The organism is Thioalbus denitrificans, from assembly GCF_003337735.1.
Lineage (GTDB): Bacteria > Pseudomonadota > Gammaproteobacteria > DSM-26407 > DSM-26407 > Thioalbus > Thioalbus denitrificans.
On record NZ_QPJY01000010.1, the window covers coordinates 1 to 55288 of the forward strand.

Genomic DNA, 55288 nt, shown 5'->3' on the forward strand with positions numbered 1-55288 from the left:
CCGTGTTCCGTGTTCCGTGTTCCGTGTTCCGTGTTCCGTGTTCCGTGTTCCGTGTTCCGTGTTCCGTGTTCCGTGTTCCGTGTTCCGTGTTCCGTCAAGAGCGTCCCCGGAAATCCAGAATCCGTGCAACCCCTTCGCCCTTCACGCACTAACGCATTCACGCATTCACGCATTCACGCATTCACGCACTAACGCACTAACGCACTAACGCCAATCATGCCCGAGCTGCCTGAGGTCGAGACCACCCGCCGCGGGATCGCCCCCTTCCTGGAGGGGCGGCGTCTGCGGGGTATCGAGGTGCGCCAGCCGCGGCTGCGCTGGCCGGTGCCGGTGGAGGTCCTTGCCCGCATCCTGCCGGGCGGGACGGTGCGCACGGTGGAGCGGCGCGCCAAGTACCTGCTCCTGCGCCTCGATGCGGGCACCCTGATCCTGCACCTGGGGATGTCCGGCAGCCTGCGCTGCCTGCACGAACCCACCACCCCGGGCGTGCACGATCACCTGGACCTGGTGCTGGAGGACGGTGACCGCCTGCGGCTGACCGATCCCCGCCGCTTCGGCGCCCTGCTCTGGACCGAGGGCGATCCCGCCGCCCACCCGCTGCTCGCCGCCCTCGGCCCCGAGCCGCTGGGGGAGGCATTCGACGGTGACTACCTCTACAGCCGCGCACGGGGTCGCCGCCAGGCGATCAAGACCCTCATCATGGACAGCCACGTGGTGGTCGGCGTCGGCAACATCTACGCCAACGAGGCCCTGTTCCGGGCCGGCATCCACCCGGCACGGCCGGCGGGGCGCATCAGCGCCGCCCGCTGCGAACGACTGGTCGCGGCCATCCGCGGCGTCCTTGCCGAGGCCATCGAGCTCGGCGGGACCACCCTGCGCGATTTCCATGCCAGCGACGGCCGCCCCGGCTATTTCCGCCTCCAGCTCGCGGTCTATGATCGCGGCGCCGAGCCCTGCCGGACCTGCGCCAGCCCCATCCGCGTCACCCGCCTCGGCCAGCGCTCCACCTTCTACTGCCCCCGCTGCCAGCGCTGATATCCCGGCCGGGGTAGCACTCCTTCACCCGTTCTGTGATAAGTTATTCAATCGACTGAAAAACGCTTTTGAATAGACAGGATTTACAGGATTGACGGGATTTTTGGTGGCGCCCAGCTAACGCGGTACGACGAGTCGGGTCTGAACGCTCCCGCAGTGACCACCTCCCGAAACAGTGCGTCGATCGAAACACTCCACAGGAGGACAAGACGCCAGGTAGCGCTCTTGATTTCTCCGCGACGCGCAAGCACCTGCGCGATTTGTGGACAGACCTGTTGTTACCGAATCCTGTAAATCCTGTGAATCCTGTCTATTTTTCAAGATCCCCGGATGAGGTGGCAGTGATGAGCAGTTGCGAAGGTTCCGATCCGTTTGCCCTGCAGGTGCTGGGCGACAGCATGGCCCCGGAGTTCCCCGAGGGCAGCATCGTGGTGGCCGAGCCCGACGGGGTGATCGAGAGCGGCCGCTATGTCATCGCGATGCACAACAACGAGTACATCTTCCGGCAGCTGGTGATGGAAGGTGAGCGGCAGCTGCTCAAGCCCCTCAACGAGGCCTACCCGGTTCTGGAGATGGGACCGGAGGACTCCATCCGGGCGGTGGTGGTACAGAAGGCCAACCGGCGCGACCGCAAGCGCTACTACTGAAACGCGACCCGCGGCGGGGGTTTTTTGCCGAAGCCGGGATAACTTCTCGACTTGTGGCCGTTGTCACACAACGCATCACCGCCTTGAGCAGCCTGTCACAGTCGCCTCAACGGCCTGTTGCTATTACTATTTTACAAATTTACACACGGACGCGGCGGAATGCTGCAGAACGCTGTGCCCGGCGAAGCCGGGTCATTTCGGAGGTAGAAAGATGAACGCACCGGTATTCAATCGCAAAACCCTGGCTTCCTTCATCGGTGCCGCGCTTGCGTCGGCCGCCCTCGTGATCACCCCGATCACCGTGGACCTGGCGGGTGACGACGGCATCGTGAAAGTCTCCTCCGCCTATGCAGCCAAGGGCGGCAATGGCGGCGGCAATGGCGGCGGCAATGGCGGCGGCAATGGCGGCGGCAACGGCGGCGGCAACGGCGGCGGCAACGGCGGCGGCAACGGCGGCGGCAACGGCGGCGGCAACGGCGGCGGCAACGGCGGCGGCAATGGCGGCGGCAACGGCGGCGGCAATGCGGGTGCGGCCGGTGCGGCGGGCGCGTCCGCGGCCAACAATGGCGGTGGAAACGGCAAGGCGAACGGCAAGGGGCTGGGCAACAACCACGGCGCCATCGCCAGCGCGCTCGGCGCCCTGAACGCCGCCCATGCCAACGAGAACGCCCTGCAGAACGCCGCGCCCAACTCCCGCGTGGGCCGTGTCGCGGCCTACCGTGACGCGGTGCTGGCCACCCAGAGCGCGGTTGAAGCCGCGGCCATCGCCGACCAGGCCAACCAGGACGCCCAGGCGGCCGCCGCGACGGCCCAGGCCACGGCTGACCAGGCCGCGGCGGATGCGGCCACGGCCCAGGCCACGGCCGACCAGGCCGCGGCGGATGCGGCAACGGCCCAGGCTGCAGCCGACCAGGCCCAGGCCGATGCCGATGCGGCCCAGGCCGCGGCTGATGCCGCTCCTGGCGACGCCGCCCTGGCCCAGGCCGCGGCCGACGCCCAGGCCGCTGCCGACCAGGCCCAGGCCGATGCCGATGCGGCCGCCGCCGCCGTGGCGACGGCCCAGGCCGATGCCGATGCGGCCGCCGCCGCCGCGGCGACGGCCCAGGCCGAGGCCGACGCGGCCCAGGCCGAGGCCGACGCGGCGCTGGCCGAGGCCACCGCGGCCCAGGACGCGGCCTTCGCCGCGGCCGAGGCGGAGGCCCAGGCCCTGGCCGACGCGGCCAACAAGGAGGTCAACGACACCGTCAAGATGGCCGTCAATGACCTCCTCGACGTGGAAAGCGCCACCCCGGTGGACTACGGCTACTAAGCCCGACCGACCGGCACGGCAGCGAAAAAGCCCCGGTGGCGGGAACGCCACCGGGGCTTTTCTGTTATTCGGCTCCTCCCCGGGTGACGGTTTCTCCCGGTGATAGCCCCGTGGAAGGTGCCCATGGACGCTGGCTGGTGGCGGGTCGGCGCCCGCGACCGATTCTTCCGGTAACGCACACTCCTCGCTGATCTCGCCAGGGCGCCAAGGGATCAACCCGACTGCAAGCCTCCCAGGCGAAGCTCATGGGCAAGGATAACCGGTCACCCCCTGGCGCTCTTGGCGTCCTGGCGTGAGTCGATAATTGTTCCTGCGCCCACGAGTCTGGCAGAAGCGCCTTCCGTTCCCGTGCGCCCCGGCCCGCAACCACGCAAGGGATCGCCCGCCGGGGCGCAGGACCGGGTGCTCAGCCCGCGGCAGCGCGGGCCCGCAGGTCCGCGCGCAGCCGCTCCACGAGATCCGGGGTAACTTCCGGCGCGCCGGACAGGCCTGCCGCCCTGCGGTAGGCGGCAATGGCCGTGCGGGTCCGCTCGCCCGGGATGCCGTCGGAGGGACCCGCCCGGTGGCCGAGCTGCCCCAGGGCGTACTGGACGAAGCGGACCGTGGGCCGGTCGGCATAGCCGCCGTCGGCGGCGGCCGGCTTCCAGTTGCGCGCCGCGGTTGCCGCGCGGGCCCGGGCACCGGCGTGCAGCCGCTCGGCCACCTTGCGCTCCACCGGCTCGGCGCCCGAGTGGCCGGCCCGCTTGGCCAGCGTCAGCCAGGTCCAGGCCTCGGCGTCATCCCGATCCAGCCCGATGCCCGCGGCCAGGGCCACGCCCAGGCTGAACTGCGCCTCCGTGTTGCCCTGGGCCGCCGCCTTGCCGAACCAGCGCACGCCCCAGGCCGGCTCCTTCTCCACCCCCCAGCCATTGAGGTAGATGGACCCGAGCAGGTACTGGGCCCGGTCGTGACCGGCCTCGGCGGCGGGGCGCAGCCAGGCCTCGGCCTTGGCCATGTCCTGCGCCACGCCCCGGCCGGCGTAGTAGGCGCTGCCCAGCATGTACTGGGCCTCCGCGTGACCCTGCCGGGCGGCGCGTTCGAACCAGCGGTTGGACTCGGTGTAGTCCTGCGCCACCTCCAGGCCGCCGTTGTAGCGCATTCCCAGACGGTACTGGCTCTCGGCGTCTCCCGCCCGGGCCTGGGCGCGCTCCTCGGCCACCGGCGCCGGCTCGTCGCGGAAGGCGCCCATCTGGGCACAGCCGCCGAGCGCGATCGCCAGACCGAGACTCAGTGCGCTCATCGCGCGGAACAGCGGGCGGGGGGAGCGGGTTCTGTCGGGCATTCCTTTCCTCCTGATGCATCCACAACAGCCGGGCGGCATATTGTGAAAAAAGGTGAACGTGGCCCACGATTATCCGGAACCACGGGCGGAGGGCAACCGCGGGGGTCACAACCCCGGGGATCAGCGGACTTCGGCGCTGCCGATGCCCCGGGGATCGGAGGCGGCGGAGACGGCGCCCGTGGCCGCCGAGCGGAGGATGGCCTGCATGTTGCCCCACGGCCGATCGCGCGGATCCAGCACATGGCCGCGCTGCTCGAGCGCCGCGGCCTGCTCCGCGGGGAGCGCCCCGGGCTCCAGTTGCAGCCGATCCGGCAGGTACTGGTGATGGAAGCGCGGGCGCGTGACCCACGCCACCGGGTCGCGGCTGCCGTGGGCGAACTCCAGGGCCGCCAGCAGCACCATGGTGATGATGCGGCTGCCGCCCGGCGTGCCGAGGATGGCCACATCCCCGTCCTGCTCCAGGAAGGTGGGGGTCATGCTCGACAGCGGCCGGCGCCCGGCCCCCACGGCGTTCGCCTCGGCGCCCACCAGGCCGTAGACGTTGGGCACGCCCGGCTTGGCGGAGAAGTCGTCCATCTCGTCGTTGAGCAGCACGCCCGTGCCCGGCACCATGAATCCGGACCCGAAGGGATAGTTGATGCTCAGGGTGGCGGCCACCCGGTTGCCTTCCCGGTCGAGGATGGAAAAGTGGCTGGTGTGAGGCCCATCGGGCTCCGCCGCCGCCCCGGGCAGGCCGCTGCTGGGGGTGGCCCGATCCTTCCGGATGCCGGCCCGCAGGCCGGCGGCGTAGCGCGGGTCCGTGAGCAGATCCACCGGGATCGCCACCTGGTCGGGATCGCCCAGGTACTCGGCCCGGTCCCGGTAGGCGCGGCGCATGGCCTCCACCACCAGGTGGGCCCGGGTCACGGGGTCGAGGGCCGGGAGGTCGTAGCCGGAGAGGATGTTGAGCATCTCCACCAGGGCCACGCCGCCGGAGGAGGGCGGCGCCGCGGCCGTGATCCGCATGCCCCGGTAGCGGCCGCGCACCGGCATCCGCTCCACGACCCGGTAGGCTTCGAGATCCGCCGGCGACCAGATGCCGCCCGCGGCCCGCACGCCCTCCACCAGGCGCCTGGCGAGGGGGCCGGCATAGAAGCCTTCCCGACCCCGCGCGGCGATCGTCTCCAGCGTGCGCGCCAGCTCCGGCTGGCGCAGCAGGTGGCCTTCCGGCGGCACCTCGCCGGCAACCAGGAATGCCGCCGCGGCCGCCGGCGAGGCGCGCAGTACCTCGAGGCGGAAGCCGGCGTAGCGCCGGTAGTGGGCGTCCACCGGGAAGCCCTCGCGGGCGAGGCGGACGGCCGGCGCCAGGGAGCGGGACAGGGGCAGCCGGCCGTAGCGCTCCGCCAGGTGGACCAGCGCCGCGGGCTGACCGGGAATGGCGGCGGCCAGGGGCCCGTCCACCGACGCGCCGGGGATCACCTCGCCCGCCGCGTCCTGGTAGAGCGCGCGGTGAGCGGCCAGGGGCGCCCGCTCCCGGCCATCCAGCATCACCTCGCGCCCGTCGGCGGCCCGGTGCAGCAGCCAGAACCCCCCGCCGCCCAGCCCTGAACCGTAGGGCTCCACCACCGCCAGGGCGGCGCTGACCGCCACGGCCGCGTCGAAGGCGTTGCCACCCGCCTCCAGCACCTCGTGGCCGGCCGCCGTGGCCAGCGGGTGGGCGCTCGCCACGGCCGCCGCCGGGGCGGCCCCGGCGCCGGTCCAGCCCCACGCCAGCCCCAGCAGGAGCAGCAACGCCGCCCCGGGCCGGAAACAAAAAAGGCTCCCGCCGCGGGAGCCCTTTCTGCCGAACACTGCCACGGGAGGAGCTCTCAGCCCTCTTCGGTCAGGCGCTTGTACTTCTCCAGGAGCTCTTCGTGGGACTCTTCGTGGTCGGGATCCTTGGGGATGCAATCCACGGGGCAGACCGCCACGCACTGCGGCTCATCGTAGTGACCCACGCACTCGGTGCACTTGTTGGGGTCGATTTCGTAGATTTCCTCGCCCTGGTAGATGGCTCCGTTCGGGCACTCGGGCTCACACACGTCACAGTTGATGCATTCGTCGGTGATCATCAGTGCCATGGCGTTTGCTCCTCAGACTATCTCTGCAAGTTGGTGGAAGGTTAGGAAAACAGTCTTGATTCCGGAAATGCTGCCCAGACTAGCGCAATCGGCCCTTCAGCGCATCGACGACGCTGGAATGCACGAAGGGCGATACGTCCCCGCCATGGCTGGCGATCTCGCGCACCAGGGTCGAGGAGATGAACGCGTACTGCTCCGCGGGTGTCAGGAAGACCGTCTCCACGTGGGGCGCCAGTCTCCGGTTCATGCTCGCCAGCTGGAACTCGTACTCGAAGTCCGACACCGCCCGCAGGCCGCGCAGGATGACATTCGCACCCACCACGTCCACGAAATCGGCCAGGAGGCTGTCGAAACCCACCACCTCCACCCGGCCGTCGAGATCGGCGAGTGCCTCGCGGGCCAGTCGGACCCGTTCATCGAGGGTGAATGTGGGGCGCTTCGAGCCACTCGCGGCAACCGCCACGACAACCCGGTCGAACAGCCGCACCGCCCGAAAGACCAGGTCGGCATGGCCATTGGTGATGGGATCGAAGGTGCCGGGGTAGATGGCCACCACCTTGCGGTCTGTATTCTCATTCACCGGTTCGGCCCGACTCTCTCTGACTGGTGACAAGACGTTCTGATGCAATGCAGCATTTCATCATATACCCATACAGACCCTGCTGACAAATCCCGTCCGGGCCCGGACCGGGCGGTATTGTCCCACGATGTCAGCGCCTCTGCTAGGATGGGAACCCTGCATGGACAGGAAAATGGCCGAAAAGATGAGCGAGATCAACCACAATTCCCCCGCGGAAGAAGCCGCGCCAGACGACCTGGAGCCCCTGCGCGACGCGGCCGCGGCCGGTGACGCGCGCTCCCAGTTCCAGCTCGGCATGCACTATGCCAACGGCGAAGGCGTGCCGTTGAACTATGTGCTGGCGGCCGAGTGGATCGGCCGTGCCGCCGCGCAGGACCTGGCACAGGCGCAGTCGGTCCTGGCCTGGCTGCATGCCAACGGCTTCGGGGTGCGGCAGGATGACCAGATGGCGGGGCACTGGTACCTGCGCGCCGCGGAACTGGGGCTGGCGAGCGCCCAGTACACCGTGGCGGCGATGTATCGCTGGGGCCGCTATGGCGCCGCCCGCGACAGCACCGCCATGCTGGGGTGGTACCAGCGCGCCGCGGAACAGGGTCTGGCGCCGGCCCAGTATGCCCTGGGGCAGATACTGGCGGCGGGCCGCGAGGTGCCCCGGGATCCGGTGGCGGCCTTCCAGTGGCTGACGCTGGCCATCCTCAACGGCAGCGAGGCGGCCAAGCAGGCCCTGGCGGAGTTGAGCGAAGACATGGAACCGCGGGAGATCGAGCGGGCGAAGCGGGAGATCACCGGCCGCCTGAGCCGCTAGTAGCCCCAATATTTACTTACACTCTCGCCAGGACGCGAAGAACGCCGGGAAAACAAAGGATTGACGGTCCTAATGCTGCAGCGGCCCTCGCGCAAGACGATGCCCGATGCTCCATTCATGAGGTCTTGTTCTTTTTTTTGACCTTGGCGTTCTCGGCGATCCTGGCGAGATAAATCCAGACTGGCAGCCTGCCGCCCGTTCAGCGCCGCGCCGTGGTCAGGCGGATGCCCGCCACGATCAGGACGATGCCCGCCAGGTGGTAGGCATGCAGGCGCTCGTCCAGGAACACCACCGAGAGCAGGGTCCCGAAGACCGGGATCAGGTGGATGAACTGCCCCGCCCGGTTCGGCCCCACCTCCGCCACGGCCCGGTTCCAGAAGATGAAGGCGAGGATGGAGGCGAACACCGCCACGTAGCCCACCGTGGCCAGGGTCACCAGGCTGGGCCGCACCACCGCCCCCGTCGCGCTCTCCCACAGGTAGAACGGCGCCAGGGTCACCACGCCCGCCACGATGGTGAACACCAGGAACGCCAGCGGATCGAGACCGGCCGGCCGGCGCTGCAGCAGCACCGAGTAGAGCGCCCAGGAGACGACCGCGGCCAGCACCCAGAGATCGCCGGCGGCCAGGCTCAGCCCGGCCAGCACCTGCGGGTCGCCGCGGGCGATGATGGCGAGCACCCCGCCGAGGGAGAGGACGATGCCCAGCAGCTGCCGCGGCCGGACCGGCTCGTGGTGCAGGAGGCGCGACAGGCCCACGATGATGACCGGGGTGGTGGACAGCAGCAGCACCGCGTTGGTGGCGGTGGTGGTCTGCAGACCCAGGTAGACGAAGGTGTTGAAGTTGGTGACCCCGAGGATCCCCATGACCACCAGCAGCGGCAGGTGGGCCCGTATCACCGGCCAGTGCCGGGCCAGCAGCCGCCAGCTGAAGGGCAGCAGGATCGCCAGCGCCAGCGCCCAGCGCCAGAAGGCCAGGCCGATGGGGGGGACCTCCAGCCGCACGGCACGACCGATGACGAAGTTGCCCGACCAGAACAGGGTGGTCAGGACGAGGAGCAGGTAGGGCGAGACAGGGATGCGCCGCATGTGGAGTCCTCCGCAGGTCGGTATCCCGGCCGCGTTATTATTGTTGTGGCAATGACAGGGAAGGAGCGGACTCTACCGCCGGAACGACCGGGATTGCAACCTCGTCGAGGCTGAAAGCCCCTGATTGAAATGGTTATTCAGGCGATCAACGCCGGCTCCGGCGCCGCAGCTGGAAGCGGGCCACGGCCTTCATCACTTCGGCGAAGGGGACCGCATCCAGGCTTCCGAACCGCCCCATGGCGAGGGCGAGCAGCCCGCCGATGTCGGTCACCCGTGGGTCCTCCCCCACCGCCGGCTCCAGCACCGCCTGCAGCCCCTTCAGGCCGCCGCACTGGACCCGCATCTCCTTGGCGTGGGGCAGCGGCCCGTCCACTGTCACCAGCTGCAGGGCAAACTGGGCCCGCGGCCGCAGCAGGCCGAGCCATTCGGCGCAACGGCTCCAGCCCGTCTCCGAGTCGCAGGCCACGGCTTCGCGCTCAGCCAGGTTCAGGCGCCGGGCATGGGCGCAGTCGGCGCACCGGGTCAGCAGCGCCTTTTCGAACCGGCAGGGACGCTCGTTGAGCGCCCGGTAGCCGTCACGGTATTCCGACTCCTCCATCGGGCCCTCCGGTGATGTTCAACGCCGCCAGCGATAGGTGCGGTAGGGCCGCAGCGGGCCGGGGCCGGGGCCGGGGTCGGCGACGGCCCGCTCCCCTCCATTCCCGCCGCCCCGTCCACCCTTCTCCGCCCCGGCGTCCAGCAGCATGAAGGTGGTGAAGGTGGCCACCAGCAGCAGGATGCCGCCCAGGGCCGGGTGCAGCAGCAGCCCGCCGAGCGCCGCGGCGAACAGCCCGGCCGCGATGCGGTTGCGCTGGCGGCGCGTGATGACCAGGGTCATTCGAACTCCAGCTCGGCGTAGACCTGCTGGGCGTTGCGGCCGGCAATCTGATCGGAAACGGCGAGGTAGTCGAAGCGGGACTGGTCGATGCCGCCCACCTCCTCCATACCCCCGCCCGCGTCCAGCAGCTCCCGCACCGCCGCGCGCAGGAAGCGCAGGTAGTCGTAGGTATCGGCCCGCGCCTGCGCCAGGTCCGTGGCGTGGCCATGGCCGGGGACCACGTGGGCCGGCTGCAGGGCCGCCAGCGCCTCGAAGGCCTCCAGCCAGCGGCCGCTGTGGGACTGGGCCCCGACCCCGAGCATCCGCTCCACGTAGACGATGTCGCCGGTGAAGACCACACCCCGGTCCGGCAGCCACACGAAGCTGTCACCCGGCGTGTGGGCGGGCCCGGGATGGCGCAGCTCGAAACGGACCCCGCCGAGCTCGAGATCCAGCGCCTCGCCGAAGGTCTCGTCGGCGTACACCGGCTCGGTGCCGCGCGCCCCCGCCTCGCCCACCAGTTGCCACAGGGCGTTGATCTGGTCGCGGGCGCGGGCGTGCTGATCGGCCACCGCCGCCTCGGAGGCGACGATGCGCGCCCCCTGTGCCTTCCAGTAGCCGTTGCCCAGCCAGCGGTGATCCTGACCGCCGGTGTTGATGACCAGAACCACCGGCAGGTCGCTCAGCGTGCGGATGAGTGCATGCAGCTGCCCGGCGCCGGCCCGGGTGCCGCCCGGGTCCACCAGCACCAGCCCCGCCGCGGTGATGACCAGGCCGAAGGTGGCGTTGTTGCCCAGGTTCTCCGGCGAGCGCTGATCCATTTCACCGACAATGGCGTACACCCCCTCGGCGACCGGCTGCACTTCGAGCCCGGCGGCGGCCAGCGGCAGGGACGCCAGCAGCGCCAGGGCGGCGAACAGACCACGAATCCGGGACATCGACATCACCTCTCTCACTTGTTGAGCCACAGAGGGCACAGAGGACACGGAGAACCGGCTGCATCCAGTCCCGACGACGGGTGTCTGGCTGTCACCGGTGCGTTTCATGATCGCTGAACAGCGTGCCCTCTGTGGCCACGACCGGTCGTCCGGCCTGCTGCGCTCAGCGGAACTGGCGCAGGTACCACCACTCCATGGCCCGCTTGGCCCAGTGGCCGAACCGGCTGGGCGGCAGCATCAGGTTGCGCCTCGGGGTGCGCACCACCAGCATGCCCCGATCCAGGGAATCGACGATGCAGGCCAGCTCCACCTTGAAGGTGGCCCCCGGCGCCCGGCCGTCCAGCTCCGCCTTCAGGTTGTCGGCCGCGGTGCGGGCCTGTTCGTCGGCCATGTGGGCCTGCTTGGGCATCCACTCCGGGCCGGGGAAGCTGCCCACGTCGCCGGCCACGTAGACCCGCTCGAAATCCGGCACCCGGCACTGGGCGTCGGCCTGCACCAGGCCGCCCGGGGAGCGGGGCAGCCCGGTGGCGTCGAGCCACGGGTTGCCGGTCATGCCGGGCATGAACAGGATGAGATCGGCGGGGATCTCGCCGCCCTCGGTCACTACCCGATCAGCCTCGAAGCGCACCATCTTGTGCCCCAGGTGGGTCTCGATGCCGCGCTCCTCCATGGCCCTGAGCAGGCGTTTCACCGCCTGCGGCCCGAGGCGCTTGCCGGGCTCCGGCGCCGGGCTGAAGAAGACCAGCCGGAACCGATCGCGGCGCCCCTCGCGCGTGAGCTGCCGGTGCAGCCCGAACAGGAACTCGAACATGGGCCCGCCGCGCATGGCGGAAGGCTCCTTCGGGTTGGAGGCGAAGCCCACGGCGATGGTGCCGCCCCTCTCCAGCTCCGCCAGCCGGGCGCGGATGGCCATGGCCGCGGGAATGCCCTCGCAGGGGGTGATGGCGTGCTCGATGCCCGGCAGCTTCTTCAGGAAGCGGCCGCCGCTGGCGATGATGAGCCCGTCGTTGGCCACCTCGCCGGCGCTGGTGAGCACCATCCGACCGCCCTCGCCCAGCCCGGTGGCCTCGCCGGCATGGTAGGTGACCCGGTGGCGCGCGAAAAACCGCTCCAGGGGCAGCACCAGGTCCTCGGGCTGACGCATGCCCGAGGGTATCCAGATGAGGCTGGGCAGGAAAACGAACTCGGGCCGTGGGGCAATCACCGTGATCTCCGCCTGCGGATCCAGCGACCGCAGGCGGCGCACGGCGGTGAGCGCCGCGAAACCGGTACCGATGATGGTGACGCGGTTCATGGTCTGATTCCTCCTGGAACCGGGTCAGGCCTTGGACGGCGGCGTATGGCAGAGGGGCGAGTCGTCCGGGTGCTCCACGCAGTGGGCCACCTGGCGCACCAGCTGCTCCACCTCCTCGAGGCTCAGGGCCTGCAGGGTCTTGCCGAGCAGCTTCGGCTCCAGGCGGACCATGCAGGGACGGCCGTCGGTGAGCTCGATGCGGATGCCGGCGGCATTCTTCTCCAGGGCGTCGCCGGTCTCCTCGAGCAGCTCCTCCTGGGCACTCAGAATCTGGTCGTACTGCTCGTCGATGGCGTCCATGACCGCGTCGTCGAGATCCTCGGACACGGCCACCACCCCGCCCAGCTCGTCGTCCGAGCGGCTGTACTCCACGCCCCGCTCCGCAAGGAAACCCTCGAAGCGCTCACGCAGGCCATCGTCAAAAAAGACATACTCCAGCATCGAATCAAACCCTCCATCCATGTGCGGATCACGGTAGCGGACGGGGCGGCCGCGGGCGTCGCGCCATCCCCGGCGGAATCACTGATCGTGTATCCTATCGCAATCCTCTCCCTGCTTTCTTCCGGGATTTGCCGCCGGACATCTCCGCGCCCGGCGGGAGCGCCGCCACCCGCGGTCACGGGAGAGCAGCCATGGCACAACCCAGGTATCCAGGAGTCACACCGTGAGCGAATTCAGCCGGGGCACGGCCCCCTTCCCCCGGGCGCGCAAGCGCCGCATGCGCCGGGACGAGTTCTCCCGCCGCCTGATGCGCGAGACCCACCTCCTCACCGACGATCTCATCTACCCGATGTTCGTCATCGAGGGCAACGGCCAGCGGGAACCGGTGGGCTCCATGCCGGGCATCGAGCGGGTGAGCCTGGACGCACTGCTGCGCGAGGCCGAGGAGCTGGTGGCCCTGGGCGTGCCGGCGGTGGCCCTGTTCCCGGTCACGCCCGCCGAGCGCAAGAGCGCCGATGCGCGCGAGGCCTACAATCCCGACGGGCTGGCGCAGCGGGCCGTGCGGGCCCTGAAGACGGAGTTCCCCCAGCTCGGCGTCATGACCGACGTGGCGCTGGACCCGTTCACCATCCACGGGCAGGACGGCCTCATCGACGACACCGGCTACGTCCTCAACGACGCGACCGTGGAAGTGCTGGTGCGCCAGGCGCTCTCCCATGCCGAGGCCGGCGCCGACGTGGTGGCCCCCTCGGACATGATGGACGGCCGCATCGGGGCCATCCGCGACGCGCTGGAGGGCGACGGGCACATCCACACCCGTATCATGGCCTACTCGGCCAAGTATGCCTCCAGCTTCTACGGCCCGTTCCGGGACGCGGTGGGCTCGGCCGCCAGCCTGGGCGCCGGCAACAAGTACAGCTACCAGATGGATCCGGCCAACAGCGACGAGGCCCTGCACGAGGTGGGGCTGGATCTGGACGAGGGGGCCGACATGGTGATGGTGAAGCCGGGCCTGCCCTACCTGGACATCGTCCGCCGGGTGAAGGAGACCTTCAAGGCGCCCACCTACGTCTACCAGGTGAGCGGCGAGTACGCCATGCTCATGGCCGCCGCGCGCAACGGCTGGCTCGACGAGCGGGCCTGCGCCATGGAGGCGCTGCTGTCCATCAAGCGCGCCGGCGCCGACGGCATCCTCACCTACTTCGCCAAGCGCGTCGCCGGCTGGCTGCGGGAAAGCTGAGCGCCTCAAGCCCCCAGGCCCTCCCCCTGGACGGGGGAGGCTCGCCTCACCCCTTACGCCTCACCCCTCACTGGTAACTCAGCCGGTACCTGGCCGCCCTGAGGTAGGCGGCCTCCTGCTCGAGGTCGGCGCGGGTGAGGGGATGGCCGTCGAGCCAGCCCTCCGGGAACACCACCTCGAGGCCGCGGCCCTCGGCGCGCAGCCGGATATCGGGCAGGGGCACCTCGGAGTGGCTGCGGTGCAGCAGGGCGGCCAGGCGCAGGAGAATGCACAGGCGCGGGGCGCAGCGGCGCTCCTCGGCGGCCAGGTGCTGGAACACGGCCACGGGGAACTTGCGCCGGTGGCCGCGCACCAGCGCCGCCAGCAGCTGCTGCTCCTGGCGCGAAAATCCGGGCAGATCGGCGTTGGCCACCAGGTAGGCGCCGTGCTTGTGGAACTGGTTGTGGGCCACCACCAGGCCCACCTCGTGCAGCCGCGCGCCCCAGCGCAGCAGATCCGCCAGCTCCGCGCAGTGCAGCTTCCAAGCCTCCCGCACCTGCTCCAGGCCGGCCAGGGCGGCGGACTCGACCCGGGCGGCCTGGCCCTCGTCGACCCCCAGGCGCCGCCCCAGGGCGCCGATGGTGCGATCGCGCACATCCTCGTGGCGGATGCGCCCGGCCAGGTCGAACAGCAGACCCTCCCGCAGCGCCCCGTCGGAGACCCGCATGCGCTCGATGCCGAGGGACTCGAAGGCGGCGAGTAGAATGGCGAAACCGCCGGGGAAGATGCCGGCGCGGTCGGGGCGCAGCCCCTCCAGCCGGAGACGGCTCACCGCCTCCTGGGCGATGAGGGCCTTGCGCAGCTTCTTCAGCGACGCCAGGGTGATGCCGTCGTCGCTCCAGCCGTTGGCGAGCACCACCTCCTGGATGGAGCGGATGGTGCCCGAGGCGCCCGCGACGCTCTCCCAGCCCAGGCGGCGGTAGCGCTGTTCGATGGCCTGCAGCTCCTGGCGGGCGGCCAGCACGGCCCGGTCCAGGTTGGCCCGGCTGAGGGCGTCATCGGCGAAGTGGGCCAGGGTGTAGCTCACGCAACCCATGTGCAGGCTCTCGGTCTCGGCCGTCTCGAACCGCTCGCCGATGATGAACTCCGTGCTGCCGCCGCCGATGTCCATCACCAGCCGCCGGCCGGCGTCGTCGGCCAGGGAGTGGGCCACCCCCAGGTAGATGAGGCGCGCCTCCTCGCGCCCGGCGATCACCTCGATGGGGTGACCCAGGGCGCGCTGGGCGGCGCCGATGAACTGCGCCCCGTTGTGGGCCATGCGCAGGGTGTTGGTCCCCACCGCCCGCACCGTGCCGGGGGGCATTCCGCGCAGGCGCTGGCCGAAGCGCTCCAGGCACGCCAGGGCCCGTTCCATGGCCACGGGGGTGAGATTGCGCCGGGCGTCGAGTCCGGCGCCGAGCTGGACCATCTCGCGCAGCCGGTCGAGCACCTGCAGGGCGCCGTCGGCCTCGCGGGCGATCAGGAGGTGGAAGCTGTTGGATCCGAGGTCGATGGCGGCAAGGGTCTGCCCGGCCTCGGCCTCGGGGGCCGGCCCGCCGCGCAGCGCGGCGGGTTCGGTCATTGGGTGGGCTCCGTACCGGGCTTGGCGCCGCGCCGGCGCCGGCGCGGCGGCCGCTCCTTCCGCCCCTCCCCGCCGCCATCGGCTTTGGCCGGCCGGTCCTGGGCGGGAGCGGAAGACTCGCCGCGGCGGCTGCCGCCCCGGCTGCCTTCCCCGCGCCGACCCTCGCCCCGCCGCCCGTCCCCGCGGCGCCCCCCGCCGTCACGCCCGCGGCGGTCCAGCCGCGGCCGGCGCTCCAGCTTGATGGGGGGCTCGGGCTTGATCAGGAGATCCTCGGACAGGGCGCCCGCGGGAATGCGGTGGCCGATGTAGGCCTCGATCTCCGGCAGGGAGAAGGCGTAGTCCTCGCAGGCGAAACTCACCGCGTCGCCGCTGGCCCCGGCGCGCGCCGTGCGACCGATGCGGTGGACGTAGTCCTCGGCGTCCTGGGGCAGATCGAAGTTGAACACGTGGCTGACATCGGGAATGTGCAGGCCGCGGGCGGCCACGTCGGTGGCCACCAGCACCGGCAGCTCGCCGGCCTGGAACTCGGCCAGCAGCTTGAGGCGCTTGCGCTGGGGCACGTCGCCGGAGAGCACCGCGGCGCGGATGCCGTTGCCCTCCAGGTAGGCGTAGACCCGGTCGGCGACGCGCTTGGTGTTGACGAACACGATGCTGCGGCGGGGGTCCATGTGCTTGAGCAGCCCCAGCAGCAGCGGGATCTTCTCGTCATTGGCGGGATGGTAGACCACCTGGGTGACCTTGTCGGCGGTCACCTTGTCCGGCTCCACCCGCACCGTCACGGCGTTGTTCATGTGCTCGTAGGCGAGCTCCAGCACCCGGAACGACAGGGTGGCGGAAAAGAGCATGTTGAGGCGCTGCTCGGGGGGCGGCATGCGGCGCATGAGATAGCGGATGTCATTGATGAACCCGAGGTCGAACATCCGGTCGGCCTCGTCCAGCACCATCACCTGGATCGCCTTCAGGTCGTAGACCTTCTGCTTGAAGTAGTCGATGAGGCGGCCCGGGGTGCCGATGAGCACGTCCACCCCCTCCACGAGCATGGCGCGCTGGGTGTCGTAGCCGGCGCCACCGTAGACCACCCCCATGCGCAGGCCGGTGTGGCCGCCCAGCTGCTCGGCGTCCTTGTGGATCTGCACCGCCAGCTCGCGGGTGGGGGCGACCATGATGGCCAGGGGCTGGTTGGGCCGGCGCTGGGGATCGGGCGGGTGGCGGAGAATACGGTTGAAGGCCGCCACCAGGAACGCGGCCGTCTTGCCGGTGCCGGTCTGGGCCTGCCCGGCCACATCCTCGCCCTTGAGCAGGTGCGGCAGGGTGGCGGCCTGGATGGGCGTGCAGTGGGTGAAACCCGCCTCGTCGAGGCCGCGGATGACCGGAGCCGGCAGGTCCAGGGAGGCGAAGGAGGTGGTGCTGGTCGATGTCTCTGCATTCATGCGCGCCAAGCATAGCAGAGCAGCCGCGGAAAACGGAGCATGGCGGGAAGGCGTGGACTTGAAAATCGACCCGTATTCAGCTCAAATGGAGCGAGTCCCGCAACTTGCCGCAGTCCCCATTGCACACACGAACCGCCGTTGGGGGCGCTGCACGTCCATTTCCCCGGAGGCAAAGCGAACCATGAGCGACAAAATCGTGCACGTAACGGACACCACCTTCGAGCAGGAGGTGCTCAAGGCCGACGGTGCCGTTATCGTGGACTTCTGGGCCGACTGGTGCGGTCCCTGCAAGATGATCGCCCCCATCCTCGACGAGATTGCCGACGAGTACAACGGCAAGGTCAAAGTGGCCAAGCTCAACATCGACGAGAATCCGGGCACTCCGCCCAAGTACGGCATCCGCGGCATTCCCACCCTGATGCTGTTCAAGGAGGGGAACGTGGAAGCGACGAAGGTGGGAGCGGTCTCCAAGTCCCAGCTCGCCGCCTTCCTGGACAGCAACCTGTAGACCGGAATCCCGTGCCGGGGCGGCCCCTTCTCCCAGTCGCCGCCCCGGTCGCCCGAACACCGGACCGGGTCCCGTTCCCAAAAGTCTGGACGCCACCGGGCCGACCTGCTAACTTAACCACGCTGCCGGACAACCGGCCGCTCACCGCAGAACGACCGCCACCCCCCGATCAAGCCGAGCCGACGTCCCCAAACCGTCCGCGGTACGCCCTCTGCGTATCCATCGCATCCCGCCGGTGCACACACATAATAAACGCGACACATTGACACACCCATGAACCTGACCGAACTGAAGAAGAAGTCCGCCACGGACATCATTGCCATTGCCGAGTCGATGGGGCTCGAGGGGGCATCCCGTTCCCGCAAGCAGGATGTGATCTTCTCCATCCTGAAGGCCCATGCCAAGAACGGGGAGGACATCTACGGCGACGGCGTGCTGGAGATTCTCCAGGACGGCTTCGGCTTCCTCCGCTCCGCCGACGCCTCCTACCTGGCCGGCCCGGACGACATCTACGTCTCCCCCAGCCAGATCCGGCGCTTCAACCTGCGCACCGGCGACACCATCGAGGGCAAGATCCGGCCACCCAAGGAGGGCGAGCGCTACTTCGCCCTGCTGAAGGTGAACAAGATCAACTTCGAGCCGCCGGAGAACGCCAAGAACAAGGTGGTGTTCGAGAACCTGACCCCGCTGTTCGCCCGCGACCGGCTGGTCATGGAGCGCGGCAACGGCAGCACCGAGGACATCACCGCCCGGGTCATCGACCTGGTGGCGCCCATCGGCAAGGGCCAGCGCGGCCTCATCGTCTCGCCGCCCAAGGCCGGCAAGACGATGATCCTGCAGCACATCGCCCAGAGCATCGCCGCCAACCACCCCGAGTGCTACCTCATCGTGCTGCTCATCGACGAGCGCCCCGAGGAGGTGACCGAGATGCAGCGTTCGGTCCGCGGCGAGGTGGTGTCAAGCACCTTCGACGAACCCGCCGCCCGCCATGTCCAGGTGGCCGAGATGGTCATCGAGAAGGCCAAGCGGCTGGTGGAGCACAAGCGCGACGTGGTGATCCTGCTGGACTCCATCACCCGCCTGGCGCGCGCCTACAACACCGTGGTGCCCTCCTCCGGCAAGGTGCTCACCGGCGGCGTGGACGCCAACGCCCTGCAGCGGCCCAAGCGCTTCTTCGGCGCGGCGCGCAACATCGAGGAGGGCGGCTCGCTCAGCATCATCGCCACCGCCCTGGTGGACACCGGCTCCAAGATGGACGAGGTGATCTACGAGGAGTTCAAGGGCACCGGCAACAACGAGCTGCACCTGGATCGGCGCATCTCCGAGAAGCGGGTCTTCCCGGCCATCAACATCAACCGCTCCGGCACCCGCCGCGAGGAGCTGCTCACCTCGCCAGAGGAGCTGCAGAAGATGTGGATCCTGCGCAAGCTGCTCCACCCCATGGACGAGCTGGCGGCCATGGAGTTCCTCATCGACAAGCTCAAGCAGACCAAGACCAACTCGGAGTTCTTCGAGTCGATGAAGCGGGCCGGCTGAGGCCGCGTCCCACCCCGCCGCCCTCCCGCTGGGGAGGGCGGCGGATCGCTGAAGGCGCCACCGCCCGCCCCGCATTCAGTCGTGGGGCGCCGGCGCCACCCCCCAGATGCGCTCGGCATATTCCCGCACGGTGCGATCGCTCGAGAAGCGCCCCATGCGGGCCACGTTGAGGATCGCCATGCGATTCCAGCGCTGGGCCTGGCGGAACTCCACATCGGCCCGCTCCTGGGCCTCCAGGTAGGCGCGGTAGTCGGCCAGCACCAGGTAGGGATCGCCCTCCTCCAGCAGCCGCGCGAGCAGGGGCCGGAACCGTTCCGGCGCACCCGGCGAGAAGTATCCCCCCCCGATCATCTCCAGCACCTCCAGCAGCTCGCCGTCGGCCGCGGCCAGTGCGGAAGGGTCATGGCCGCCGCCGGCCAGCGCCGCGGCCCGCTCCACGTCCAGCCCGAACTCGATGAAGTTCTCCGCCCCCACCGCCGCGCGGATCTCGATGTTCGCCCCGTCCAGCGTCCCCAGGGTCACCGCCCCGTTCAGCGCCAGCTTCATGTTCCCGGTGCCCGAGGCCTCGGTGCCGGCGGTGGAGATCTGCTCGGAGAGATCGGCCGCCGGAATGATGTCCGCGGCGGTGGTCACATCGTAGTTGGGGATGAACACCACCCGCAGGCGGTCGCTGACCGCTGGATCGTTGTTCACCACGTCGGCCACGTCGTTGACGAGCTTGATGATGAGCTTGGCCAGGCGGTAGCCGGGCGCGGCCTTGCCGGCGATGATCACCGTGCGCGGCACCCAGCCGGTCTCCGGGTGGCGGCGGATGCGGTTGTAGCGGGTGATGATCTGGAGCACGTTGAGCAGCTGGCGCTTGTATTCGTGGATCCGCTTCACCTGCACGTCGAACAGGCTCTCCGGGTCCACCTCCTGCCCCAGGTGCTGGCGGATGAGCCCCGCCAGCCGCTGCTTGTTGCTGTGCTTGGCGGCGGCGAAGGCGGCCTGGAAGGCATGATCGTCGGCCAGCGCCTCCAGTTCGCCCAGCCGATCGAGATCGCTCACCCAGCCGCGACCGATATAGGCGTTGAGAACCTGGGCCAGGGCCGGATTGGCCTGGTTGATCCAGCGGCGCTGGGTGATGCCGTTGGTGATGTTGGTTATCCGTCCCGGATAGAGCGCCTCGAAATCGGCGAACACCCGCTCGCGCAGCAGCTGGCTGTGCAGCTCCGCCACGCCGTTCACCGCGTGGCTGCCGACGATGGCCAGATGGGCCATGCGCACCCGCTTCGGATCCCCCTCCGCCACCAGGGAGACCCGCCGCAGCCGCTCCATGTCGCCGGGATGGCGGTGGCGCACCTGCTCAAGGAAGCGCCGGTTGATCTCGTGGATGATGGCCAGATGGCGCGGCAGAAGCCGCTCCAGCATGGGCGCCGGCCAGGTCTCCAGGGCTTCTGGCAGCAGCGTGTGATTGGTGTAGGAGAAGGTGGCCACCGTGATCTCCCATGCCGCCGCCCAGTCGAGCTGGTGCTGATCCAGCAGCAGCCGCATCAGCTCGGCGATGGCCAGCGCCGGGTGGGTGTCGTTGAGGTGGATGGCCACCTTCTCCGGCAGTCCGCGCAGATCGGCGTGGGCCGAGAGGTAGCGGCGCAGGATGTCCTGGACCGTGGCTGCGACGAAGAAGTACTCCTGCTTCAGCCGCAGCTCGCGCCCGCAGATGGTGGCGTCGTTGGGGTAGAGCACCCGGGAGAGGTTCTCGGAGCTGTTCTTGTCCGCCACCGCCTGGATGTAGTCCCCCTCGTTGAAGTAGCGCAGGTCCAGCTCGCGGCTGGACTTGGCCGTCCACAGGCGGAGGTTGTTCACCGTGTTGGTGCCGAAGCCGGGGATGGGGGTGTCGTAGGCCATGGCCATCACCGTCTCGGCATCCACCCAGCGGCTGGTGAAACGGCCCGCGGCGTCGGTGTACTCCACCACCCGCCCCCCGAACTGCACCGGGTAGAGCACCTCCGGGCGGGGAAACTCCCAGGGGTTGCCGTAGCGCAGCCAGTTCTCCGGGTGCTCCACCTGCCAGCCGTCCCGGATGTGCTGGTTGAACATGCCGTACTCGTAGCGTATGCCGTAGCCGTAGCCCGGCAGGCGCAGGGTGGCCATGGAATCCAGCAGGCAGGCGGCGAGACGGCCGAGGCCGCCGTTGCCCAGCGCCGCGTCGGACTCCGTCTCGCGAATCGCCTCCAGGCTGAGCCCCAGCTCCGCCAGCACCTGGCAGCACTCGTCGTGGACCCCCATGTTCAGCGCGCTGTTGGTCAGCGCCCGCCCGAGGAGGAACTCCATGGAGAGGTAGTAGACCCGCTTCGCATCCCGCCGGTAGTAGGTGCGGGTGGTCTCCATCCAGCGCTCGATGAGGCGGTCGCGCAGGGCGTGGGCGGTGACCGTGAACCAGTCCCGCTCGGTGGCGGTCAGGGGGTCCTTGGCCACCGTGTAGGCCAGGTGGTTGGCCAGGGACTGCTTCAGGGAGGCGGGATCGAGCCCCAGGTAGTGGTGCTTGAGCTGCAGGTGGCCCGGCCCCGGCGTGGATGTCTCGCTCATGGTGTGCTCACCTCCGGCCGGCGTTTACGGAAAGCATAAACCACGCCGGCGATTCACACCCGGGACGGCGGTACCGATCCGGATGCCGCCGCCCCATGTGCCGGCGGATGCGCTGCAGTACACTACTGACCCAAACCCTGGCCAAACCACCGGCGGCGGCCGGTCAACGGGAGACCCGCCCGATGCAATACAAGGATCTGCGCGACTTCATCGCCCAGCTCGAGACCCTCGGCGAGCTCCGGCGCGTGGAGGTGGAGGTGGACCCGCGCCTGGAGATGACCGAGATCTGCGACCGCACGCTGCGACGCGCCGGCCCCGCCCTCCTGTTCGAGCGGCCCACGGGGCACAGCGTCCCGGTACTGGGCAACCTGTTCGGCACCCCCCGCCGGGTGGCGCTGGGGATGGGGCAGGACTCGGTGGAGGCGCTGCGCGAGGTGGGCCGGCTGCTGGCCCTGCTGAAGGAGCCGGAGCCGCCGCGGGGCATGAAGGACGCCTGGGAGAAGCTGCCCATCTTCCGCCAGGTGCTGAACATGGCCCCGAAGGTGGTCGGCAAGGCCGCCTGCCAGGAGGTGGTGCTGGGGGGTGGCGAGGTGGACCTCGGCGCGCTGCCGGTGCAGACCTGCTGGCCCGGCGACGCCGGACCGCTCATCACCTGGGGCCTGGTGGTCACCCGCGGGCCCCACAAGAGCCGCCAGAACCTGGGCATCTACCGCCAGCAGGTCATCGGCCGCAACAAGGTGATCATGCGCTGGCTCTCCCACCGCGGCGGGGCGCTCGACTTCCGCGAGTGGCGGGAGGCCCGTCCCGGCGAGCCGTTTCCCGTGGCGGTGGCCCTGGGCGCCGACCCGGCCACCATCCTGGCGGCGGTGACGCCGGTGCCCGACACCCTCTCCGAGTACGCCTTCGCCGGCCTGCTGCGCGGCAGCAAGACCGAGCTGGTCCAGTGCAAGACCTCGGAGCTGCAGGTGCCGGCCGGCGCCGAGTACGTCCTGGAGGGTTTCATCCATCCCGGCGAGGAGGCCGACGAGGGTCCCTTCGGCGACCATACCGGCTACTACAACGAGGTGGACCGCTTCCCGGTGCTGACGGTGGAGCGCATCACCCACCGCCGGGATCCCATCTACCACAGCACCTATACCGGCCGCCCCCCGGACGAGCCGGCGATACTCGGCGTGGCGCTCAACGAGGTGTTCGTACCCATCCTGCAGAAGCAGTTCCCGGAGATCACCGACTTCTACCTGCCGCCGGAGGGGTGCTCCTACCGCATGGCGGTGGTGACCATGAAAAAGCAGTACCCGGGCCATGCCAAGCGGGTGATGCTGGGGGTGTGGTCGTTCCTGCGCCAGTTCATGTACACCAAGTTCGTCGTCGTCACCGACGACGACATCAACGCCCGCGACTGGCAGGACGTCATCTGGGCCATGACCACCCGCATGGACCCGGCCCGCGACACCGTCATCATCGAGAACACCCCCATCGACTACCTCGACTTCGCCTCGCCGGTCTCGGGGCTGGGCTCCAAGATCGGCTTCGACGCCACCAACAAGTGGCCCGGCGAGACGAACCGCGAATGGGGCCGCCCCATCACCATGGACCCGGCGGTGAAGGTGCGGGTGGACGCCATCTGGGACAGCCTGGGGATCGGCTGAGACTCGACCCGACGGCCGGGGTCACCCTGTCAACTCGAAGACGAGAACATGGGTTCAACCACGCGGGGGGATGACGACAGGTTGCCAGACCGCGTCCGCACCCCTGCTTGAACCTCGAATTTCCTTGCGCCTTGGCGCCTTTGCGTTGGAAACCCTGCCGCGGGGTTGTGAACACTGCGCCGCGCGCTCCCATCGAAGCATTGGCCGCAAAAAAACGCCCCGCTGGGCGGGGCGTCGGGTCCTGGAAGCTCCAGGGAGTGGCGATCGTGCGCCGGTCAGACGCAGCCGGTGGGCTTGGGCAGGCCGCCGATGCGGCAGGCCTGCTTGGCCGGGCCGTAGGGGAACAGGCCGTAGAGGTACTTGCTGGAGCCCTTCTCCGGACCGAACGCCTTGGTGAAGGCCTTGGTGAGCTGGCGCATGTTGGGCACCGTCCCGGTGTCGTGGAAACTGGTGCGCAGGAAGTTGATCACCTCCCAGTGGGACTCGTCCAGCTGCAGGCCCTCCTTGTCGGCGATGGCCGTGGCCAGCTCCTCGGACCACTGGTTCAGGTCCGTCAGGTAACCCTCCGAATCGGTCTCGACAACCTTGCCATTGATATTGAATTCCATCTTTTCTCCACCTCTCAGCAAAAACCCAAGTAAAATTGTAAGGATTAAGACCGAGTTTAATGATAAGTTATTTCATGTCAAGCCTCCCGGCGATGATTGAGGGTCCCGGCGGGGAGCGTTATGCTGTACGGCCCGCTGTCCCGGGAGCGCATCCGGGCCGTTGAGGGGCGGCACCGTCTATCTACATGGGAAGGGTTTTCGTTCAATGAGTCACAAGGTTTCCGTACTGCCCAGCGGGCACAGCTTCACCGTCGAGGAGGGAGAATCCATCCTGGATGCCGCCCTGCGCCAGGGCCATGCCTTCCCCTATGGTTGCCGCAGCGGCTTCTGCGGGGACTGCAAGAGCAAGGTGGTGGAGGGTGACGTCGAGTATCCCGACGGGACCCCGCCCGGGCTCAGCGAGACCGAGGCGCTCACCGGGATGGCCCTGCTGTGCCAGGCCCATCCCTGCAGCGACCTGACCCTGGAAGCCCGCGAGGTGACCGAGGCCGCCGACATTCCCGTGCGCAACCTGCCCTGCAAGGTGGCGCGCAAGGAGCAGCTGTGCCACGACGTGGTGCGCCTGTTCCTCAAGCTGCCGGAGGGCGAGCGGCTGCAGTTCCTGGCCGGCCAGTACATCGATTTCCTGCTCAAGGACGGCCGTCACCGCGCCTTCTCCATGGCCAACCCGCCCCACGACGACGACCTCATCGAGCTGCACATCCGCCACGTGGCGGGCGGCGAGTTCACCGACTACGTGTTCAACCAGCTGGAAGAGAAGACGGTGCTGCGCATCGAGGGGCCCCACGGCGGCTTCCACCTGCGCGAGGAGTCCGACCGGCCCATCATCTTCATGGCCGGAGGGACCGGTTTCGCCCCCATCAAGAGCATCATCGAGCACGCCGTGGCCGAGGGCATCCAGCGCCCCATGCACCTCTACTGGGGCGTGCGGGCACGGGCCGATCTGTACCTGAACGAGCTGGCCGAGGGGTGGGCCGCGCGGCTGCCCAACTTCCGCTACACCCCGGTGCTCTCGGACCCGGCCCCGGAAGACGACTGGAGCGGCGCCACCGGCTACGTGCACGAGGTGATCGCCCGCGAGCACCCCGACCTGTCGGGCCACGAGATCTACACCGCCGGACCGCCGGTGATGGTGGAGGCGGGCCTCCATGCCTTCACCGCCCAGGGCCTGCCCCAGGAGCGCTACTACTCCGACGCCTTCAACCTGGCCATGGACGGTAAGAAGAAGGAGGCCGGGGCCACCGGCTGACGGCCTTCCGTTTCAACGCGAAGAGACGAAGGCGCCAGGACGCAAGGGACTGAAGGTTCGGGCGGGGGGAATGAAGGGCGCTCGCCAACGGAGCCCCGGCTCCCGCGCGGGGCCACCATGGGCGAGGAAACCTCCCCGCCTAGTCCTGCTCCCCCTGGCGCCCTGGCGTCCTGGCGTCCTGGCGTGGAGTCTTTTCGACCGTCCGCCAGGCAATGAGCGCCTCCAGCAGGGCCGCGTCGTCGGCCCCCCCCGCCACCCGGGCCGGATGCCGGAACCCCAACTGCCGGGCCCGCTCCGCGGCCCGTTCGCTCACCACCACCAGCATCGTGTCCAGCAGCGGCGCCCGTCCCGCCGCCCCCGCCAGGGCGTGGAGATTCTCGAGCCCCTCGTTGCTGGTGACCACCGCCGCCTGGATCGCCCCATCGCGCCAGCGCGCCAGCAGCGGCGCCGGATCGGCCTCCGGCAGCGCACGCCGGTAGCTCTCCGCATAGTCCACCACCGCGCCCCGCCCGCGCAGGGCCTCCGCCAGCACCTCGCGTCCGCCCTGGCCGCGGAAGATGACCACCCGCCGGCCGGCCATCTCGCGCAGCCCCGGCAGCGCCAGCAGCCCCTCGCTGTCGGCCCGGCCCTCCGGGCAGAAATCCACCGCGACCCCGTGCCCCTCCAGCGCCCGGGCGGAGCCCCGCCCCACCACCGCCACCCGCGGCCCCGCCGGCCACCGGGACCAGCGTGCGCGGATGCGCGGCAGGGCGCGCTCCACCGCGTTGGGGCTGACGAATATGGCCAGGTCGTAGCTGTCGAGGCGGTCGACGAGGGCCTCCAGCCGCGCCGGGTCGGCCGGATCGCGGATGGCGATCACCGGGAAGGAGAAGGCCTCGCCCCCCGCCGCGCGGATGGCCGCGCACAGCCCCTCCCCCTGCCCTTCCGGCCGGGTCACCAACACCCCGATCCCCGCCAGCGGCCGCCCGGCCCCGTGCTCGCTCATGATGAGTTCTGTTGCAGCGTCTGAATGGACAGGATTAACAGGATTGACAGGATTTTGCTGTCGACCGATTACCCGGATACCTCAGTACAGGTCCGCGCCAGCTGCCATAACAAGCACGACCGGCCCAACAACCGCTGCGGTTGAGTGAACCGGCCGGAGGCGCTGCTTCCCGGGCGAGCGACAGATCCGCCGCCTCGCTTAAAGAATCGGCGTAATCGGCGGATTAGACAGTCCTTTTCAAATCCTGTTAATCCTGTAAATCCTGTCTATTAAGGTTTTATTCCAGCGCCCGAAGAATCCGGTCGGCGCCGCGGGCGAGGAGTTCCTCGGCCAGGCCGGTGCCGAGGGCCTCGGCGTCGGCGGGGGCGCCGCGCACCTCGCCGCGGATGACGGTACGGCCGTCGGGGCTGCCCACCAGGGCACGCAGCCACAGCCCGTCGCCTTCCAGCACCGCGTAGCCGGCGATGGGCACCTGGCAGCCGCCCTCCAGGCGCCGGTTCAGCGCCCGCTCGGCGGCCACCACGGTGGCCGTCTCCGGGTGGTGCAGGGGCGCGAGGAGCTCCTGGAGGCGGGTGTCGTCGGCGCGGCACTCGATGCCCACCGCCCCCTGGCCGATGGCCGGCAGGCTGACCTCCACCGGCAGGCGGCTGGCGATGCGCTCCTCCAGCTCCAGGCGCAGCAGCCCGGCGGTGGCGAGGATGATGGCGTCGTACTCGCCGGCATCCAGCTTGCCCAGCCGGGTCTGCACGTTGCCGCGCAGGTCGCGCACCACCAGGTCCGGCCGCCGGGCCCGCACCTGGCACTGGCGGCGCAGGCTGGAGCTGCCCACCCGCGCCCCCTCCGGGAGTGCGTCCAGGTCGGCGAAGCGCGGCGAGACGAAGGCGTCCCGCGGGTCCTCCCGCGCGCAGATGACCGGCAGCGCCATCCCCGCCGGCAGCTCCACCGGGACGTCCTTCATGGAATGCACGGCGATGTCGGCGCGGCCGTCGTACATGGCCTGCTCCAGCTCCTTGACGAACAGCCCCTTGCCGCCCACCTTGGCCAGGGGCGCATCGAGGATGCGGTCGCCCTTGGTGGTCATGCCCAGCAGCTCCACCTCGAGGCCGGGATGGTGTCGCTCGAGCTCGCGCTTGACAAATTCGGCCTGCCAGAGGGCCAGCAGGCTCTTGCGGGTGGCGATGCGGATGGTGGTTTTAGACATAGTCCAGGTCACGATATAATCGGGTGGATTGTGCCCTGCACCCTGGGCGGGCAAGGGCGTAAAGCGGGTATCTTACGCCATACCCGCCACTCGATGAAAAAGCCCCCGCCGGAGGGGTCGCGAATGATTGCCAGATTGCTGCTGCTGATCGCGGCCCTGCAGGCCGCCAACCTCTGCGCCGCCGAGCTGCCGGAAGTGACCGACCTGCGCGCGGAAGCACGCGCCGCGCGCGCCGGGGGCGTTCCCATCCTGCTGCTGGTCAGCTCCGAGTACTGCGGCTACTGCCGGTTGGTGAAGCAGAACTTCCTGATCCCGATGCAGGGCAACAGGGGCTACCGCGACAAGGTCCTGTTCCGGGAGCTGAACCTCGGCCGGTCCGTGGTGGTGGACTTCGACGGCGGCAATGTCAGCGCCGTTGAGCTGGCCTCCCGCTACCAGGCGACCTTCACCCCCACGGTCCTGTTCCTCGATGCCGAGGGGCGCGAGGTCGCCCCCCGCGTCCTGGGCATCACCAGCGAGGCGTTCTACGGCGGTTTCCTCGACGAGGGCATCGATACCGCCCTGGCCCGGATCAGGGCGCGGGTTGCCGAAGCAGCCGCCGCAGCCCCGGCAGGTGACGGCGGCTGACGCCCAGCCGCTCCTCCTGGCCCCGCAGGCGCACGCTCCAGCGCCCCAGCGCATCCTTCTCCAGCGCCTCCAGGTGCGCCGTCGACACCAGGGCGTTGCGGTGGATGCGCACGAACTGCTCGCCGAGCTCCTCCTCCAACTGCTTCAGCGACTCCTCGATGAGGTAGCGCCGCTCGCCGCAGGCGACCGTCACGTACTTCTGCTCGGCCTGGAAATAGGCCACGTCGGCCACCGCCACCCGCCGCACGCCGCCGCGCACCGTGACGCTCAGGTGGGTGCGCGCGCCCGCCTCCGTCGTCTGCAGGGCCTGCAGCTGGCTGCGCAGGGGCCGGCGGGCATGGCGCAGGGCCTCGGCCAGCCGCTCGATGCGCACCGGCTTGAGCAGGTAGTCCACCGCCCGGGCCCGGAAGGCCGCCAGGGCGTGCTCCTCGTGGGCGGTGGTGAAGATGACCGCCGGCGGCCGCTCCAGCTCCGCCAGCTGCTCGGCCGCCGCCAGTCCGTCCAGCACCGGCATGCGGATGTCCATCAGCACCACCTCCGGCTCCAGCCGCGCCACCGCCGCCACCGCGGCGGCGCCGTCCGCGGCCTCGCCCACCACCTGGCAGCCGTCCAGCCGCTCCACCAGGCGGCACAGCCGGGCGCGCGCCAGGGGTTCGTCATCCACCACCAGGATCCTCATGCCCCGCCGCCCAGCGGCCAGCACAGCCGCACTTCGTAGACACCCTCGCGCTCGGCGGCCTCCAGGCAGGCGGCGCCGCCGTAGAGGGCCCGGAGGCGGGCGCGGATGTTGTCCCGGGCCACCCGGTTGCCGTCGTGGTGCGGCGCCGCGGCGGGAGGCACCGGGTTGCTCACCCACAGGCAGACCCGGCCCCGCTCGAGCCCGCCGCGGATGGTCATCACACCGCCCCCGGCCAGCGGCTCGATGCCGTGGTAGACCGCGTTCTCCACCAGGGGCTGGAGGGTCAGCAGCGGTACCCGCGCCGTGTCCGGCACGCCCTCGATGCGCCACTCCACCCGCAGCCGATCCCCCAGCCGCAGCTGTTCCATCTCCAGGTAGCGGCGGCAGAGCGCCAGCTCATCGGCCAGGGGCACCACGTCCACGCCATGCTGCAGGCTGGCCCGGAACAGCTCCGCCAGGTCCTCCAGGGCGCGCTCCGCCTGGTCGGCATCGATGCGAATCAGGCTGGCGATGGTATTGAGGCTGTTGAACAGGAAATGGGGGCGGATGCGCGCCTGCAGCGCCTCGATGCGCGCCCGGGCCTCCGAACGCAGGCGCCGCCGCCACTCCTCCTGCAGGTAGAGATAGCGCAGCACCAGGATGGAGACGATGGCGGCGATGGCGAGATTGCGCCCCAGGAAGGCCAGCCGCCCCTCCCCCGCCTCGATCCACTCCGGCAGCAGCTCCACCGCCAGCAGGCTGCCCAGCCCGGTCAGCACCAGGACCAGCCCCAGGCACAGCACCACCACCCAGGCCGGGCGCAGCCGGTGCAGGGCGGGACGCGCCACGCACAGCACGGCGGCCGCGGCCAGCGCCACCCACTGCACGAACAGGGAGGTGAGCCCCAGTTCCTCCCAGCCGCCACGGGCCGGCAATCCGGCCAGGACCAGCAGGAAGGCCAGCAGCTCGGCGCTGACCACCAGCACGAAGATGCTGCGCACGGCGCAGAAGTCGGGCAGAAAGCCGGCGTCATCCACCTCCATCCCGGGAAGTTCTCCTTTCATGACTCCATTCTGGCCCACCCACGGGCAGGCGCAAGCCACCCCATCACAGGACCCCGCGCCTGCCGGAGTACAACTGGTATAATTTCCATCTTTCATCCTCTGACGGCGGCAGGAATACCCGATGCAAGACCAAGGCAGCACTTCCAAGCTCTGGGGGGGGCGCTTCAGCGAGTCCACCGACGCCTTCGTGCAGGCGTTCACCGCTTCGGTGGAATTCGACCGGCGCCTCTACCGCCACGACATCGCCGGCTCCATCGCCCACGCCACCATGCTGGCCCGGGCGGGGGTGCTGACGGAGGCCGAGCGCGACCTCATCATCGAGGGGCTGGCCGCCATCCGCGAGGAGATCGAGCACGGCGAGTTCCCCTGGTCCACGGCGCTGGAGGACGTGCACATGAACATCGAGGCGCGCCTCACCGACCGCATCGGGGCCGCCGGCAAGAAGCTGCATACCGGGCGCTCGCGCAACGACCAGGTGGCCACCGACATCCGCCTCTGGCTGCGGGAGGAGATCGACGCCCTCCTGGCCGAGATCCGGCGCCTGCAGGAGGGACTGCTGGGACTCGCGGAGCGGGAGGCGGCCACGGTGATGCCCGGCTTCACCCACCTGCAGACCGCCCAGCCGGTCACCTTCGGCCACCACATGCTGGCCTGGTTCGAGATGCTGGAGCGCGACCACGGCCGGCTCACCGACGCCCGCCGGCGGGTGAACGTGATGCCGCTGGGCGCCGCCGCCCTGGCCGGCACCAGCTACCCCATCGACCGGGCCTACACCGCCGAGCTGCTGGGCTTCGACGCCCCGGCGGAGAACTCCCTCGACGCGGTCTCCGATCGCGATTTCGCCATCGAGTTCTGCGCCGCCGCGGCGCTGGTGATGACCCACCTGTCACGCTTCTCCGAGGAGCTGGTGCTGTGGGCCTCGGCCCAGTTCGACTTCATCGACCTGCCCGACCGCTTCTGCACCGGCTCCAGCATCATGCCGCAGAAGAAGAACCCCGACGTGCCCGAGCTGGTGCGCGGCAAGACCGGGCGGGTGAACGGCCACCTGGTGGGGCTGCTGACCCTGATGAAGTCCCAGCCCCTGGCCTACAACAAGGACAACCAGGAGGACAAGGAGCCGCTGTTCGACACGGTGGACACCCTGAAGGGCTCGCTGCGGGCCTATGCCGACATGGTGCCGGCCATCCGGGTGAAGGCCGGGGCCATGCGCGAGGCGGCCCGGCGCGGCTTCTCCACCGCCACCGATCTCGCCGACTACCTGGTGCGCAGGGGCCTGCCCTTCCGCGACGCCCACGAGGTGGTGGGCAAGGCGGTGGCCCACGGGGTGGCCAGCGGCCGCGACCTGGCGGAGATGGACCTGGACACCCTGCGCGGCTTCTCCGCCGCCATCGGCGAGGACGTCTACGCTGTCCTGACCCTGGAGGGCTCGCTGGCCGCCCGCGACCACCTCGGCGGCACCGCCCCCGACCAGGTCCGCGCCGCCATCGCCCGCGCCCGGGGGCGGATATCCCGGTAACCAGCCTCAGGGCGCAAACCCTTTGATATCCGCAGATTACACAGATTACACAGATGATCGATTCCAGCAGGATTGACAGGCGCTCGCATCAGTGGCCCGGGAGAACCGGGATGGAGTATCACAGTCGTATCTGCGTAATCTGCGTAATCTGCGGATACATACAGACTGACCAGCCATGACCAGAGACAGCCTCGAGAACCTGCGCCGGCAGCTGGCGGAATTCGCCCTGGAGCGGGACTGGGACCAGTTCCACTCGCCCAAGAACCTCTCCATGGCCCTCATCGCCGAGGCCGCCGAGCTGGTGGAGCACTTCCAGTGGCTGACCCAGGCCCAGAGCAAGACCCTGCCGGCGGAGAAGCTGGAGGCGGTGAGCCTGGAGCTGGCGGACATCCTGCTCTACACCATCCGCGCCGCCGACATGCTGGGCGTGGACCTCATCAAGGCCGCCGAGCGCAAGATCGCCATCAACCACCAGCGCTACCCCGCCCACCGGGTGCGCGGCGACGCCCGCCGGGCCTCCGAGTACGAGGACTGACCGCCGACACCTTCCTGACATCCGCACCCCCGCGGGCTAAGCTATCGGGACCGGCGATCGTTACCGGTGGAGGTGCAGATGACCCGGCTCACCCTCGGCGCTACGGCACTGGAGCCCGCCGAACCCCTGTGGAAGCGGGCCCCGACCCGGGGCGACGACGGCCGCCCCCTCAGCGATTTCATGATGATCATCCCGGGGCTCTCCCGGCGGCCGGCCGAGCACCAGCAGCGCACCGTCGAGGCCCTGCGCGAGGTGCTGGAGGCCTATCACCGGGCGGTGGTGTTCGCCGATCTCAATCTCCGTCTCAATCTCCTGTGGGTCACCGTGCGGCCGATTCCCGGCATCTGCCTGGAACTGCCCGCCGCCCTGCACGCACGGGTGCCGGAGGCCAAGCTGGTGGCCGATCGCGGCCGCCATGCCCGGCGCTGACACCCGGGCGCGCGGTATGCCATGATTAGGTTGAAGGTCACCCATCCGGCTGCTTTCCAGGAGACAACGAGATGACCGAACGCATTCACGCACCCCAGGTCGGCGCCCCGGATCCCGAGCGGCGCAACTCTCTGATCGTGGAGGAGACGGACGAGGAGTTCGACTTCGCCGGGATGGAGATGCCGGAGACGGGAGCCTGCTACTTCAACGACACGGCCTACATGGAAGGCCAGTTCATCTGCAGCGGCTCGGAGCTCCTGGTCTGCACCCGTGGCGGCTGGCTCAGGGAGGGTTCCTGCGATCCCGACAACCCGGATTGAACCCCGCGGCCAATCCGTTATCGAATAGGGGGATATCCGGCTCCGGCTCGCAGGGCCGCCGACAGCACCACCACAACCCGCTCAACATGACCTCTAAGGGAATGGAACTGACGATGTACAAGACCAAGATCCTGGCCACCTCGGTGGCCCTCAGCATGGCCATCGGCCTGGGCGGCTGCGCCTATCCGCCCACCAAGGAACAGACCGGCACCGTCGTCGGCGGCGCCCTGGGCGGGGTGCTCGGCGCCCAGGTGGGCAAGGGCTCCGGCCGCACCGCCGCCATCATCGTGGGCACCCTCGCCGGCGCCATGATCGGCGGCAGCGTGGGCCGCACCATGGACGAGCAGGACCGCCGCAACGCGGCCTACGCCCTGGAGAGCCAGCGCACCAACCAGCCCTACAGCTGGCGCAACCCCGACTCGGGCAACGAGTACACGGTCACCCCCACCCGGACCTACGAGACGGCGGGCACCCCGTGCCGCGAGTTCACCACCGAGGCCTACATCGACGGCCGGCGCGATACCGTCTACGGCACCGCCTGCCGCCAGCCCGACGGCACCTGGCAGATGCGTAACTGACCGGACTACGGGGGACAGTTTACTTAATTGCCCTGAGGATCAATTCAGCCTTGATACTGAATCACTGGAAATTAAGTAAACTGTCCCCCGTAATTCCATAAAAAACGGGGCCGCGGATCGAAATCCGCGGCCCCGTCCATCTGGCAGGCAGTCGCGAAACCCTACTTGATGGCTTCTTCGGCCGAATCGCTCTCGCCCTTGTTGTCGGTCCAACTCAGCTTCAGGGTATCGCCGGCCTTGGCGCCCTTGAACATGAAGGAGATGTAGGGGTTCTGGGAGATGGAGCCGCCCCACTCGGCCAGCATCACCTGCTTGCCGTTGTGCTCGCACACCACTTCCTGGATGAAGTGGGCCGGAATGGCCTCGCCGGTCTTCTTGTCCTTGCGCAGACCGGTCTCCATGGGGTGCTTCATCAGCGCCTTCACCGTGGTCACGTCGCCGCTCAGGCTGGCGCGCATTTTGATCGTGTTCGCCATTGTCTTCGTTCCTCGTGTCGTGTTCGTATCAGCGGATTGCCGGGTTCGGTTCGGGTGATCAGCCGCCGCAGCCGCCGATGGTCACCTTCACTTCCTTGCCCGCCTGGAAGGTCTTGCCGTTGGCCTGCACCACGGCGATGACGTTGGAGGTCTTGGCCATCTTGATACGGGTGGACACGTAGGGCTCCGCGCCCGCACCCAGCTTCCAGCTGGAGGTCAGGGGGGTGTTGTTGCCTTCCGCGAAGATGCTGATGCTCTCCACGCCGGACATCTTGGCGGTGACGCTCACCGGCACCACGGCGCCGTTCTCGGCGATGTCCGGGGCCTTGATCTCGATGTCACCGCTGGCGGCGGCGTCGCCCGCGCCGTAGAGGGCGCCCAGGGCGTCGGCGACGCTCTTGGCCTCGAAGGCGGACTGGGGCCACGCGGCCAGCACGGCGCGGGGAGTGAGGATGCCTGCGCCCAGGGCCAGAGCGACGGATCCGCTGGCCAGGGCACCTTTCAGGAATACACGGCGCTTCATGTTCACAGTGACAATCTCCTCGGCAGTCTTGATTGTTATGTGGGTGAATGGTCACCGCTTACAGAGCAAACCTGATGCCAGGTTTTCTACCTGTTCAGAATCAATCGGTTGCGAGCTTCCGACACCTGCGGGCGGCACCAGGGATTGCAGATTGCAATGGCCGGTTATTGCAAATCGCGATGGACACGCCGGGCCGGGCGACCCGGCGCAGGCCGGGGTCAGCCGCCCCCCGACTCGTAGTGCTGCAGCTTGCGCCACAGGGTGGACTTGTTGATCCCCAGCGCGCGGGCGGTCTTTTCGCGGTTGCCCTCGAAGTGATCGAGCACCTTGAGGAGGTAGCGCCGCTCCAGGGTCTCGAGGGTGGGCAGGTCATAGTCGATGGCGCCGGTGGCCTCGCTCCCGGCCAGCCCCTCCAGTGTCAGCACCGGGCCGTCCGCCAGGGCGATGTGCCGCTCCACCAGGTTGCGCAGCTCGCGCACGTTGCCGGGCCAGTCGTAGCCGAGCAGGCGCTGCATGGAGTCGGCGTCGAAGCCCTGCACCTCGCGGTGGTACTGGGCATTGAAATGATCGATGAAGTGCCGCACCAGGAGGGGGACGTCCTCGGGATGCTCGCGCAGGGGCGGCAGGTTGATGGTGACCACGTTCAGGCGGTGGTAGAGATCGTGGCGGAACCGGCCCTCGCGCACCATCTGGTCCAGGTTGCGGTTGGTGGCGGCGATGAAGCGCACGTCGATGGCCGTGGGGCGCACCCCGCCCACGCGGGTCACCTGCTGCTCCTGGACCACCCGCATCAGCTTGGTCTGCATGGCGTCGGAGATGTTGCAGATCTCGTCCAGGAACACGGTGCCGCCGGAGGCCGCCTCCAGCAGCCCCTGCTTCGTCCCCACCGCGCCGGTGAAGGCGCCCTTCTCGTGGCCGAACAGCTCGCTCTCCAGCAGGGTGTCGGTGAGCGAACCGCAGTCGATCACCACGAACGGCCGCTCGGCGCCGCTGCCCGAGGTGTGGATGGCGCGGGCGGCCAGCTCCTTGCCGGTGCCCGACTCGCCCTGGATGATCACGTGGCAGCGGATGTCGGCAATCTTCCCGATGGTGTGGAAGACCTTCTGCATGGCCTGGCCGCGGCCGATCATGCCGAAGCGCGCGCGCTCGTCGGAGAGCTGGCGGCGCAGCAGCATGTTCTCCCGCCGCAGGCGGGCCCGTTCCAGGGTCTTCTCCACCAGCAGCCCCAGCTCCTCCATGTCGTAGGGCTTCTTGATGAAGTCGGTGGCCCCCCGTTTCATCGCCTCCATGGCGCTGTCGACGCTGGCATAGCCGGTGACCATGATCACCGGCACCTCGGGCGCCTCGCGCCGCAGCACCTCCAGCAGCTCGAGCCCCGACAGGCCGGGCATCTTCAGGTCGGTGACGACGATGTCGGCGCCATGCTCGCGGAACCAGGCCAGCGCCGCCGCGGGGTCCTGGAACGCCCGGCAGCCATAGGGCGCATCGGCGCAGAAGCGCAGCATCAGCTCCCCGGCGCGCGGGTCGTCATCGATGAACAGCAGCGTGGGCTTCATGGTTATGAATCGGTTGATGGATTGGTTGATGGACAAGGGATAAAGGATAAAGGTTCTGGATCCAGGAATCAGGGCTCAGACGCAAAGCCCGAAGCGCGTTGGGCCGGATTCATCCGGCCGGCCAGGGCGACAAGGCCGGCGCCGTTGTGCGGATGAATCCGCACCTGATGTCTACAATCCTTGTCCCTTGTCCAAATCCCGTCTATTCGGAACCGTCCGCGTCCGGCGGCAGCCGGATCGTCGCCACGGCGCCGCCGCCGGCGCGGTTCTCCAGGGTCAGGGTGCCGCCGTGGTGCTCCACGATGCCGAGCCCGATGGAGAGCCCCAGACCGGTGCCCTGCCCCACCGGCTTGGTGGTGTAGAAGGGGTCGAAGAGGCGGTCCCGGTCCGTCTCCGGCAGCCCCGGTCCGCGATCGGCCACGCTGATTACCAGCGCCCCGTCCCCGGCCCGCGCCGCCACCTCCACCATGCTCTCCGCGGGACTCGCCTGTACCGCGTTGAGCAGCAGGTTCACCAGCACCTGCTGCAGCTGGCCGCGATCCCCCACCAGTTCGAGGCCGGGCGCCGACCCGGCCTGCAGCCGCACCCGGGCACGGGCAGCCACCTGGCGGGCCAGGTCGAGGGTCTCCTCCAGCCACGGCCCCACCTCGAAGCGCTCGCGCCGCGGCGGCACCTGGCGGGCGAAGTTGAGGATGTCGCGCACGATGCGCGAGGCGCGCAGGGTCTCCTCACGGAGATCGCGCAGGTCCTGGCGTGCCCGCTCGGCCCCCTCCGGCAGGCCGCGCTCGGCCAGCTTGGCCAGCTGCAGGATATTGTTCAGGGGATTGTTGATCTCGTGGCCGATGCCGGCGGCCAGCTGTCCGACGCTGGCGAGCTTGGCGCTCTGCGTGGCCATCCGCTCGGCATGGTCCCGCTCCTGGCGCGCCCGCTCCAGGGTGTCGGCCATGTAGTTGAAGGACTCCTCCAGCTCCCGCACCTCGTCCATCCCCCCCACCGCGACCCGCCGCCGGCGGTCGCCGTCGGCGAACGCCTTGAGCCCGGCGGCGAGGCGCACCACCGGCGCGGCCACCGTGCGCGCCGCGGCGGTGCTGAACAGCAGCGCCAGCAGCACCGCCAGCCCGGCGAAGGCCCAGATGGCCAGGCGGATGCCGGCGAAGGGCGCCCCCAGGGCCTGCAGGTCCACTCCCATGGCCACCACCCAGCTCACCAGCTGATCCGGGTAGGGCAGGAACTCGGTGTAGTAGACCGCGCGGCCGGCGCCGCGGTCCTCCACCAGGCCGAAGGGCCGTTCCGCCACCGCCCGCGACAGTCGCCCGCCGAGCACGCCGTCCATGTGCTCCGCGGGGGTCTTGGGATCGGAGAAGCGGCTCCCGCCGGCGTCGTCGAACAGCAGCACCCCGTCCCGGGCCGGGTCGTCGGGGTTGAGCTCGGCGATGAGCAGCTGGCCCTGGTAGACCCGCGGGGCGAAGTCGAGAATGTGGTCGATGTGCTCGCCGCGGATGTTCACCGCCAGGTAGCCCAGCCGCTCCCCCTCCGCCTCCAGCGGCAGGATGTAGTCCAGCAGCGGGAGACTCTGCCCCGCCTCCCGGCGCGCGATCCGGCTCTGGGGCAGCAGCGTCACCGTGACCTCCCCCGCCGGCAGCGCCTCCAGCCCGGCCACGAACTCGGCGTTGTTGAGCTCCACTTCGGCGTAGGGATAGCTCTCGATGCCGTCGAAGACGTTGGGGCTGCGGCGGCGGTTCTCCACCTTGACCAGGGTGTTGGCGCTGCGGTCCAGCACCCGGATGATGGCGAAGCCGGGAACGATGCCCTGGAAGGTGCCCAGGAACCCGGCCAGCCGCGCCGTGCGCTCGAAGAAGTCGGGGTGCAGGTCGCCGCGGGCGGCGGTGGCCATCACCGGCAGGTAGTCCTGCAGGGCCGGAACGGTGGCCAGCCCGCGCAGGATCTCCTGGTCGCTCTGCAGCCGGCGGCTGATCTCGCCCACCACGGTGTTGAGGGTGGCGCCGATGTCCTCGGCCACCCCCTCGCGGTAGACCACCTCGCTGTAGCGGGTCGCACCGAGGGTGAGTGCCGTCAGCGGCACCACGGTGGCGAGCAGGATCCAGAGCAGCAGATGGGTCTTCAGGCGCACGGCCCGGCCTCGCGGGATGGGGGTCTACCCGCGAGGATAGGCCAAGGGCGGCCGCGGCGGCCAGCACCCCGGCCCCCGATGGTGTCCCGCGCCTCAGCGCCCGATGCGGTAGTGGGTGTCGAGGTACTCCAGCAGGGTGGTGCGCTCGGCCTCGGTGAGCGGCACCACGTGGCGGATGCCCATGTAGGTGTCCATCAGCCCCAGGCTCGGGCGCCAGTCGCTCTTGCGCGCCAGCAGGATGCGCTTGGCGTCGTGGCAGGCGAGGCAGCGCTCGCGCAGCAGCCGCGCGCCCTCGCTCTCGGCCGCCGCCAGCTTGCCGCTGGCGAGCGCCGCGGCGCGCTCGGCGTCCACCTCCGCCTTGCGGCGGATGATGCTGGCGAAGCGCAGGTAGCAGACCTCGCCCCGCTCCACCCGCTCCACCCCGCGCCGGGCGTCCACGTTCACCAGCTGCTCGGTGAACACGCCCGCGGGGCTCAGGCGGTTGATGTTGTAATTGTAGGTCTCGGAGAAGAGCACTCCCCCGGCGCGGCTGAGCGCCATGGCGAAGGGTCCGCCGGTGTCGCCCGGCAGGGGATACTCCCGGAGCGTGCCCTCCGCGTCGAGGCGGCCGATGAGGTTGCGGGTGTTGTCGATGAACCAGAGCACCCCCTCCTCGTCCAGGGCCATCTGCTGGACGAAGGACTCGGCGGGAAGGGGGAAGCGGGTGAGGGTGCCGTCGGGATCGAGGCGCTCGATGCCCTGGCGGCAGCGGTCCGAGAACCAGAGCCGGCCGGCGGGATCGGGGGTGATGTTCATGGGGCAGCTGCCGGCGCGGCGCAGCAGCTCGCGGCGGGTCCCGTCGCGGCCGAGATGGACGATGCGCCCGGCCGCCTGGTCCATGCCGCCCTCCTCCACGGCCGGCTCCAGGACGGTGAGCCACACCCCGCCGTCGGCGGCCGGCGCCATGGCGGTGGGCCAGCCCCGCTCGATGATGTAGTTGCGGATGGCGCCGTCCGGGTCGAGGCGCCCCACCCGTGCCGGGTCGTTGCCCTCCAGGAACCAGACGCCCTGCTCGCCGTCCACCCAGATGCGCCAGGGGTGGGGATGGTGGCCCGCCAGCGGGTACTCGGTGATGCGCCCGTCGGGCGCGAGGCGGCCGAGCTTGCCGCCGTACATCTCCACGAACCAGAGGTTGCCCGCCCCGTCCAGGGCGAGGTCCGCCGGCTCCGCCGCCGCCGTGGGCAGGGGGTAGGCGGTCACCGTGCCGTCGGGGGCGAGGCGCGAGACGGCGTTGTTGTCCCCCTCGGTGAACCAGACCCCGCCCTCGGCGTCCTCCACGAAGGCGTAGGAGCCGAAGGGCCGGCACGCCTCGGCGTTCGCCGCCGCCAGCAGCAGGGCCCCCAGCAGCAGCCATCCCGCAAATCTTCCGTTCATGGTCCTGCCTCCTCATATGGATTGCATCGACTTCGGCCCACGCCGCTGTCAGGAAAAGCCTTGACCACGAAGGACACGAAGAGCGCGAAGAAGCCGAAAGGCCGCGCTGTCGTCCCCCGCCAAGGCCCGCGGGAACCACGGCCCGTCTTTACCTCCGGGACCAGGCATCATGCCCGTCCCGCTTGCCTTCGTGTCCTTCGTGGTGAACTGCTTTCACGGGTTGCGATGCAACCCATGGGGTCTGCACGGTTCAGAAGTTCCAGTTGAGCTCCGCCCGCAGCAGACGCCCCTCGTCGCGCCAGAAGAAGCCGCTGCGGTAGCGGCGGTCGAAGAGGTTGTCGCCGGCCAGGGTCAGCTCGAAGTCCCCGAGGCGCCCCACCAGGGTGGCGTCGAGGGTGGCGTAGGCCTCCTTGCGCCAGTCGTGGCCCGCCGCGTCGGTCCCGGTGTTGGCCTCGTCGGTCCAGCTGGCCGCGACAAAGCGGGCCAGCAGCCGTCCCGACCAGCGCCCGGCGCCGCTCCATTCCAGCCCCAGGTTGAGCTTGTGGCGGGGCATGTCCGGCAGTTCGTTGCCCACGTAGGCGGGGTGCGCCGCGTCACGGGTGATGCGGGTGCGGTTGAAGGTGTAATTGAGCGTGGCGTCCCAACCCGGGCCCAGCGCCCGGCGCGCCTCCAGCTCCAGGCCGTTGGACTCGGCCGCGCCGATGTTCTGGTACTGGCGCACCACCGGGGTGCCGTAGTCCACGATGAGGGGACCGATCTTGTCGCGCCAGCGGGTGTGGAAGGCGGTCGCCTTGAGGGTCGCGCCGGCGGCGGTCTCGTGGGCCAGGGTGAGATCGACCGTCAGCGAGTGCTGCGGCGAGAGCTCCGGGTTGGGCAGGAACCAGCTCGCCTCGTTCAGCTCCGTGTAGTAGAGCTGGCCGGGGGTGGGGGGCAGGAAGCCGGTGCCCACGGAGGCGCCCAGGCCGGTGCGCGGGGAGAGGCGCCAGTCGAGGGCGGCCTTGCCGTTGAGCGCCCGGAGGTTGACCGCGTCGCCGCTGAAGGCGGCCGGCTCGGAGGCGGCGTTGTAGACCTCGATGCCGTGGTAGCGGTAACGATCGTGGCGCAGTCCCAGGGTGAGCCGCACCGGCTCCGCCAGCGCGCCCTCCCAGCCGGCGGCCAGGGCCAGATTGTCGGTGGTGGCGCGCAGCCGGAAGGACTCGCTGCCGCCGGGCTCGTCGAGAATGCGATCCTCGCCCCGCTCGCGGCTCGCCGAGAGCGTGGCGGTCAGCGTGCCCCGGGCCAGATCGAGATCCGCCCCCAGCTCCCCCTCGCCGGTCCGGCTGTCGGTGAAGAAGCGCAGCGCCGGCTCCAGTCCCGCCCCGGCGAGACCGGTGCCGGCATCCTTCAGCGCCTCGTCGGCATAATCGCGCCAGCCGAGGCGCCCGTCGATGCGCAGTCCCGGATGCGGCTCCCAGCGCCCGCTGGCCCGCAGCGCCGTCTCGCGATCGTCCCACCACCAGTGGGGACGCCCCAGGTTGGCCAGGTTGTTGCGGTGCTTGAGGTTCAGCTCCAGCGCCGCGCCCGCGCCGCGCCAGCCGGCGGTGGCGTCGATCAGGGTCTTCTCGTAGCGCTCCTCCTCCACCGTCACGTTGTAGGCGTAGGGGGAGTCGGTCACCCGCCGGAAGCCGTCCACCAGCCGGTACTCGGCCAGGCCGCTGAAGGAGAGGGCCCCCGCGGCGCGGCTGCCGGCCAGGCGCCCGAAGCGGCTGCCCGAGGAATCGACCCCGGCGGTGAGGCTGCGGCGGCCCTCGGCGCCCGCCCGCCGGGTGGTCACCACCACCGCGCCGCCCATGGCGTCGGCGCCGAAGCGGGCGGAGGCCGCCCCGCGCCGGATCTCCACCCGCTCCACCTGCTCCGGGCGCACCTGGCCCATCTCCTCCACGGTGACCGTGAAGCCGTCCAGCACGAACACCACCCCGCGCACCCCGCGCATGGTGACGTTGCCGCCGGTCACGTCGAGCCCCACCCGCGAGCGCAGCAGGGTGACGAGATCCGCCGGCCGCTCGCGGGCGATCTCCGCGGCGGTGATGACCGTCACCGCCCCGTTCTCCGCCACCGCCAGCGGCGCGGCCAGCAGCAGCCACAACCCCAGCCAGCGTCTCACCAGAGGTAGTCCCCCAGGCGGCGGCGGAAGCTCCAGGCGGCGAGCGGCGCCAGCAGGACCACCGCCGCCGCCAGCCCCAGCAGGATGGCGCCCGTGGCCAGGTGCGGCTGGGACGGGTCGTAGGCGCCGCGCAGCCCCTCGGCGAGGTAGGTGGTGGGAAGCAGCAGGGCCAGCTGGCTGAAGGGAGGGCCGAGCATGGCGTGGGAGTAGAAAGTGCAGCCGAAGAAGGTCATGGGCATGAGCAGGAAGGAGAACAGCTCCTGGCCGCGGTCGGGGGTGGCCGGCAGCAGCAGCACCACCAGGCTGAGCAGGGAGAAGAACGCGGAGCCGCCCACCGCCAGGGCCAGGGGCAGCAGCAGCCCCTCCGGACGCAGCCCCAGGATGGCCCACACCAGCAACGCCACGATGGTGGCGCTCAGGGTGCCGTAGAGGACGCCGCTGACCACCTTGGCCACCAGCAGCTGGCGCAGGGAGACAGGCGCCAGCAGCCACCCCTCCAGGGTGCGGAAGTAGTAGCCGGAGACCAGGGTGCCGCCCACGGCGCCGAAGGGAGCGGTCATGATGGCGATGGCCACGATCCCCGGTCCCATCACCGCCGCGTAGCCGGGACCGTTGCCGCCGGCGAGCATGCCGCCCACCACGTAGCCGAAGACGTAGAGGTAGACCGCCGGCTGCACCACCAGCCGCGCCAGGGTCAGGCGCAGGGAACCGAGGTCCGCCAGCAGGTGGCGATGGAGCAGGGCCAGGGTGAAGTGCATGATCAGCCCTCCCCCACGGCGCGGCGGAAGGCCGCCTCCACCACCCGGTCGGTGCGCACCCCGGCCGGCCGCGCCACTTCCTGCAGCCGCCCGTCATGGAGCACCGCGGTGCGATCGCAGAGACGTTCCACCTCGTCGAGATCGTGGCTGGAGAGGAACACCGTGCCGCCTCCGGCGCGGAATTCGGTGATGGCCCGCCACACCCGCGTGCGCACCGCCGGGTCGAGGCCGCTGGTGGGCTCGTCCAGCACCAGCAGCCGTGGCGCGGTGAGGAACGCCTTGGCCAGCATCACCTTGCGCCGGGTGCCGCCCGAGAGCTGCATGATGCGCGCGTCGGCCTTTGCTGCCAGTTCCAGGGTCTCCAGCCACCGCTCCACCCGTGGGGCGAAATCCCGCCGCGGCAGGCCGGCGTAGCGGCAGTGGAACTCGAGGTTGCGGCGCACGGTGAGCTCGTTGTCGAGGTTGTTCTCCTGGGGCACCACGCCGAGCCGGCGCTTCACCGCCACCGCCTCGCGGCGCGGATCGCGGCCCAGCACCCGCACCCGCCCGGCCGTGGGGCGCAGCAGGGTGGTGATCACCTTGATGAGGGTGCTCTTGCCGGCGCCGTTGACCCCCAGCAGGCCGAAGATCTCCCCCTCCGCCACCGTGAGGCTCACCCCGTCCAGGGCGCGCAGCCCGCCCGGGTAGTCGCGCACCAGCCCCTCGATGTCGATGGCCGCCACCGTCACCCCTCCACCAGGGCGCACAGGGGCGCCGGCAGCTCCCCGACCGGCGCCACCTCATCCAGCAGCGCCTGCAGCCGGGCCGTGGTCTCGCGCTTGAAGCGGCAGAAGGCGCCGTCGGCGCCCGCGATGCCGCCACCGCCCGCCGCCGCCACCGCCGGGCACTCGCCGCCGCAAAGATGGCTCGCCTCGCAGGCCCGGCAGGCGGGGCGGGCCGCCACGGTGTTGGCCGCCAGGCGCGCCTGCACCCGGGCGAATTCGGGTCCCGGAAAGTCCCCATCGTGGACGCAGCCCATGCGGAACGCCGCGTTGCCCACGAAATGGTCGCAGGGGTAGACGGCGCCGTCGGCGGCCACCGCCACCACCGCCTCGCCGGCGGCGCAGGGGCGCTCGCGCACCGTGCCCTGCACGCGATGGGCCAGCAGCGGGTAGAGGGCCTCGCCTCCCAGGGGGACATGACCGGTGAGGGCGCGGGCCAGGGCCTCGCGGTGGAGGGTGTCGAAACCCGCCACCAGGGCGGCCAGGGCCGGTTCCGGCCAGGGGGTGGCGCCGAAGTCGGGCACCAGGCGCAGGGAGACCGGCCCCAGGCCCGCCAGGTGTCCGGCGCTATCGGCCAGCCGTGGGGCGCTCTCCGGGGTCACCGTGGCGCGCAGCCCGAAGGGGACGCCGGCGGCCCGCAGCCGCTCCAGCCCGGCGCACACCCGGGCGTGGACGCTCCCCCGGCCGCGGCGAAAGCGCCGGGCACGGTCGGTGACCGCCGCCTCGCCGTCCAGGCTCACCGCCAGGAAGTCCACGTGGCGGGTGACGAACTCCAGCGCCCGCCCCTCCAGCAGGGTGCCGTTGGTGGTCAGGGCGAAACGGACCTCCACCCCGGCCGTCTCCCCGAGGCGCCGCCCCAGCAGCACCGCCGCCTCCAGCAGCGGCAGGTTGAGCAGCGGCTCGCCGCCGAAGAAGGAGAGGGTGAGGCGCGGACCGGCCAGGGGCAGCAGCCGCTCCAGGGCGCGCTTCAGGGTCGTTGCCGCCATGCGTTGGGCGGGAGCGCCATAGCTGCCGCCGTCCGCATAGCAGTAGCCGCAGCGCAGGTTGCAGGCCTGGGCCACCAGCAGGGTGACGTTGGCGAGGCGGGCGGGCCTGGTGGCGGTGCCGGACACGTTCAGCCCTCCCCGGCGATCAGTGACTTGAGCCGGGTCCGGCGCCCCGGGTCCCGCAGGATGGCGGCAAGGCCCCGGAGCACGTGCTCCAGCCGCCGGCGCTCCAGGTCGCAGTGGCGGGGATCGGGCTGCGCCGGGTCGCCGTGGAGGAAGTGACCGTGGGCATAGCAGCCGCCGCCGCAGAGGTAGCGGGCGAAGCAGCCGCGGCAGGGTTCGGCCGCGTCCACCCCCAGCACGGCGAAACGCGCCGCCACCCCGCCGAACTCGGCCGACGGCGCGGCCTCTTCCACGTGGCCCATGCGGAAGGCACCCACGCCGGCCAGGCCGTGGCAGGCATAGAGGCTGCCGTCGGCGGCCACGGCGAGATCGCGCCCGGCGTGGCAGTGGCGGTGGACCCGCTGGCGGCGCAGGATGCGCCCCATCAGCCCCAGCGCCTCGCCGTGCTGCAGCGGCGCCTCCAGGGCCCGCTCCGGGTCGCAGTGGATGGCGAGGTAGTCGGCCACGTAGCGCTCGTGCGCCGCATCGCTCAGGCGTGCCGGATGGCCCGGCGGGGCGAAGACCGGCGTCAGCCCCACCGCGTCGGCGCCGAGGGCGTTGAGGTAGGCGGCGGTTTCCCCGTAGCGTTCCGCGCCGGCCACGGTGAGGGTCCCCTTCACCGTGACCCGCGGCCCCTTGAGCGTGCGCAGGGCGCGCAGGGCAGCCACCGCCCGCCGGTGGCTGCCGGTGCCACGGCGGCTGCGGCGGTGGCGGTCGTGCACCGCCGGCGGACCGTCGAGGCTGACGGTGACGGTGGCGAAACGCGCCAGCAGCGCCAGCGCCCTGGCGTCCACCAGGGTGCCGTTGGTGGTCATGTGGAAGGCGATGCGGAAGCCGCGCTCGGCGGCCAGCCGCTCGCCGAAGGCCACCGTCCGCTCCACCACCGCGCGGTTGAGCAGCGGCTCGCCGCCGTAGAAGCTCACCGCGTAGTGCTCGCCCGGCTCGGTGAAGAAGCGGCGCAGGGCCGCCTCCGCCACTGCCGGGCTCATGCGCTGCACACTCCCCGCCGCCCTGCCGCCGTCGTTGTAGCAGTAGCTGCAGGCGAGGTTGCAGTCCTGGGCCACGTACAGGCACAGGCTGGTGGGTGCCGCGGGCAGCGGCGGCGCCGGGCGCAGCCGCTCGTGACGTTCCGCCTCCGCCGCCAGCAGCGCCGCGCCCCCGGGGCCGAGATCGGAGACGCTCAACGGCGACCGCAGCCCGGGCGGGAGCCGGTAGAGGGAGAAGGTGGCGGGGAAGAAGAGGATGTCCTCCCCCTCACCGCGGATGATGTGCGTCTGACTCAGCACCGCTCGCCTCCGGCCAGGTGGTGGTTCCGTAGCGGTGGGAGATGGCCCCCGCCAGCCGCTCCTTCAGGGCGTCGCGCCGGGCCGGGTCGGCCATCACGGCGGCCAGCTCCGGCAACAGCGCCTCCACCACCGTCCTGATGTAGAGGCAGTGACGCTCCACGGGCGCGGCCAGGTCGCCGTGCTGCGACCAGGCATGCTTCACGCAGGCGCCGCCGCAGAGGTAGCGGGCCCAGCAGTCGCGGCAGGCGGGCCGATCGTCCACGGTCAGGTCGATGAAGCGCTGGCGCAGCTGCTGGTACCGCGGCCTCCGGGTGAGCTCCGGGTCGGCCACGCTGCCCATGCGGAAGGACTCCTCCCCCACGAAGCGGTGGCAGGGGTAGACGTCGCCCTCGGCGGTCACCGCCAGCAGGTTGCTGCCGGCGTTGCAGTGGTAGAGGGCGTGGCTGCGGGAGATGAGGTAGAACAGGATGTAGAAGGGGTATTCGAAGGCCACCGCCTGGTCGCCCTCCAGGAAGCTCTTCAGTCCCTTGCGGTTGACCTCCACGATCTGGGCGAGGAATTCGCGGTACTGGGCGTCGTCCACGTGCAGGGGGTGCCCGGGGGGCACGTCCACGTCCACCAGGCCGATGCCCCCGGAGCCGAAGGCGTCCAGGTGGTCGAATATTTCCTCCACCCGGTCGTAGCTGCGGCTGGTGACGATGCTGCGGAAGGCCCAGTTGAAGCGCCCGTCTCCGGTGAGGCGGCGGATGTTGCGCTCGGCGGCGGCGTGGACGCTGTGGCCGGACTTGCTCAGGCGCTGGGCGTCGTTGATCTCCGGCGGGCCGTCGAGGCTGAAGGTGACGTTGTCGATGTGGTCGCGGAAGAACTCGCGGATCTTCTCGTTGTAGATGGTGCCGTTGGTGACAATGCCCAGCGACACGTCGGCGCGGCCCCGCTCCCGGTGCTCGCCGCAGAGCTCGGCGGTGCGGCGCATGAGGGGGAAGTTCATCAGCGGCTCGCCGCCGAAGAAGGTGAGGAAGTGCTTGCCGTCGCGCTCGCCGTAGAAGGTGGCGAAGGTCTGCTCCAGGGTCTCCTCGCTCATGTTGCAGCGGTTGCCGTACTCCCCCTCGTCACCGTAACAGTAGCTGCAGCGCAGGTTGCAGTCCTGGCAGACGAACAGGTAGAGGCCGGCCACCTTGTCGGTGATGTCCGCCGGTGCGCGCAGGGGCTTGGCCGGCGGGGCGCGGCGGATGTACTCGGCGATGAAGCGTCCGGCCGCGGCCAGCCGCTCCCGCTCCGCTTCGTCCGCCGGCTCGATGCCGGCCTCCCGCCGCGCCAGCACCTTGCCGGTGCCGGCGTCGATGGCGAACACCGCCACCGGGAGGGTGAGAAAGAGGTACCAGCGGCCCTCGTGTTCGAAAGCGTGGAAATCCCCGGCGCGGGGCAGTGTCTCTTGCATGGTCGATTCCCTTCGTTGCAGTCGGCTCGCCCGGCCACGGGGCGCAGACTCTAACGGATTGTCAGTTCAGAAACGGTGGATCAGAAGCGGGGGCCGCAGCCGCACTTCATGCCACCCTGGGTGCCGCAGCAGGCACAGGCGGTCATCTCGTGGAACTCATCCTCGAATCCTTCCAGGGGCTCGAACTCGATCTCGACGATCTTCATTTCGCTCAGTTCCATAGTGTTCTCCTTAACGGTTGGGTGCCCTGTGGCCGGGCGAAAACGGTCGGTGCCGCCGCCGGGGCGGCGCCTCGAATCGGTCAATCACGGATCAGCCTTCAGAACCGGGCCGCCAACTCCAGCCACCAGCTGCGGCCGTCCAGGCGCTCGTACCAGAAGCCGTAGCCGGTCCCGTCGAAGACGTTGTCGACGGCGAGCGAGGCGACCCACTCGGGCCCGGCGCCGACCCGGAAGCTCCGCGACAGCTTCACGTCGGCCAGGAAGTGGCTGTCGGCCCGGGAGTACCCGGCGTTGCTGTCCTCGAAATAGCGCTCGCCCACGTAGCGGCCGATGACCTGGGCGGTGAGCAGTTCCGGGTTGTCGTAGGCGAGCCCGATGTTGAACTTGTGCCTGGGCGTGTTCGCGGTCCGGTTGCCCTCCAGGGCGGGATCGGAGGGGTTCTCGGTGATCTCCGAGTCGGTGTAGGTGTAGTTGAAGAAGGGCTGCCAGTACCGGCCGAGGCGGGTGTTCAACTCCAGCTCGAAACCGAGCACCCGCGTCTCCCCGAGGTTCTGGAACTGGGACTTGGTCCCCGTGCCGGTCTCCACTTCACCCCGGGCGATCTTGTCCTTGAAGGTGGTGTGGTAGAGCGCGGCGCTGCCGTCGAGGAAGCCGGCCAGCGACTCGAACTTGAGTCCCGTCTCGTAGGAGACGGCGGTCTCGGGCTCGAGGTCCGGGTTGTCGGCCCACATGCCGCCGCTGCGGTACTTGAGGCTGTTGGGGGCGGGGATGTAGGCGGTACCCGCGGAGGCATACAGGGCGAGCCCGTCGCGGAGCCGATAGCTGAGGCCCGCACGGGGCGTGAAGACCGCATCGTCCGCGTCGGGCTTGGCGGTTCCGTAGGCCTCGTAGTCGTAGTGCTCGTAGATGTCATAGCGGCCGCCGAGGGTCAGGGTGAGGCGGTCGAAGCGGTGCTCATCCTGAGCGAAGAGGCCATAGGTCCTGCTCCTGTGGCTCATCTCGCCCCACAGCTCGCCGTCGGGCCCGTACTCGCTGCTCGACCAGCGGCCATCCCACCAGACGCCGCCCAGGGTCAGGGTGTTGCCCTCTAGCGGGTGGAAATCGAGCTGGAGCTCGGCGCTGAAGGATTCCTCGTCCTCCCGGTCGTGGTAGAACTCCTCCAGCGTGCCCAGGTACTCGTAGTAGTCGTAGGTTCGCCTGGGCGCGGAGACATCGGAGTAGGCCAGCTTCGCCTTGAGCAGCTGCCCGCCGGCGAAGTGGTGGTTCAGCGCGGCGTCGAGCAGGGTGCCCTCCTGCTCGATCCGGTAGTTGGGGTGGCCTCCCAGCACCGCGCCCTCGTTCTCGAAATGGTGCACCCCCAGGGCGAGATCCGTGGCCTCGCCGGGCCACCAGGTCAGCCGGGCACTGACCTTCCGCTCGCGGGAGTCCCGGCCGTCCAGATCCCGGTAGTCGTAGTCGAACCAGTCGCGCCAGGGGGGCGGCGTCCCGGTGAGCTGAACGAAGCCGTCCGACTCATGCGCGCTGGCGGCCAGGAACAGGTCGAAATCCCCGGCCGTTCCGCCGGCCGACAGGGACAGCCCCCGGGCGGCGTGGGAGCCCGCCCCCGCACTGATGCGGGCGAAGGGTTCCCCGGCGCCCCGCTTGGTGATGACGTTGATCACCCCGCCCATGGCGCTCGGGCCGTAGAGCACCGAACCGGGGCCGCGGACCACCTCGATGCGATCGATGCTCTCCGGGCTCACCGCGTACCACAGGTAGCGACGGGTGATGGCCAGCGGCTCCACGGGCATGCCGTTGAGCAGCGACTGGGTGGTCGTCCCCGCGAAGCTCTGCCCCAGGCCGCGCAGGACGGGAATGCCAGCGGCCGCCGAGCCGGACATGTAGGTGAGATCCACCCCCGGCAGGCTGCGCAGCAGATCCTCGGGCTTGGCCGCGTGTTGCCGCGCTATCTCCTCGGCGGTGACCACCGACACGCTGGCGGGCACATCGATGACCTCGCGTTCCGTGCGGGTGGCCGTCACGGTGATCAGCCGCTGGGCGCCGGGAGCCGCCCCGGGGGCAGCCGCCGCGCTCTCCAGCCCCGGCCCCACCGCATAGCTCCCGGCGGCGGTGGCGCGGAATCCCAGGCCGGTGCCCGCCAGCAGGCGCCGCAGGGCCTGCTCCGGGGTGTAGCGTCCCTCCAGCCCCGGCGTCTCCAGCCCCGCCACCGCCTCGGCCGGGAACAGGATCTGGATCCCCGCCTGGGCGGCCAGTGACTGCAGGGCGCTGCCGAGCGGCTGCGGGCCGATGCGCAAGGCCTCGCCATCGGCGGCCAGGGCCACGACCGGCTGCAGCATCCACAGGCAGAGCGCCAACAGCACACCCGCTGCCGTCCTCATTCTTTTTCTCATGGTTTCCCTCGCGTCAATCACAGGCCGAACTGTCCGGTCTCAAACACGTACGACGAATAGGGCTATCAACCCCTGACCTGATCGCGGGAAATTTTTTTCGGGCTCGGGGTTATGCCCCGGCGACTGAGTTATTTGGCGCAGCGACGCACGGCCGGCGCCGGCCGGCGGCGGTTTCATCGCGCATTTTTTCTGGCACCGGCCTTGCATCAGTCATGGGCCGGTGCGGACACCGCGACGCCGGGAAGCGCGGGTTGTCCGTGGCAAAGGAGCTGACCAGACGCCGCCGTGAACCAGGACCGCAACCACACCCAGCGACTGCTGGCGCTCTATCGCGAGGCGCAGCGGGAGCTGCACGCCTTCCTCGCCGCCCGGTTGCACAACCGGGAGCAGGCGGCGGATGTGGCCCAGGAGGCCTTCGCCCAGGTGCTGGCGGCGGGTGCGGAGGGAAGCGTGGCCGATCTGCGCGGCTACCTGTTCCGCACCGCGGCAAACCTCAGCGTGGACGAGCTGCGGCGCCGGGAGGTGCGCAACCGCCATGCCGCCACCGCCGCCACGCTCGAGAACCCGGGCGGCCCGGACCCGGCCCGCACCCTCGCCGGCCGGGAACAGCTGGCGCTGCTCCGGCAGGCCATCGACGAACTGCCCCCACGTTGCCGCGAGGTGTTCCTGCTGCACCGCTTCAGGGAGCTGAGCTACCCGGAAATCGCCGCCCAGCTGGGGATCTCCCGCAACATGGTCGAGAAGCACATCGTGCGGGCACTCGCCCACTGCCGGGCCCGGCTGGAGGGCGGTGGCAGCGGGTGAATCCCATGGGCCATCCGGGCTAGACTCCTCTCCATGCCCTGCACACCCGCCCCCCATACCCGAAGCGACCCTGGCGCCGCGGCAATCCGCTGGTTCGCCCGCCTGCGTGCCCCGGATCTGCGCCCGGCGGAGCGGGAAGCGTTCAGAAGCTGGCTCGCGGCGGCGCCCGAGCACGGGGAGGCATACCGCTCCGTGGAAGCGATGTGGCGGGACCTGGGCGCGCTGGAAGCGCAGCACCCGGCCCCCGCGGCCCGGCCCGGCGTGCCTGACCGGGTCCGGCGCAGACGCTGGATGGCCGCCCTCGCGGCGGGGCTCGCCGCGGCGGGGCTCGCCGGCGGCTGGCTGCTGCCCGGCCTGATGGGTGATCCCGCCCGGCTGCACACGGCCCGGGGGGCGCAGGAGGTGGTGCGGCTGGCCGACGCCACGGTGGTTCACCTCAACACCGCCACCGAGCTGCGCCTCGACTACACCCCGGCCCGGCGGCGCCTGGTCCTGGAACAGGGCGAGATCTTCCTCGAGGTGGGACGGGATCCGCGCCCCCTGGTGGTGGAGGCCGCCGGCGGCCGGATCCGGGACATCGGCACCCGCTTCGGCGTGCGCATCGGCGCCGGCGGCACTACGGTCACCGTCACCGAGGGCGCCGTCGCGGTCCGCCTGGCCGGCGCGGAGGCGAGCGCCGGCGCCGGGGAACGGCTCGACTACTCCGCCGACGGGGGGCTGGGAACGCCCCGCCCGGCCGCCCTGGAGCGGGCCACGGCCTGGCTGCGGGGGCTGCTCCTGTTCGAGGCCACCCCCCTGGCGGAGGTGGTGGAGGAGCTGAACCGCTATCGCGCCGCCCCGGTGCGGCTGGGGGATCCCGCCCTCGCCGGGCTGCGGGTCAGCGGAAGATTCTCCATCGGGGATTCGGACGGGCTGCTGCGGACCCTGGAGGCAGTCCTGCCGCTGACGGTCGTCCAGCGTGCCGACGGCTCCGTGGCGCTGCTGGCGCGGGCCGCCCCCGGCAGCGGCGACGGGACGTGAAACCGGGCGCCCGGCGGGAGTAACATACGCTTTTTTGCACCGGGGAGTTTCCCATGAAGACCTGCTGGGCCCAGTACCTGCTCTGGGGCGTCATCGCCGCCCTGGGGCTCCTGAGCATCCTCGCCACCGCCGGCTGCGGTCAGAAGGGCGATCTCTACCTGCCCGACCGGGAGCCGCCCGCCCAGTCGCAGCCCGCCGACCGCTGAGCGATGGACCACTTCCACTACCAGGACGGCGAGCTGTTCGCCGAGGAGGTGCCGCTGGCGGCCATCGCCGCCGAGCACGGCACTCCCCTCTACGTCTACTCCCGCGCCACCCTGGAGCGTCACTGGCACGCCTTCGACCGGGCGCTGGAGGGCCATCCGCACCGCATCTGCTACGCGGTGAAGGCCAACGGCAACCTGGGCGTCCTCAGCGTGCTGGCCCGGCTTGGCTCCGGCTTCGACATCGTCTCGGTGGGCGAGCTGGAGCGGGTGCTGGCCGCGGGCGGCGACCCGGCGAAGGTGGTCTTCTCCGGCGTGGGCAAGCGCGAGGAGGAGATGCGCCGGGCCCTGGAGGTGGGCATCCACTGCTTCAACGTGGAGTCGGAGGCGGAGCTGGAGCGGCTCGACCGGGTGGCCGGCGAGATCGGCACCCGGGCCCGGATCTCCCTGCGGGTGAATCCGGACGTGGACGCCCGCACCCACCCCTACATCTCCACCGGGCTGAAGGAGAACAAGTTCGGCATCAGCATGGAGCGGGCCCCGGAGGCCTATGCCCGCGCCGCCGACCTGGCCCACCTCGAGGTGGTGGGCGTGGACTGCCATATCGGCTCCCAGCTTACCGACGTGACCCCGTTCGTGGACGCCCTGGAGCGGGTCATCGGCCTGGTGGACCGGCTCAAGTCCGACGGCATCCGCCTGCGCCACCTGGACATGGGCGGCGGGCTCGGCGTGCGCTACCGGGACGAGACGCCGCCCGAGCCCATCGTGCACGCCGCGGCCCTGCGCAACCTGCTGGAGGACCGCGCGCACCGGGACCTCGAGATCATCCTCGAGCCAGGCCGCGCCATCGTCGCCAACGCCGGGGTGCTGCTGACCCGGGTGGAGTATCTCAAGCACACCGACCACAAGAACTTCGCCATCGTGGACGCGGCCATGAACGACCTGCTGCGGCCCTCGCTCTACGGCGCCTGGCAGGCGATCCTGCCCCTCAGGCCCCGCACCGACCTGCCGCTCACCCTCTACGACGTGGTGGGCCCGGTGTGCGAGACGGGCGACTTCCTGGGCAAGGAGCGGGAACTGGCGCTCGCGGAGGGCGATCTGCTGGCGGTGCGCTCGGCCGGCGCCTACGGCTTCACCATGAGCTCCAACTACAACGCCCGCCCCCGCGCCGCGGAGGTGCTGGTGGACGGCACCGCGACCCACCTGGTGCGGCGGCGCGAGCGCGTCGCGGAGCTCTTCGCCGGCGAATCGCTGCCGCCGGCGTGAGCGCATCCCTCATTGCCAGGCGGGGGTGCGCTCCAGGCGGATGACCACCCCGTTGTGGTTGAAGATGACGCGGGTGAGCCAGTCGCCCGAGTAGCTGCCGTCGGGGATGTAGTACCAGGTGCGGCGCTCCACGCCCCAGGGACTGCCGCTGACGCTGACCCAGTCCGGCGGCCCCACCCGCATCAGGATCTCCGCCTCGTTCATGCCCTCGCGGAGCAGGCGGTACTCGCCGAAGGGGATGGCCTCCGCCGGCGCCAGCGCCGGCAGGCCCAGCAGGATGGCGGCCAGCGCCGCCCGCAGACAACCGTTCACGTTCACCCCCCGGGACAATGCCCGATGGCCGGTCCGGCGGAACCGCCCGGCGCCCCGGCAGCGGGCGCACCCGATCAGACGGCGGTTCCCTATCCGGTTTGATGCCGCCGCCGCGGTGAAGTTTAATGTGCCGCACCCGGAGACACCCGCAGGCGTACCGCGCAGCGGCCTGCGGCGCTCGCGGCGGGACTCCACCAGGGCCGGGCTTTGCATTGACCGGCACTGCCGGTAATCTTGGCCGATGACAGTGAAATTCACCAAGATGCATGGCCTCGGCAACGACTTCGTCGTCATCGACGCCGTCACCCAGCGCGTCCGGATGAGCCCGGAACTGGCGCGGCAGCTGGCCGACCGCCACTTCGGCGTCGGCTGCGACCAGGTGCTGGTGGTGGAACCGCCCCACAGCCCGGAAACCGATTTCTGTTACCGTATCTTCAACGCCGACGGCAGCGAGGTGGAGCAGTGCGGCAACGGCGCGCGCTGTTTCGCCCGCTTCGTGCGCGACCACGGCCTGACCATGAAGCGGCGCATCAGCGTGGAGACCAAGGGCGGGGCAATCACCCTGCGGGTGGAGCCCGACGGCCAGGTGACGGTGAACATGGGCCGGCCGCGGTTCGAGCCCACCGCCCTGCCCTTCCAGGCCGACCGCGCCCGTAAGCGCTATACGCTCGAACTGGAGGACGGCCCGGTCAGCTTCGCTGCGGTGTCCATGGGCAACCCCCACGCGGTCATCCGCGTCGACAGCGTGGACAGCGCCCCGGTGGCGCGGCTCGGGCCCGCCCTGCAGGCCCACCCGGCATTCCCGAAGAGCGTCAACGTGGGATTCATGGAGGTGGTGCGCCGGGATCACATCCGCCTGCGGGTCTTCGAGCGGGGCGCGGGCGAGACCCTCGCCTGCGGCACCGGCGCCTGCGCCGCGGTGGCGGCCGGCCGCCAGCTGGGCTGGCTGGCGGAACGGGTGCGGGTGGATCTTCCGGGCGGGCGGCTGAGCATCCGCTGGCAGGGCGGGCGCAAGCACCCCGTCTGGATGACCGGACCCGCAACCCGGGTCTTCGAGGGACAACTGGAACTATGAGCAAGAACAAACCGGCAGCCAGCGACCAGGCCGGCTGCGACGAAAAGGGGGTTGCGGCCTACCTGCGCGCCCACCCCGACTTCTTCACCTACCACAGCGATCTCCTGGCCGAGATCAACGTCCCCCACGTGACCGGCAGCGCGGTCTCCCTGGTGGAGCGCCAGGTGACCATCCTGCGCGACCAGAACCGCCAGCTGCGCCGGCGCATCATGGAGATGGTGGAGGCGGCGCGGGAGAACGACCGCCTGCTGGAGCGGCTGCAGCGCTTCACCCTCGGACTGATGGAACTGGAGCGACTGGAGGACCTGCCCGCCCGGGTCCTGCGCGATCTGCGCGAGGAGTTCGACGCCGACCGGGCGGTCCTGCGCCTGTTCCTGGAACCGGACGCCGGCGGGGAATCCCCGGAGTTCACCCGGCGGGAGACGGCCGAGCCGTCGCTGGGCAACGTCCTGCGCGCCGGCAAGCCGGTCTGCGGGCGGCCCAAGCCCTCCCAGCTCCTCTACCTGTTCGGCGAACAGGCCGATCTCATCTGCTCCGCCGCCCTCATCCCCCTGGGCGAGCACGGTGAGACCGGGATCCTGGCGGTGGGCAGCTACGACGAACAGCGCTTCCATCCCGAGATGGGCAAGCTGTTCCTCGGCCACATCGGCGCGGCGGTGGCGGCGGCGGCCGAACGGCTGGCCGAACGGAGCGGCTGATGCCCTCCCCCCTGGACGCGGACATCGAACGCTTCCTCGGGCACCTGCGCGACGAGCGCAACCTCTCCCCCCACACCCGCGCCGGCTACGGCCGGGACCTGCGCGCCGCCGCCGCCTTCTTCGCCGCGCGCGGCGCCGGCGCCTGGGACCGGCTCAGCGTCCACGATGTCCGCGCCCTGGTGGCCGAGCGCCACCGCGCCGGGCTCTCCGGGCGCAGCCTGCAGCGGCTGCTGGCCGCCCTGCGCGCCCTCTACAACTGGCTGGCCCGCGAGGGACGCGCGCCGCAGAACCCCGCCCTCGGCGTACGCGCCCCCAAGGTCCGGCGCAAGCTGCCCGAGACCCTCGACGTGGACCAGGCCGCCCGCCTGCTCGACTTCGACGGCAAGGATCCCCTCGTGGTGCGGGACCGGGCGCTGCTGGAGCTGCTCTACTCCTCCGGTCTGCGCCTGGCCGAGGTGACGGGACTCGATCTCCAGGATCTGGACCTGCGCGACGGCACCGTCAGGGTGATCGGCAAGGGGCGCAAGACCCGCGTGGTGCCGGTGGGGCGCCTGGCCCGGGAGGCCCTCGGCGCCTGGCTCCAGCTCCGTGCCGGGCTCGCCGCGGCGGAGGAGACCGCCGTGTTCACCGGCCGCGGCGGCCGCCGCCTCGGCCCGCGGGCGGTGCAGCAGCGGGTGCGCCGCCGGGCCCTGCAGCAGGGGCTGGAGGTCCCCCTGCACCCGCACATGCTGCGCCACTCCTTCGCCAGCCACCTCCTGGAGTCCAGCGGCGATCTCCGCGCCGTGCAGGAGCTGCTCGGCCACGCCGACATCGGCACCACCCAGATCTACACCCACCTCGACTTCCAGCACCTCGCCCGGGTCTACGACCAGGCCCACCCCCGCGCCCGGCGCAAGAAAAGCCGCGATTGAAAACCCGAACTATCCACAGATTACACAGATGACGCAGATTAC

The 55288-nt window shown here is 70.3% G+C and carries 54 protein-coding genes; 22 read left to right on the forward strand and 32 right to left on the reverse strand.

Annotation, left to right across the window (positions count from 1 at the left end):
- The first annotated feature begins 216 nt into the window (after positions 1 to 216).
- The 3 genes from mutM to DFQ59_RS20090 all read left to right on the forward strand — a co-directional run bounded on the left by mutM (position 217) and on the right by DFQ59_RS20090 (position 2991).
- Positions 217 to 1035 (forward strand): bifunctional DNA-formamidopyrimidine glycosylase/DNA-(apurinic or apyrimidinic site) lyase, encoded by an 819-nt coding sequence (mutM, locus tag DFQ59_RS15915; protein WP_114280716.1) that lies wholly within the window; start codon positions 217 to 219, stop codon positions 1033 to 1035.
- Positions 1036 to 1379: 344 nt separating this feature from the next.
- Positions 1380 to 1682 carry a S24 family peptidase gene (locus DFQ59_RS15920; RefSeq protein WP_114280717.1) on the forward strand — a complete coding sequence of 101 codons (303 nt, stop codon included), beginning with the start codon at positions 1380 to 1382 and terminating at the stop codon, positions 1680 to 1682.
- 211 nt (positions 1683 to 1893) lie between these two features.
- Positions 1894 to 2991, forward strand: a complete 1098-nt coding sequence (locus tag DFQ59_RS20090) for a hypothetical protein (RefSeq protein WP_211314972.1) — start codon at positions 1894 to 1896, stop codon at positions 2989 to 2991.
- A 406-nt stretch (positions 2992 to 3397) separates the two neighbouring features.
- On the opposite strand, the gene DFQ59_RS15930 is transcribed toward DFQ59_RS20090, so the two are convergent.
- From DFQ59_RS15930 to coaD, 4 genes are all read right to left on the reverse strand, one after another.
- The gene (locus DFQ59_RS15930; protein WP_170142191.1) at positions 3398 to 4312 is read right to left on the reverse strand and encodes a tetratricopeptide repeat protein; all 915 of its coding nucleotides are present in this window, start codon (positions 4310 to 4312) and stop codon (positions 3398 to 3400) included.
- 120 nt (positions 4313 to 4432) lie between these two features.
- Positions 4433 to 6082, reverse strand: coding sequence for a gamma-glutamyltransferase (ggt, locus tag DFQ59_RS15935; RefSeq protein ID WP_114280719.1), 1650 nt, complete (start codon positions 6080 to 6082; stop codon positions 4433 to 4435).
- 77 nt (positions 6083 to 6159) lie between these two features.
- Entirely contained in the window at positions 6160 to 6411 is a 252-nt protein-coding gene (locus DFQ59_RS15940; RefSeq protein WP_114280720.1) for a YfhL family 4Fe-4S dicluster ferredoxin, read from the reverse strand.
- Positions 6412 to 6490: 79 nt separating this feature from the next.
- Positions 6491 to 6991, reverse strand: a complete 501-nt coding sequence (coaD, locus tag DFQ59_RS15945) for a pantetheine-phosphate adenylyltransferase (RefSeq protein WP_211314973.1) — start codon at positions 6989 to 6991, stop codon at positions 6491 to 6493.
- A 160-nt stretch (positions 6992 to 7151) separates the two neighbouring features.
- Between coaD and DFQ59_RS15950 the strand changes: the two genes are divergently transcribed.
- Complete coding sequence (locus DFQ59_RS15950; protein WP_211314974.1) at positions 7152 to 7796, forward strand: tetratricopeptide repeat protein; 645 nt, start codon at positions 7152 to 7154, stop codon at positions 7794 to 7796.
- Between the two features lie 199 nt (positions 7797 to 7995).
- On the opposite strand, the gene DFQ59_RS15955 is transcribed toward DFQ59_RS15950, so the two are convergent.
- The 6 genes from DFQ59_RS15955 to DFQ59_RS15980 all read right to left on the reverse strand — a co-directional run bounded on the left by DFQ59_RS15955 (position 7996) and on the right by DFQ59_RS15980 (position 12433).
- A complete protein-coding gene (locus DFQ59_RS15955; protein WP_114280723.1) occupies positions 7996 to 8883 on the reverse strand; it encodes a DMT family transporter in 888 nt (295 codons plus the stop codon).
- 145 nt (positions 8884 to 9028) lie between these two features.
- Positions 9029 to 9481 (reverse strand): hypothetical protein, encoded by a 453-nt coding sequence (locus DFQ59_RS15960; RefSeq protein WP_114280724.1) that lies wholly within the window; start codon positions 9479 to 9481, stop codon positions 9029 to 9031.
- A gap of 18 nt (positions 9482 to 9499) precedes the next feature.
- Positions 9500 to 9760, reverse strand: a complete 261-nt coding sequence (locus tag DFQ59_RS15965; protein WP_114280725.1) for a hypothetical protein — start codon at positions 9758 to 9760, stop codon at positions 9500 to 9502.
- Entirely contained in the window at positions 9757 to 10677 is a 921-nt protein-coding gene (locus DFQ59_RS15970) for an MBL fold metallo-hydrolase (protein ID WP_170142193.1), read from the reverse strand. Before DFQ59_RS15970 ends, DFQ59_RS15965 begins: the two co-directional genes overlap by 4 nt.
- A 163-nt stretch (positions 10678 to 10840) precedes the next feature.
- A complete protein-coding gene (locus DFQ59_RS15975) occupies positions 10841 to 11971 on the reverse strand; it encodes an NAD(P)/FAD-dependent oxidoreductase (protein ID WP_114280727.1) in 1131 nt (376 codons plus the stop codon).
- 24 nt (positions 11972 to 11995) lie between these two features.
- Positions 11996 to 12433: a hypothetical protein gene (locus DFQ59_RS15980; protein WP_147275275.1), complete on the reverse strand. Its 438-nt coding sequence runs from the start codon at positions 12431 to 12433 to the stop codon at positions 11996 to 11998.
- A 202-nt stretch (positions 12434 to 12635) separates the two neighbouring features.
- Between DFQ59_RS15980 and hemB the strand changes: the two genes are divergently transcribed.
- Complete coding sequence (gene hemB, locus DFQ59_RS15985; RefSeq protein WP_281268263.1) at positions 12636 to 13652, forward strand: porphobilinogen synthase; 1017 nt, start codon at positions 12636 to 12638, stop codon at positions 13650 to 13652.
- A gap of 67 nt (positions 13653 to 13719) precedes the next feature.
- On the opposite strand, the gene ppx is transcribed toward hemB, so the two are convergent.
- Together ppx and rhlB are read right to left on the reverse strand one after the other, a co-directional pair.
- A complete protein-coding gene (gene ppx, locus DFQ59_RS15990) occupies positions 13720 to 15252 on the reverse strand; it encodes an exopolyphosphatase (RefSeq protein ID WP_114280729.1) in 1533 nt (510 codons plus the stop codon).
- Positions 15249 to 16682 carry an ATP-dependent RNA helicase RhlB gene (rhlB, locus tag DFQ59_RS15995; RefSeq protein ID WP_114280730.1) on the reverse strand — a complete coding sequence of 478 codons (1434 nt, stop codon included), beginning with the start codon at positions 16680 to 16682 and terminating at the stop codon, positions 15249 to 15251. The genes ppx and rhlB overlap by 4 nt, the downstream gene beginning before the upstream one ends.
- Positions 16683 to 16863: 181 nt before the next feature.
- Between rhlB and trxA the strand changes: the two genes are divergently transcribed.
- Together trxA and rho are read left to right on the forward strand one after the other, a co-directional pair.
- Positions 16864 to 17190, forward strand: coding sequence for a thioredoxin TrxA (gene trxA / locus DFQ59_RS16000; protein WP_114280731.1), 327 nt, complete (start codon positions 16864 to 16866; stop codon positions 17188 to 17190).
- Positions 17191 to 17463: 273 nt separating this feature from the next.
- Positions 17464 to 18726 carry a transcription termination factor Rho gene (gene rho, locus DFQ59_RS16005; RefSeq protein ID WP_114280732.1) on the forward strand — a complete coding sequence of 421 codons (1263 nt, stop codon included), beginning with the start codon at positions 17464 to 17466 and terminating at the stop codon, positions 18724 to 18726.
- Positions 18727 to 18801: 75 nt separating this feature from the next.
- Here the strand turns inward: rho and DFQ59_RS16010 are convergent, their stop codons facing one another.
- Positions 18802 to 21294 carry a glycogen/starch/alpha-glucan phosphorylase gene (locus tag DFQ59_RS16010; protein ID WP_114280733.1) on the reverse strand — a complete coding sequence of 831 codons (2493 nt, stop codon included), beginning with the start codon at positions 21292 to 21294 and terminating at the stop codon, positions 18802 to 18804.
- 182 nt (positions 21295 to 21476) lie between these two features.
- On the opposite strand from DFQ59_RS16010, the gene ubiD reads away from it, so the two are divergent.
- A complete protein-coding gene (gene ubiD / locus DFQ59_RS16015; protein ID WP_114280734.1) occupies positions 21477 to 22943 on the forward strand; it encodes a 4-hydroxy-3-polyprenylbenzoate decarboxylase in 1467 nt (488 codons plus the stop codon).
- A 275-nt stretch (positions 22944 to 23218) separates the two neighbouring features.
- Here ubiD and DFQ59_RS16020 read toward each other — a convergent pair whose 3' ends face one another.
- On the reverse strand, positions 23219 to 23551 hold the full coding sequence (locus DFQ59_RS16020) for a TusE/DsrC/DsvC family sulfur relay protein (protein ID WP_114280735.1): 333 nt from the start codon (positions 23549 to 23551) through the stop codon (positions 23219 to 23221).
- Positions 23552 to 23756: 205 nt separating this feature from the next.
- Between DFQ59_RS16020 and DFQ59_RS16025 the strand changes: the two genes are divergently transcribed.
- Positions 23757 to 24800: a CDP-6-deoxy-delta-3,4-glucoseen reductase gene (locus DFQ59_RS16025; RefSeq protein ID WP_114280736.1), complete on the forward strand. Its 1044-nt coding sequence runs from the start codon at positions 23757 to 23759 to the stop codon at positions 24798 to 24800.
- Between the two features lie 139 nt (positions 24801 to 24939).
- Here DFQ59_RS16025 and DFQ59_RS16030 read toward each other — a convergent pair whose 3' ends face one another.
- A complete protein-coding gene (locus DFQ59_RS16030; protein ID WP_114280737.1) occupies positions 24940 to 25785 on the reverse strand; it encodes a uroporphyrinogen-III synthase in 846 nt (281 codons plus the stop codon).
- A 277-nt stretch (positions 25786 to 26062) separates the two neighbouring features.
- Positions 26063 to 26986, reverse strand: a complete 924-nt coding sequence (gene hemC, locus DFQ59_RS16035) for a hydroxymethylbilane synthase (protein WP_114280738.1) — start codon at positions 26984 to 26986, stop codon at positions 26063 to 26065.
- A gap of 123 nt (positions 26987 to 27109) precedes the next feature.
- Between hemC and DFQ59_RS16040 the strand changes: the two genes are divergently transcribed.
- Positions 27110 to 27613 (forward strand): thioredoxin family protein, encoded by a 504-nt coding sequence (locus tag DFQ59_RS16040; RefSeq protein ID WP_170142194.1) that lies wholly within the window; start codon positions 27110 to 27112, stop codon positions 27611 to 27613.
- Here the strand turns inward: DFQ59_RS16040 and DFQ59_RS16045 are convergent.
- A complete protein-coding gene (locus DFQ59_RS16045; protein WP_114280806.1) occupies positions 27558 to 28292 on the reverse strand; it encodes a LytR/AlgR family response regulator transcription factor in 735 nt (244 codons plus the stop codon). The genes DFQ59_RS16040 and DFQ59_RS16045 overlap by 56 nt on opposite strands.
- Positions 28289 to 29335, reverse strand: a complete 1047-nt coding sequence (locus DFQ59_RS16050) for a sensor histidine kinase (RefSeq protein WP_114280740.1) — start codon at positions 29333 to 29335, stop codon at positions 28289 to 28291. Before DFQ59_RS16050 ends, DFQ59_RS16045 begins: the two co-directional genes overlap by 4 nt.
- A 121-nt stretch (positions 29336 to 29456) precedes the next feature.
- Here DFQ59_RS16050 and argH point away from each other — a divergent pair, with 121 nt between their 5' ends.
- The 5 genes from argH (at position 29457) to DFQ59_RS16075 (ending at position 32713) form a co-directional block, all read left to right on the forward strand.
- On the forward strand, positions 29457 to 30851 hold the full coding sequence (argH, locus tag DFQ59_RS16055) for an argininosuccinate lyase (RefSeq protein ID WP_114280741.1): 1395 nt from the start codon (positions 29457 to 29459) through the stop codon (positions 30849 to 30851).
- Positions 30852 to 31026: 175 nt separating this feature from the next.
- Positions 31027 to 31386: a nucleotide pyrophosphohydrolase gene (locus tag DFQ59_RS16060; protein WP_114280742.1), complete on the forward strand. Its 360-nt coding sequence runs from the start codon at positions 31027 to 31029 to the stop codon at positions 31384 to 31386.
- 78 nt (positions 31387 to 31464) lie between these two features.
- A complete protein-coding gene (locus tag DFQ59_RS16065; RefSeq protein WP_114280743.1) occupies positions 31465 to 31815 on the forward strand; it encodes a hypothetical protein in 351 nt (116 codons plus the stop codon).
- 71 nt (positions 31816 to 31886) lie between these two features.
- Positions 31887 to 32135 carry a DUF1496 domain-containing protein gene (locus DFQ59_RS16070; protein ID WP_114280744.1) on the forward strand — a complete coding sequence of 83 codons (249 nt, stop codon included), beginning with the start codon at positions 31887 to 31889 and terminating at the stop codon, positions 32133 to 32135.
- A 113-nt stretch (positions 32136 to 32248) separates the two neighbouring features.
- The gene (locus DFQ59_RS16075) at positions 32249 to 32713 is read left to right on the forward strand and encodes an RT0821/Lpp0805 family surface protein (protein WP_114280745.1); all 465 of its coding nucleotides are present in this window, start codon (positions 32249 to 32251) and stop codon (positions 32711 to 32713) included.
- A 161-nt stretch (positions 32714 to 32874) separates the two neighbouring features.
- On the opposite strand, the gene soxZ is transcribed toward DFQ59_RS16075, so the two are convergent.
- From soxZ to DFQ59_RS16135, 13 genes are all read right to left on the reverse strand, one after another.
- Positions 32875 to 33189, reverse strand: coding sequence for a thiosulfate oxidation carrier complex protein SoxZ (gene soxZ, locus DFQ59_RS16080; protein ID WP_114280746.1), 315 nt, complete (start codon positions 33187 to 33189; stop codon positions 32875 to 32877).
- Positions 33190 to 33247: 58 nt separating this feature from the next.
- Positions 33248 to 33712: a thiosulfate oxidation carrier protein SoxY gene (gene soxY / locus DFQ59_RS16085; RefSeq protein WP_114280747.1), complete on the reverse strand. Its 465-nt coding sequence runs from the start codon at positions 33710 to 33712 to the stop codon at positions 33248 to 33250.
- 218 nt (positions 33713 to 33930) lie between these two features.
- Positions 33931 to 35268 (reverse strand): sigma-54-dependent transcriptional regulator, encoded by a 1338-nt coding sequence (locus DFQ59_RS16090; protein ID WP_114280807.1) that lies wholly within the window; start codon positions 35266 to 35268, stop codon positions 33931 to 33933.
- 202 nt (positions 35269 to 35470) lie between these two features.
- On the reverse strand, positions 35471 to 37399 hold the full coding sequence (locus DFQ59_RS16095) for a sensor histidine kinase (RefSeq protein WP_114280748.1): 1929 nt from the start codon (positions 37397 to 37399) through the stop codon (positions 35471 to 35473).
- 93 nt (positions 37400 to 37492) lie between these two features.
- A complete protein-coding gene (locus tag DFQ59_RS16100; RefSeq protein ID WP_114280749.1) occupies positions 37493 to 38812 on the reverse strand; it encodes a virginiamycin B lyase family protein in 1320 nt (439 codons plus the stop codon).
- A gap of 250 nt (positions 38813 to 39062) precedes the next feature.
- A complete protein-coding gene (locus tag DFQ59_RS16105; protein ID WP_170142195.1) occupies positions 39063 to 40955 on the reverse strand; it encodes a TonB-dependent receptor in 1893 nt (630 codons plus the stop codon).
- A complete protein-coding gene (locus DFQ59_RS16110) occupies positions 40952 to 41713 on the reverse strand; it encodes an ABC transporter permease (RefSeq protein ID WP_114280751.1) in 762 nt (253 codons plus the stop codon). The genes DFQ59_RS16105 and DFQ59_RS16110 overlap by 4 nt, the downstream gene beginning before the upstream one ends.
- 2 nt (positions 41714 to 41715) lie before the next feature.
- Positions 41716 to 42435 (reverse strand): ABC transporter ATP-binding protein, encoded by a 720-nt coding sequence (locus DFQ59_RS16115; RefSeq protein WP_211314975.1) that lies wholly within the window; start codon positions 42433 to 42435, stop codon positions 41716 to 41718.
- Positions 42436 to 42437: 2 nt separating this feature from the next.
- Positions 42438 to 43586, reverse strand: a complete 1149-nt coding sequence (locus DFQ59_RS19935; RefSeq protein WP_170142196.1) for a radical SAM/SPASM domain-containing protein — start codon at positions 43584 to 43586, stop codon at positions 42438 to 42440.
- A 2-nt stretch (positions 43587 to 43588) separates the two neighbouring features.
- Complete coding sequence (locus tag DFQ59_RS16125; protein ID WP_114280753.1) at positions 43589 to 44908, reverse strand: radical SAM/SPASM domain-containing protein; 1320 nt, start codon at positions 44906 to 44908, stop codon at positions 43589 to 43591.
- Positions 44877 to 46346 carry a radical SAM/SPASM domain-containing protein gene (locus tag DFQ59_RS16130; RefSeq protein ID WP_114280754.1) on the reverse strand — a complete coding sequence of 490 codons (1470 nt, stop codon included), beginning with the start codon at positions 46344 to 46346 and terminating at the stop codon, positions 44877 to 44879. Before DFQ59_RS16130 ends, DFQ59_RS16125 begins: the two co-directional genes overlap by 32 nt.
- 80 nt (positions 46347 to 46426) lie before the next feature.
- Positions 46427 to 46567: a hypothetical protein gene (locus tag DFQ59_RS19940; protein ID WP_170142197.1), complete on the reverse strand. Its 141-nt coding sequence runs from the start codon at positions 46565 to 46567 to the stop codon at positions 46427 to 46429.
- A gap of 98 nt (positions 46568 to 46665) precedes the next feature.
- On the reverse strand, positions 46666 to 48945 hold the full coding sequence (locus DFQ59_RS16135; protein WP_170142198.1) for a TonB-dependent receptor: 2280 nt from the start codon (positions 48943 to 48945) through the stop codon (positions 46666 to 46668).
- Between the two features lie 297 nt (positions 48946 to 49242).
- Here DFQ59_RS16135 and DFQ59_RS16140 point away from each other — a divergent pair, with 297 nt between their 5' ends.
- Genes DFQ59_RS16140 through lysA form a run of 4 tightly spaced genes read left to right on the forward strand, consistent with a single transcriptional unit; the run spans position 49243 to position 52250 of the window.
- Complete coding sequence (locus DFQ59_RS16140; RefSeq protein ID WP_114280756.1) at positions 49243 to 49761, forward strand: RNA polymerase sigma factor; 519 nt, start codon at positions 49243 to 49245, stop codon at positions 49759 to 49761.
- A gap of 33 nt (positions 49762 to 49794) precedes the next feature.
- Entirely contained in the window at positions 49795 to 50781 is a 987-nt protein-coding gene (locus DFQ59_RS16145) for a FecR family protein (protein ID WP_114280757.1), read from the forward strand.
- A gap of 53 nt (positions 50782 to 50834) precedes the next feature.
- Positions 50835 to 50987 carry an LPS translocon maturation chaperone LptM gene (gene lptM / locus DFQ59_RS16150; protein ID WP_114280758.1) on the forward strand — a complete coding sequence of 51 codons (153 nt, stop codon included), beginning with the start codon at positions 50835 to 50837 and terminating at the stop codon, positions 50985 to 50987.
- A 3-nt stretch (positions 50988 to 50990) separates the two neighbouring features.
- Positions 50991 to 52250, forward strand: coding sequence for a diaminopimelate decarboxylase (gene lysA / locus DFQ59_RS16155; protein ID WP_114280759.1), 1260 nt, complete (start codon positions 50991 to 50993; stop codon positions 52248 to 52250).
- A 9-nt stretch (positions 52251 to 52259) separates the two neighbouring features.
- On the opposite strand, the gene DFQ59_RS16160 is transcribed toward lysA, so the two are convergent.
- Entirely contained in the window at positions 52260 to 52562 is a 303-nt protein-coding gene (locus DFQ59_RS16160; protein ID WP_147275276.1) for a hypothetical protein, read from the reverse strand.
- A 241-nt stretch (positions 52563 to 52803) separates the two neighbouring features.
- On the opposite strand from DFQ59_RS16160, the gene dapF reads away from it, so the two are divergent.
- Genes dapF through xerC form a run of 3 tightly spaced genes read left to right on the forward strand, consistent with a single transcriptional unit; the run spans position 52804 to position 55246 of the window.
- Positions 52804 to 53637, forward strand: a complete 834-nt coding sequence (dapF, locus tag DFQ59_RS16165) for a diaminopimelate epimerase (protein WP_114280761.1) — start codon at positions 52804 to 52806, stop codon at positions 53635 to 53637.
- Complete coding sequence (locus DFQ59_RS16170) at positions 53634 to 54335, forward strand: DUF484 family protein (RefSeq protein ID WP_114280762.1); 702 nt, start codon at positions 53634 to 53636, stop codon at positions 54333 to 54335. Before dapF ends, DFQ59_RS16170 begins: the two co-directional genes overlap by 4 nt.
- Positions 54335 to 55246, forward strand: a complete 912-nt coding sequence (xerC, locus tag DFQ59_RS16175; RefSeq protein WP_114280763.1) for a tyrosine recombinase XerC — start codon at positions 54335 to 54337, stop codon at positions 55244 to 55246. The genes DFQ59_RS16170 and xerC overlap by 1 nt, the downstream gene beginning before the upstream one ends.
- The last annotated feature ends 42 nt before the right edge of the window (positions 55247 to 55288 follow it).

Bases quoted from the DNA above. Each gene is read 5' to 3' on its own strand.
- mutM (WP_114280716.1), top strand. From the start codon at position 217: ATGCCCGAGCTGCCTGAGGTCGAGACCACCCGCCGCGGGATCGCCCCC.
- DFQ59_RS15920 (WP_114280717.1), top strand. From the start codon at position 1,380: ATGAGCAGTTGCGAAGGTTCCGATCCGTTTGCCCTGCAGGTGCTGGGC.
- DFQ59_RS20090 (WP_211314972.1), top strand. From the start codon at position 1,894: ATGAACGCACCGGTATTCAATCGCAAAACCCTGGCTTCCTTCATCGGT.
- DFQ59_RS15930 (WP_170142191.1), bottom strand. From the start codon at position 4,312: ATGCCCGACAGAACCCGCTCCCCCCGCCCGCTGTTCCGCGCGATGAGC.
- DFQ59_RS15940 (WP_114280720.1), bottom strand. From the start codon at position 6,411: ATGGCACTGATGATCACCGACGAATGCATCAACTGTGACGTGTGTGAG.
- DFQ59_RS15950 (WP_211314974.1), top strand. From the start codon at position 7,152: ATGGACAGGAAAATGGCCGAAAAGATGAGCGAGATCAACCACAATTCC.
- DFQ59_RS15955 (WP_114280723.1), bottom strand. From the start codon at position 8,883: ATGCGGCGCATCCCTGTCTCGCCCTACCTGCTCCTCGTCCTGACCACC.
- DFQ59_RS15960 (WP_114280724.1), bottom strand. From the start codon at position 9,481: ATGGAGGAGTCGGAATACCGTGACGGCTACCGGGCGCTCAACGAGCGT.
- DFQ59_RS15965 (WP_114280725.1), bottom strand. From the start codon at position 9,760: ATGACCCTGGTCATCACGCGCCGCCAGCGCAACCGCATCGCGGCCGGG.
- DFQ59_RS15970 (WP_170142193.1), bottom strand. From the start codon at position 10,677: ATGTCCCGGATTCGTGGTCTGTTCGCCGCCCTGGCGCTGCTGGCGTCC.
- DFQ59_RS15975 (WP_114280727.1), bottom strand. From the start codon at position 11,971: ATGAACCGCGTCACCATCATCGGTACCGGTTTCGCGGCGCTCACCGCC.
- DFQ59_RS15980 (WP_147275275.1), bottom strand. From the start codon at position 12,433: ATGGATGGAGGGTTTGATTCGATGCTGGAGTATGTCTTTTTTGACGAT.
- ppx (WP_114280729.1), bottom strand. From the start codon at position 15,252: ATGACCGAACCCGCCGCGCTGCGCGGCGGGCCGGCCCCCGAGGCCGAG.
- rhlB (WP_114280730.1), bottom strand. From the start codon at position 16,682: ATGAATGCAGAGACATCGACCAGCACCACCTCCTTCGCCTCCCTGGAC.
- trxA (WP_114280731.1), top strand. From the start codon at position 16,864: ATGAGCGACAAAATCGTGCACGTAACGGACACCACCTTCGAGCAGGAG.
- rho (WP_114280732.1), top strand. From the start codon at position 17,464: ATGAACCTGACCGAACTGAAGAAGAAGTCCGCCACGGACATCATTGCC.
- DFQ59_RS16010 (WP_114280733.1), bottom strand. From the start codon at position 21,294: ATGAGCGAGACATCCACGCCGGGGCCGGGCCACCTGCAGCTCAAGCAC.
- ubiD (WP_114280734.1), top strand. From the start codon at position 21,477: ATGCAATACAAGGATCTGCGCGACTTCATCGCCCAGCTCGAGACCCTC.
- DFQ59_RS16020 (WP_114280735.1), bottom strand. From the start codon at position 23,551: ATGGAATTCAATATCAATGGCAAGGTTGTCGAGACCGATTCGGAGGGT.
- DFQ59_RS16025 (WP_114280736.1), top strand. From the start codon at position 23,757: ATGAGTCACAAGGTTTCCGTACTGCCCAGCGGGCACAGCTTCACCGTC.
- DFQ59_RS16030 (WP_114280737.1), bottom strand. From the start codon at position 25,785: ATGAGCGAGCACGGGGCCGGGCGGCCGCTGGCGGGGATCGGGGTGTTG.
- hemC (WP_114280738.1), bottom strand. From the start codon at position 26,986: ATGTCTAAAACCACCATCCGCATCGCCACCCGCAAGAGCCTGCTGGCC.
- DFQ59_RS16040 (WP_170142194.1), top strand. From the start codon at position 27,110: ATGATTGCCAGATTGCTGCTGCTGATCGCGGCCCTGCAGGCCGCCAAC.
- DFQ59_RS16045 (WP_114280806.1), bottom strand. From the start codon at position 28,292: ATGAGGATCCTGGTGGTGGATGACGAACCCCTGGCGCGCGCCCGGCTG.
- DFQ59_RS16050 (WP_114280740.1), bottom strand. From the start codon at position 29,335: ATGAAAGGAGAACTTCCCGGGATGGAGGTGGATGACGCCGGCTTTCTG.
- argH (WP_114280741.1), top strand. From the start codon at position 29,457: ATGCAAGACCAAGGCAGCACTTCCAAGCTCTGGGGGGGGCGCTTCAGC.
- DFQ59_RS16060 (WP_114280742.1), top strand. From the start codon at position 31,027: ATGACCAGAGACAGCCTCGAGAACCTGCGCCGGCAGCTGGCGGAATTC.
- DFQ59_RS16065 (WP_114280743.1), top strand. From the start codon at position 31,465: ATGACCCGGCTCACCCTCGGCGCTACGGCACTGGAGCCCGCCGAACCC.
- DFQ59_RS16070 (WP_114280744.1), top strand. From the start codon at position 31,887: ATGACCGAACGCATTCACGCACCCCAGGTCGGCGCCCCGGATCCCGAG.
- DFQ59_RS16075 (WP_114280745.1), top strand. From the start codon at position 32,249: ATGTACAAGACCAAGATCCTGGCCACCTCGGTGGCCCTCAGCATGGCC.
- soxZ (WP_114280746.1), bottom strand. From the start codon at position 33,189: ATGGCGAACACGATCAAAATGCGCGCCAGCCTGAGCGGCGACGTGACC.
- soxY (WP_114280747.1), bottom strand. From the start codon at position 33,712: ATGAAGCGCCGTGTATTCCTGAAAGGTGCCCTGGCCAGCGGATCCGTC.
- DFQ59_RS16090 (WP_114280807.1), bottom strand. From the start codon at position 35,268: ATGAAGCCCACGCTGCTGTTCATCGATGACGACCCGCGCGCCGGGGAG.
- DFQ59_RS16100 (WP_114280749.1), bottom strand. From the start codon at position 38,812: ATGAACGGAAGATTTGCGGGATGGCTGCTGCTGGGGGCCCTGCTGCTG.
- DFQ59_RS16110 (WP_114280751.1), bottom strand. From the start codon at position 41,713: ATGCACTTCACCCTGGCCCTGCTCCATCGCCACCTGCTGGCGGACCTC.
- DFQ59_RS16130 (WP_114280754.1), bottom strand. From the start codon at position 46,346: ATGCAAGAGACACTGCCCCGCGCCGGGGATTTCCACGCTTTCGAACAC.
- DFQ59_RS19940 (WP_170142197.1), bottom strand. From the start codon at position 46,567: ATGGAACTGAGCGAAATGAAGATCGTCGAGATCGAGTTCGAGCCCCTG.
- DFQ59_RS16135 (WP_170142198.1), bottom strand. From the start codon at position 48,945: ATGAGGACGGCAGCGGGTGTGCTGTTGGCGCTCTGCCTGTGGATGCTG.
- DFQ59_RS16145 (WP_114280757.1), top strand. From the start codon at position 49,795: ATGCCCTGCACACCCGCCCCCCATACCCGAAGCGACCCTGGCGCCGCG.
- lptM (WP_114280758.1), top strand. From the start codon at position 50,835: ATGAAGACCTGCTGGGCCCAGTACCTGCTCTGGGGCGTCATCGCCGCC.
- lysA (WP_114280759.1), top strand. From the start codon at position 50,991: ATGGACCACTTCCACTACCAGGACGGCGAGCTGTTCGCCGAGGAGGTG.
- dapF (WP_114280761.1), top strand. From the start codon at position 52,804: ATGACAGTGAAATTCACCAAGATGCATGGCCTCGGCAACGACTTCGTC.
- DFQ59_RS16170 (WP_114280762.1), top strand. From the start codon at position 53,634: ATGAGCAAGAACAAACCGGCAGCCAGCGACCAGGCCGGCTGCGACGAA.
- xerC (WP_114280763.1), top strand. From the start codon at position 54,335: ATGCCCTCCCCCCTGGACGCGGACATCGAACGCTTCCTCGGGCACCTG.